The 57,671-nt window shown below is 48.7% G+C and carries 42 protein-coding genes and 3 pseudogenes (1 of these 45 running past the window's edge); 24 read left to right on the top strand and 21 right to left on the bottom strand.

All coding sequences use genetic code 11. From position 1 onward, the window contains the following. Positions 1-99, bottom strand: the 5' end (the start) of a protein-coding gene (locus NDI52_RS23390) for a type 1 glutamine amidotransferase domain-containing protein (protein ID WP_190773170.1). It extends 993 nt beyond the left edge of the window; the window shows 99 of its 1,092 coding nt (coding positions 1-99); it begins with the start codon at positions 97-99; the stop codon falls past the left edge of the window. Between the two features lie 269 nt (positions 100-368). Next, positions 369-593, bottom strand: coding sequence for a hypothetical protein (locus NDI52_RS23385; protein ID WP_190773171.1), 225 nt, complete (start codon positions 591-593; stop codon positions 369-371). 785 nt (positions 594-1,378) lie between these two features. On the opposite strand from NDI52_RS23385, the gene NDI52_RS23380 reads away from it, so the two are divergent. The 5 genes and pseudogenes from NDI52_RS23380 (at position 1,379) to dnaK (ending at position 6,412) form a co-directional block, all read left to right on the top strand. Continuing rightward, positions 1,379-2,074 carry a hypothetical protein gene (locus NDI52_RS23380; protein ID WP_190773172.1) on the top strand — a complete coding sequence of 232 codons (696 nt, stop codon included), beginning with the start codon at positions 1,379-1,381 and terminating at the stop codon, positions 2,072-2,074. 197 nt (positions 2,075-2,271) lie between these two features. Continuing rightward, positions 2,272-2,712, top strand: coding sequence for a hypothetical protein (locus tag NDI52_RS23375; RefSeq protein WP_190773173.1), 441 nt, complete (start codon positions 2,272-2,274; stop codon positions 2,710-2,712). A 343-nt stretch (positions 2,713-3,055) separates the two neighbouring features. Beyond that, positions 3,056-3,316, top strand: a pseudogene (locus tag NDI52_RS23370) (hypothetical protein); the annotation flags it as partial. A gap of 347 nt (positions 3,317-3,663) precedes the next feature. Next, on the top strand, positions 3,664-4,104 hold the full coding sequence (locus NDI52_RS23365; protein WP_348256526.1) for an Hsp20/alpha crystallin family protein: 441 nt from the start codon (positions 3,664-3,666) through the stop codon (positions 4,102-4,104). Positions 4,105-4,486: 382 nt separating this feature from the next. After that, positions 4,487-6,412: a molecular chaperone DnaK gene (gene dnaK / locus NDI52_RS23360; RefSeq protein ID WP_190789228.1), complete on the top strand. Its 1,926-nt coding sequence runs from the start codon at positions 4,487-4,489 to the stop codon at positions 6,410-6,412. Between the two features lie 184 nt (positions 6,413-6,596). Here dnaK and NDI52_RS23355 read toward each other — a convergent pair whose 3' ends face one another. Then, on the bottom strand, positions 6,597-9,665 hold the full coding sequence (locus NDI52_RS23355) for a PAS domain S-box protein (RefSeq protein ID WP_190772856.1): 3,069 nt from the start codon (positions 9,663-9,665) through the stop codon (positions 6,597-6,599). Positions 9,666-10,257: 592 nt separating this feature from the next. Between NDI52_RS23355 and NDI52_RS23350 the strand changes: the two genes are divergently transcribed. Further along, the gene (locus NDI52_RS23350; protein ID WP_190772855.1) at positions 10,258-14,739 is read left to right on the top strand and encodes a GAF domain-containing protein; all 4,482 of its coding nucleotides are present in this window, start codon (positions 10,258-10,260) and stop codon (positions 14,737-14,739) included. Between the two features lie 384 nt (positions 14,740-15,123). Here NDI52_RS23350 and NDI52_RS23345 read toward each other — a convergent pair. The 3 genes and pseudogenes from NDI52_RS23345 to NDI52_RS23335 form a co-directional block, all read right to left on the bottom strand. After that, a pseudogene (locus tag NDI52_RS23345) lies at positions 15,124-15,333 on the bottom strand (HetP family heterocyst commitment protein); the annotation flags it as partial. A gap of 46 nt (positions 15,334-15,379) precedes the next feature. Then, complete coding sequence (locus tag NDI52_RS23340; RefSeq protein ID WP_190772853.1) at positions 15,380-15,724, bottom strand: response regulator; 345 nt, start codon at positions 15,722-15,724, stop codon at positions 15,380-15,382. Positions 15,725-16,161: 437 nt separating this feature from the next. After that, the gene (locus tag NDI52_RS23335; protein WP_190772852.1) at positions 16,162-16,644 is read right to left on the bottom strand and encodes a PAS domain-containing protein; all 483 of its coding nucleotides are present in this window, start codon (positions 16,642-16,644) and stop codon (positions 16,162-16,164) included. Between the two features lie 659 nt (positions 16,645-17,303). Here NDI52_RS23335 and NDI52_RS23330 point away from each other — a divergent pair. Beyond that, positions 17,304-18,446 carry a response regulator gene (locus NDI52_RS23330; RefSeq protein WP_190772851.1) on the top strand — a complete coding sequence of 381 codons (1,143 nt, stop codon included), beginning with the start codon at positions 17,304-17,306 and terminating at the stop codon, positions 18,444-18,446. Positions 18,447-18,494: 48 nt separating this feature from the next. On the opposite strand, the gene NDI52_RS23325 is transcribed toward NDI52_RS23330, so the two are convergent. Next, complete coding sequence (locus NDI52_RS23325) at positions 18,495-21,764, bottom strand: PAS domain S-box protein (RefSeq protein WP_190772850.1); 3,270 nt, start codon at positions 21,762-21,764, stop codon at positions 18,495-18,497. Between the two features lie 1,204 nt (positions 21,765-22,968). Between NDI52_RS23325 and NDI52_RS23320 the strand changes: the two genes are divergently transcribed. After that, positions 22,969-23,589: an exopolysaccharide biosynthesis protein gene (locus NDI52_RS23320; protein WP_190772849.1), complete on the top strand. Its 621-nt coding sequence runs from the start codon at positions 22,969-22,971 to the stop codon at positions 23,587-23,589. 211 nt (positions 23,590-23,800) lie between these two features. Here the strand turns inward: NDI52_RS23320 and NDI52_RS23315 are convergent, their stop codons facing one another. Further along, the gene (locus NDI52_RS23315; protein ID WP_190772848.1) at positions 23,801-24,793 is read right to left on the bottom strand and encodes a methyltransferase domain-containing protein; all 993 of its coding nucleotides are present in this window, start codon (positions 24,791-24,793) and stop codon (positions 23,801-23,803) included. Positions 24,794-25,416: 623 nt separating this feature from the next. Here NDI52_RS23315 and NDI52_RS23310 point away from each other — a divergent pair. Next, positions 25,417-25,698: a hypothetical protein gene (locus NDI52_RS23310; protein ID WP_190772847.1), complete on the top strand. Its 282-nt coding sequence runs from the start codon at positions 25,417-25,419 to the stop codon at positions 25,696-25,698. Between the two features lie 1,056 nt (positions 25,699-26,754). Continuing rightward, positions 26,755-27,582, top strand: a pseudogene (locus NDI52_RS23305) (arylamine N-acetyltransferase). Positions 27,583-27,681: 99 nt separating this feature from the next. Here the strand turns inward: NDI52_RS23305 and NDI52_RS23300 are convergent. Further along, on the bottom strand, positions 27,682-27,879 hold the full coding sequence (locus tag NDI52_RS23300; RefSeq protein ID WP_190772846.1) for a hypothetical protein: 198 nt from the start codon (positions 27,877-27,879) through the stop codon (positions 27,682-27,684). Between the two features lie 603 nt (positions 27,880-28,482). Between NDI52_RS23300 and NDI52_RS23295 the strand changes: the two genes are divergently transcribed. Continuing rightward, positions 28,483-28,644: a hypothetical protein gene (locus NDI52_RS23295; RefSeq protein ID WP_190772845.1), complete on the top strand. Its 162-nt coding sequence runs from the start codon at positions 28,483-28,485 to the stop codon at positions 28,642-28,644. A gap of 58 nt (positions 28,645-28,702) precedes the next feature. Then, positions 28,703-28,924 carry a hypothetical protein gene (locus NDI52_RS23290; protein ID WP_190772844.1) on the top strand — a complete coding sequence of 74 codons (222 nt, stop codon included), beginning with the start codon at positions 28,703-28,705 and terminating at the stop codon, positions 28,922-28,924. A 236-nt stretch (positions 28,925-29,160) separates the two neighbouring features. On the opposite strand, the gene NDI52_RS23285 is transcribed toward NDI52_RS23290, so the two are convergent. Next, a complete protein-coding gene (locus NDI52_RS23285) occupies positions 29,161-29,613 on the bottom strand; it encodes a hypothetical protein (protein ID WP_190772843.1) in 453 nt (150 codons plus the stop codon). Positions 29,614-29,912: 299 nt separating this feature from the next. Between NDI52_RS23285 and NDI52_RS23280 the strand changes: the two genes are divergently transcribed. The 3 genes from NDI52_RS23280 to NDI52_RS23270 all read left to right on the top strand — a co-directional run bounded on the left by NDI52_RS23280 (position 29,913) and on the right by NDI52_RS23270 (position 32,276). Continuing rightward, positions 29,913-30,515 (top strand): hypothetical protein, encoded by a 603-nt coding sequence (locus NDI52_RS23280; protein ID WP_348256525.1) that lies wholly within the window; start codon positions 29,913-29,915, stop codon positions 30,513-30,515. Positions 30,516-30,613: 98 nt separating this feature from the next. Beyond that, positions 30,614-31,504 carry an alpha/beta fold hydrolase gene (locus NDI52_RS23275; protein WP_190772841.1) on the top strand — a complete coding sequence of 297 codons (891 nt, stop codon included), beginning with the start codon at positions 30,614-30,616 and terminating at the stop codon, positions 31,502-31,504. Positions 31,505-31,580: 76 nt separating this feature from the next. Continuing rightward, a complete protein-coding gene (locus NDI52_RS23270) occupies positions 31,581-32,276 on the top strand; it encodes a lipase (RefSeq protein ID WP_190772840.1) in 696 nt (231 codons plus the stop codon). A 235-nt stretch (positions 32,277-32,511) separates the two neighbouring features. Here the strand turns inward: NDI52_RS23270 and dnaB are convergent, their stop codons facing one another. From dnaB to gloB, 3 genes are all read right to left on the bottom strand, one after another. After that, positions 32,512-33,867, bottom strand: a complete 1,356-nt coding sequence (gene dnaB / locus NDI52_RS23265) for a replicative DNA helicase (protein ID WP_190772839.1) — start codon at positions 33,865-33,867, stop codon at positions 32,512-32,514. Positions 33,868-34,142: 275 nt separating this feature from the next. Beyond that, complete coding sequence (gene rplI / locus NDI52_RS23260) at positions 34,143-34,610, bottom strand: 50S ribosomal protein L9 (protein WP_190772838.1); 468 nt, start codon at positions 34,608-34,610, stop codon at positions 34,143-34,145. A gap of 158 nt (positions 34,611-34,768) precedes the next feature. Then, the gene (gloB, locus tag NDI52_RS23255) at positions 34,769-35,542 is read right to left on the bottom strand and encodes a hydroxyacylglutathione hydrolase (RefSeq protein ID WP_190772837.1); all 774 of its coding nucleotides are present in this window, start codon (positions 35,540-35,542) and stop codon (positions 34,769-34,771) included. A 191-nt stretch (positions 35,543-35,733) separates the two neighbouring features. On the opposite strand from gloB, the gene NDI52_RS23250 reads away from it, so the two are divergent. Beyond that, positions 35,734-35,937 carry a hypothetical protein gene (locus NDI52_RS23250; protein WP_190772836.1) on the top strand — a complete coding sequence of 68 codons (204 nt, stop codon included), beginning with the start codon at positions 35,734-35,736 and terminating at the stop codon, positions 35,935-35,937. 238 nt (positions 35,938-36,175) lie between these two features. Here NDI52_RS23250 and NDI52_RS23245 read toward each other — a convergent pair whose 3' ends face one another. From NDI52_RS23245 to NDI52_RS23230, 4 genes are all read right to left on the bottom strand, one after another. After that, positions 36,176-38,272 (bottom strand): peptidoglycan DD-metalloendopeptidase family protein, encoded by a 2,097-nt coding sequence (locus tag NDI52_RS23245; protein WP_190772835.1) that lies wholly within the window; start codon positions 38,270-38,272, stop codon positions 36,176-36,178. A gap of 1,269 nt (positions 38,273-39,541) precedes the next feature. Next, positions 39,542-40,003 carry a tRNA (cytidine(34)-2'-O)-methyltransferase gene (locus tag NDI52_RS23240; RefSeq protein ID WP_190772834.1) on the bottom strand — a complete coding sequence of 154 codons (462 nt, stop codon included), beginning with the start codon at positions 40,001-40,003 and terminating at the stop codon, positions 39,542-39,544. Positions 40,004-40,344: 341 nt separating this feature from the next. Then, on the bottom strand, positions 40,345-41,169 hold the full coding sequence (locus tag NDI52_RS23235) for a carbonic anhydrase (RefSeq protein WP_190772833.1): 825 nt from the start codon (positions 41,167-41,169) through the stop codon (positions 40,345-40,347). Between the two features lie 444 nt (positions 41,170-41,613). Then, positions 41,614-42,648, bottom strand: coding sequence for a hemolysin family protein (locus NDI52_RS23230; protein ID WP_190772832.1), 1,035 nt, complete (start codon positions 42,646-42,648; stop codon positions 41,614-41,616). A gap of 116 nt (positions 42,649-42,764) precedes the next feature. Here NDI52_RS23230 and NDI52_RS23225 point away from each other — a divergent pair, with 116 nt between their 5' ends. Then, a complete protein-coding gene (locus tag NDI52_RS23225; protein ID WP_190772831.1) occupies positions 42,765-44,228 on the top strand; it encodes a DASH family cryptochrome in 1,464 nt (487 codons plus the stop codon). Between the two features lie 80 nt (positions 44,229-44,308). Next, complete coding sequence (locus NDI52_RS23220) at positions 44,309-44,548, top strand: hypothetical protein (RefSeq protein WP_190772830.1); 240 nt, start codon at positions 44,309-44,311, stop codon at positions 44,546-44,548. A gap of 37 nt (positions 44,549-44,585) precedes the next feature. Here the strand turns inward: NDI52_RS23220 and NDI52_RS23215 are convergent, their stop codons facing one another. Beyond that, a complete protein-coding gene (locus tag NDI52_RS23215) occupies positions 44,586-45,971 on the bottom strand; it encodes an aldehyde dehydrogenase (protein ID WP_190772829.1) in 1,386 nt (461 codons plus the stop codon). 269 nt (positions 45,972-46,240) lie between these two features. Between NDI52_RS23215 and NDI52_RS23210 the strand changes: the two genes are divergently transcribed. The 4 genes from NDI52_RS23210 to ftsE all read left to right on the top strand — a co-directional run bounded on the left by NDI52_RS23210 (position 46,241) and on the right by ftsE (position 51,152). After that, positions 46,241-47,056 (top strand): FecR domain-containing protein, encoded by an 816-nt coding sequence (locus tag NDI52_RS23210; RefSeq protein ID WP_190772828.1) that lies wholly within the window; start codon positions 46,241-46,243, stop codon positions 47,054-47,056. A 165-nt stretch (positions 47,057-47,221) separates the two neighbouring features. Further along, positions 47,222-49,207 carry an adenylate/guanylate cyclase domain-containing protein gene (locus NDI52_RS23205; RefSeq protein ID WP_190772827.1) on the top strand — a complete coding sequence of 662 codons (1,986 nt, stop codon included), beginning with the start codon at positions 47,222-47,224 and terminating at the stop codon, positions 49,205-49,207. A 114-nt stretch (positions 49,208-49,321) separates the two neighbouring features. Continuing rightward, the gene (locus tag NDI52_RS23200; RefSeq protein WP_190772826.1) at positions 49,322-50,095 is read left to right on the top strand and encodes a WecB/TagA/CpsF family glycosyltransferase; all 774 of its coding nucleotides are present in this window, start codon (positions 49,322-49,324) and stop codon (positions 50,093-50,095) included. Positions 50,096-50,387: 292 nt separating this feature from the next. Continuing rightward, complete coding sequence (gene ftsE / locus NDI52_RS23195; RefSeq protein ID WP_190772825.1) at positions 50,388-51,152, top strand: cell division ATP-binding protein FtsE; 765 nt, start codon at positions 50,388-50,390, stop codon at positions 51,150-51,152. Between the two features lie 382 nt (positions 51,153-51,534). On the opposite strand, the gene NDI52_RS23190 is transcribed toward ftsE, so the two are convergent. The 3 genes from NDI52_RS23190 to cobU all read right to left on the bottom strand — a co-directional run bounded on the left by NDI52_RS23190 (position 51,535) and on the right by cobU (position 55,734). Continuing rightward, the gene (locus NDI52_RS23190; RefSeq protein ID WP_347280008.1) at positions 51,535-53,445 is read right to left on the bottom strand and encodes an iron uptake porin; all 1,911 of its coding nucleotides are present in this window, start codon (positions 53,443-53,445) and stop codon (positions 51,535-51,537) included. Positions 53,446-54,576: 1,131 nt separating this feature from the next. After that, a complete protein-coding gene (locus NDI52_RS23185; RefSeq protein ID WP_190772824.1) occupies positions 54,577-55,017 on the bottom strand; it encodes a hypothetical protein in 441 nt (146 codons plus the stop codon). Between the two features lie 165 nt (positions 55,018-55,182). Then, positions 55,183-55,734: a bifunctional adenosylcobinamide kinase/adenosylcobinamide-phosphate guanylyltransferase gene (cobU, locus tag NDI52_RS23180; RefSeq protein WP_190772823.1), complete on the bottom strand. Its 552-nt coding sequence runs from the start codon at positions 55,732-55,734 to the stop codon at positions 55,183-55,185. 309 nt (positions 55,735-56,043) lie between these two features. Here cobU and NDI52_RS23175 point away from each other — a divergent pair, with 309 nt between their 5' ends. Beyond that, positions 56,044-56,814 carry a hypothetical protein gene (locus NDI52_RS23175; protein ID WP_190772822.1) on the top strand — a complete coding sequence of 257 codons (771 nt, stop codon included), beginning with the start codon at positions 56,044-56,046 and terminating at the stop codon, positions 56,812-56,814. An 84-nt stretch (positions 56,815-56,898) separates the two neighbouring features. Next, positions 56,899-57,513 carry a hormogonium polysaccharide biosynthesis acetyltransferase HpsU gene (gene hpsU / locus NDI52_RS23170; protein WP_190772821.1) on the top strand — a complete coding sequence of 205 codons (615 nt, stop codon included), beginning with the start codon at positions 56,899-56,901 and terminating at the stop codon, positions 57,511-57,513. The last annotated feature ends 158 nt before the right edge of the window (positions 57,514-57,671 follow it).

The raw sequence follows: 57,671 nt of genomic DNA, 5'->3' as shown, positions 1-57,671 counted from the left end.
AAGAGCCGTAAATGGAATCTGGAACTCCACATCCTCAAAGTGGTTTTCGACTAAAAACGCAATGCGTTTGGGTGACGAGCCACTAGGTTCGGATACCATCGGACATTCCTCAGACACTGCTGCTCAATATGCTTAACCATAAAGGATTTAATCAAGCATTTCCTCGATCCCCAGTTAGAAGCTAAAGTGCAACATTAGGAAGATGGTGCTAATTTTTACTGCAAAACTTGGGGATTCTATTTCTGTTACAACGAGGCGGCAAAATAGGATTATTTGAATTTTGGAGTAGTGAGGACACAAAAATGGGGCGCGATCGCTCCATCGCACCCCGCCCTACGTCTAAGCACTCTCTGGTACAGGAGAAACCATTAGCTCGGTTCGTTGTTGATAAATTCCGATTTATCCAAATCAGGCACAGCAGCAGGCCGCTCTTTATTTTCCCAACCCCGAGGACGCTTCGAGTTGTACCAAGCAACAGAACCCAAAAATGCAGCGGCCACAAATCCAATAACGTAAACAGCTACCAGGCTAGTGGAATAAGCTGCCGTATCATCAGTAATCTGTTCTGCCACTTCTAGCAATAAGGTATTCATCTTAAATAACCTCATCAATTCATTATCCACAGCATCATAGGGGTAAAAGAAATTAAAGCCCTCTCCCATGATGGAGAAAGACGAAGGCTGAGATCTGTTCCTTTACGCTGAGATTGCGAAACACAGCCCTGAGGAGTATTTAAAAACGCTTTTCTGCCCTCTTTAACGAGCCTCAACTGTATTCTTAAGTAGCTCAACTTAATTGAATACAAGGTCCAAAAGGTTACGCTGTCTGCTTTACGGACACCACAGTCTTTTGAGCCTTAATATTCGATCACAATCACCTACTTAACCATCTTCATACGGTTCATCTTAAATAGATAAAGCATTGTCCGAACTGATGGGTATAAGCGATGGATATGAGACTTGTCTTACATCCATCGCTTATACCTTATCAATCCGAAAGACTTATATAGGCTTTTTTAATCAGTAAGCGAGCTGCTCTCATATTTCCTTTTTTGCCTTATTTGAAGGTCCTTTCAGGGATCAAAGCAATTATTTCATTTTCTAAAAACCTTCTAAAAGGCAGAAGAGCACCTTAGTAAAAAGTCCAGCACAAGATAGACGTGACAGAAAATACTCTGCAATATCTTGTTCTTAATAGTCTTTTTGGAGAACTTTTTTTCTTGCTTCGGCATTCATCCCATTTGCAACGGCAGCAGCGATTTAGACGGCACCAGGCAGGCACATTCCGCAAAAACTCTGTGAACGGGTGCTATCTTTCTCCTGCTTCTCAACGGCGTCAGCTAAAACGAGGACTTCGACGTCGCACTTGGCGATTCCTCATGCTGCTTCAGTTGGCCTTAATGACAGGATGGGGGGCCGCTCAACTTCTGCCTTCTCGCCCCCAGGTTCTTCCAGGGCAAGTAAAAAACTTTGAGGTCTTGTGGCCTCCACCTTCACTAACACTCGAACAGGCTCAAACATTGTTTGCAACTACCAATAGTGTAGGAGCGATCGCGATCGGCATGGCAGAAGGAACCCGAACAATTGAAGGAGACAGAACCTCTGCCTGGCAATCTCACGTTGACCCAGCGAATGAGGCTATTAATCAAGGAACTTTTTCCTGGCAGGGAAACGCGATTTCTGCCAGACATGCAGACCAACAAGCCATTAACCACATTCAGACGACAGTGATTCCATCCCTCCTAGAGGATGGGGCACAACAGGGAGTCATGTTAAACCCAAGGCTGTTGATCCAGGGCGTTGATTTATGGATTCAATCCCCTGCTGCGGGAACTGCATTTATCTCGAATCTTAAGAATTGTCAGCGCCAGAACAAGCCGCAGCACAGCATCATATTGTGTGCCCGTGTGAGGTCTTATTATGACTCTCAAACGGGGGAACTAGACGCCAGCGGATTTAACAATAATCCAGACCTACTGGTACAAGATCAATTGCGTCGTATTCGTAAGGTTGAACAAGCTGTAGCATGGAACCAACAAAGGGTTTCTGACGAATGGCTACAGACAAGGCGTTAAGAACTGAAAAAATCTATATCATTCGTTAGCCGAGCAAAAGAAGTAAATCGAAACTCTCCAATTCAGGCATTCTTAAAACTTGTAAAGCCGTGGATGATTACATGGAGTTTCGTATACAAGCCATCCCCTTTGCAGGAATGCTAGCTATAGTAATAGCATCGCATCCTTAAGCAAGCTCGACATTAGAAATACCCGATATGAATAATCAAGTATTGGCCGTAAAGCCCTTACCTGCTCTCCTATTGCTAGGTGGAGAGTATGTCCTATTGGGATGGTATTTGGCTGCCCATCATATATTTTGGCTGCTTGGAACTCTCATTTTGCTCCTGACTTTTACTGTCATCTGGAAGAAAAATCCTATTCTAGATTCTCTACTTTGGCTTGCTCGGCAAGAAGTGGTTGTTGCTATTGGGCTAAGCTTAGTTCTCAGTTTGATTGTCGCGTTGGCATTTATCAAACCAATTTTATTAAGTCTCGTCTTGCTGCCATTAGCCACATTGCTATACGCAATTATGGAAATGCGAGCAACTGAATTCACACAAACTGATGTATTGATCTGGACGATTATGATTACGACATTCAGCTTAGGGCTGGGTGAAGCAATTGATTTGTTTATCACACCCAGCATGAGGTATTAGAAACCTCTGAAATTTTGATGTTATTACTAATGGGGAAAGGCGATCGCACCCAAACCAGTAATAAGAGGCATTAGAAGAATGCTGATCTGAGTCGTCAAAATTTTCCTGCTTTCCACAGGTAACTCAACTCAATTAAACATAAAGCCCAAAGTGCTGTGCCATCTGCTTCGAGAAAGGCTATAGCAGTTCGGGCTTTATGTTTGATGATATTCATTTAACAGAACCCGCTTTGAAGGTTATTTTTCGTGTGCTTTGCGTACGAAAAATAAATCCTTTCAGCCCGTTTTAGGCCACGTTTTCGAGATAGCCCAGTATTTTAATATTTTCTCTTGAAGGGTAAAGCTTCTTCCCAAAAACGCCTGAAGGACGGATATTGTGCTTTCTGCTCGCACTTTATGCCTTTGCTGTCTTCGGGTATGTCACCTCAACCCTTGCCACCTTTTTTGTGGGGCGTGATGCTGAAAATTCAGAAGCAGAGATGACGGGCGCAAAGGTAATTACAGACCTTCGGACAGAGATTGCAGCATTACGAGCCGAGATTCAGGTTCTTATACATCAGCGGCAGGAGGAATGGGCTCTCAGTTATGACAACAAGAGAGCCTGAGATTGAACTTTGGACTCTCTTATTGTCATAACTAGAATGAACAGAAGTATGGAAGAAATAAATGAAATTTATGACTCCAGAAGGTACGGTTGAGTAAGGAAAACCGTACTTTTTTGAAATTTTTGATGGTCTTTGAAAGAGTCCTACAACGAAAAAACAAGAGTTTCACAATAATCAGTTCCATTTTTGAGAAGGCTAATTCGGTACGGTGCGGTGATCCCAAAAAGAACAGGTTCCTAAAGCCGAACCTCCTGGCTTGGAGGATTGCTTAGAGTGGTATCAAAGGTGATGAGGAAGTCCAAACCTCCTACACCCAGAGAGATTCCCAAATTCCCAAGGAGGCAACTATGGCTCTCGTTCGATTGGAACCGTTCCGTGAAATTGACACTCTGCAACGGGAAATGAATCGTTTATTTGATGATTGGTTTATACCAACTACACGTCGCGAAAATGGTATGACCTTTGCTCCTGCCGCAGAGATCGAAGAAACCGAAGATGCAATTAATCTGCGGTTAGAAATCTCAGGCATGGAAGCCAAAGATCTGGATGTTCAAGTCATGGCGGAAGCTGTTTCCATCAGTGGTGAGCGCAAAGCTGAAACTCGTACCGAAGAGAAAGGCATCTTCCGGAGTGAGTTCCGCTATGGTCACTTCCAACGTGTTATCCCTCTGCCCGTTCGAATCAACAATCAGAACGTGCAGGCTGAGTACAAAGATGGCGTGCTGCGTCTGACCCTGCCCAAGGTTGAAGCTGAAAAGAACAAAGTCGTGAAAGTTAACCTCGGCTAATTGAAACGGGGCTGTGATTAACCTTGCACTTCAAAGGGGATTCACAGCCTCCTGAACAAGCCATTACAAGGGTGTCTGAAAAGTTGAATTGTTGCGCGCTACACGCGCAACAATTCAACCCCTACCATTTTTACCTGCTTGCAGCACTCATTCTAATAGTTCTCAAGCAGGTTTTATTAAAGCGATCGCAGCTTTTCATCTGATGTATTCCGATACCGAGTCTGTGATGTAAATAAGTTTTCAAATAAATGGTTCGTTCACGTAGCACACAAATAGTTGATTCCGTTTGTTGAGGCTACCAACACCAACTCAGCATTTCGTGTGCTGTGAGCACGACCTATTGAGTTTCAAACCCAATTGATGCAACTGAGGATGTAGAGCTATGAGTAAGATTGTCGGAATTGACCTGGGTACAACAAACTCCTGTATTGCTGTAATGGAAGGCGGCAAACCCACGGTTATCGCCAACGCAGAGGGCGGCCGGACGACCCCATCTGTTGTGGCCTACGCTAAGAATGGCGATCGCCTTGTAGGCCAAATTGCCAAGCGCCAGTCGGTGATGAACCCCGACAATACTTTCTATTCCGTTAAGCGATTCATTGGGCGTAAGTACGACGAAATCACCCATGAATCCAAAGAAGTTGCATACAAAGTACTGCAAAGCTCTGGTGGAAACGTTAAGCTTGAAAGCCCTCAGCAAGGCAAGCAGTTCGCCCCTGAAGAGATTTCGGCACAAGTGCTGCGGAAGCTAGCCGATGATGCAGCCAAGTACCTGGGCGAGCCCGTCACCAAAGCTGTGGTAACTGTTCCTGCCTACTTCAACGACTCCCAGCGGCAAGCCACTAAAGATGCGGGTAAGATTGCCGGTCTGGAAATCGTGCGGATTATCAACGAACCCACCGCTGCCGCTCTAGCCTATGGATTAGACAAGAAAAGTAACGAAACCATTCTGGTGTTTGACCTGGGTGGCGGGACCTTCGACGTTTCCATCCTGGAAGTTGGTGATGGCGTGTTTGAAGTGCTGTCGACCTCGGGTGACACTCACCTGGGTGGTGACGACTTCGACAAGAAAATTGTGGATTGGCTGGCAGGCGAATTCCAAAAGCTGGAAGGGATTGACCTTCGCAAAGATAAGCAGGCCCTGCAACGGCTGACGGAAGCTGCTGAGAAGGCCAAAATTGAGCTGTCTAGCGTAACTCAAACCCAGATCAACCTGCCGTTCATTACCGCAACCACAGATGGGCCGAAGCACCTGGATGTGACCCTCACCCGAGCTCAATTTGAAGCGCTGGTCTCTGACCTCCTGAGCCGCTGCCGCAAGCTGGTGGAGCAAGCTCTGAAGGATGCCAAGCTAAGCCCTGGCAGTATCCAGGAAGTTGTATTGGTGGGTGGTTCTACCCGAATTCCTGCTGTACAAGATTTGGTACGTCAGATTATTGGCAAAGACCCCTGCCAGGGAGTGAACCCTGATGAAGTAGTCGCTGTTGGTGCAGCGATTCAAGCGGGTGTACTGGCTGGGGATGTGAAAGACATTCTACTGCTGGACGTAACACCCCTCTCCCTCGGTGTGGAAACCCTGGGTGGTGTGATGACCAAGCTGATCACTCGCAATACCACGGTGCCCGTGAAAAAGTCGGAAACCTTCTCCACTGCCGCAGATGGTCAGACCAGCGTAGAAATCCACGTATTGCAGGGTGAGCGGGAAATGGCTTCGGATAACAAGAGCCTGGGTACCTTCAAGTTAGATGGTATCCCAGCGGCTCCCCGGGGCATTCCTCAGATCGAAGTGACCTTTGATATTGACGCCAACGGTATTCTGTCAGTATCCGCCAAGGATAAGGCCAGTGGCCGTCAGCAATCCATTACCATCACAGGTGCCTCTACTCTTGATAAGAGTGACGTCGAACGCATGGTGAACGAAGCTGAGCGCAATGCCGAAGCTGATCACCGTCGCCGCGAACTGATTGATGCGAAGAACCTAGCTGACTCCCTCGCCTACCAGGCCGAGAAACAACTGGCCGACCTGGGCGACAAGGTGTCTGCGAGCGATCGCACTCGCGTCGAAGCCCTCATTCGCGACCTGCGTGATGCCATTCCCAGCGATGACCTGGAACGCATCAAGTCTGCTGGCAACGACCTGCAGAAAGCCCTGATGGAAGTAGGCAGTGCGGTATATGCTCAGGCGAATGCCGCTAATGGTAACGCTTCCTACAATGACAACGGTTACAACGGCAATGGCTATAACGGCAACAGTTCGTCTAGCTCGAATAGCAGCGACGATGTCATTGATGCCGACGTCGTTAGTTAATCCCACTCATCAAAATAGGGTTGATTCAAAACTCAACCCTATTTCAAAACCAAGATAAAAAGTGGCACTGTACTTCGCACAGTGCCACTTTTTTACAAGTTGTTTTTGTGAGAGCCGCGCGGAGCGCGGTTCTCACAAAAACAACCAGATTTTAAGCGTTTGAAAAGCGCTGTAAACGCACAAGTTAGGAGTTTGACAATTGGGCGATCGCCTCCACCAATACATCCGGTTCCAGGGTAATCGGCAAAACTCGCTGAATTCCCGCGAGAAACATCTCCTGGGGCGGTATCTCTTCGGGGGCACTGACGAGCACCACCAGGGGAATTTCCTCACCAAACTCCTGAAACCACAATCGTAGCCGTTGAGTAAGTTCGTAGTTGTTCTCTCGAAGCACATCCGGTGAGCTAATGATTAGGTTGGGTTGCGATCGCGCCAACTGCTCCAACATCGTCGCTGTTGAGCCAACGGTCACAACAGCAGCCCCTGCCTGTCTTAAAATGACCGCAATTAGCTCCTGGGTATCATCTTCTGCGCCAACGACCAGTATCTGTTTAGATTGCAATAGAGCGTTGGCTTCAGTCCCCTCAGAAGCTGTAGGCCGGATATCTACTTCATCTAACTGCACAGGCAATTGAACGGTAAAGATAGAGCCTTTGCTTTCCCCCTCACTGGCGGCTTCAATGGTGCCCCCGTGTAACTCCACAAGATGGCGGGCGATCGCTAACCCTAACCCCAGCCCGCCCGCTGACCGGGTAATCGTGCTATCGGCCTGACGGAAGTAATCAAACACATAGGGAATAAAGCTAGACGCAATGCCCTTTCCCGTGTCAATTACCTGGATGCGGGCGTAGACAGGACTTGCAGCCTCCAGACGCACCTCAACTCGGCCCTGGGGCGGGGTAAATTTAATCGCATTGGAGAGCAAGTTCCAGACCACCTGCTGGAGCCGTGCAGCATTGCCGAGCACCGGGCGCACCGTTGCATCTAGATGAGTTTCGATAGTGATAGATTTGGCCTGGGCTGACAGCCGAACACTGGCGATCGCCCCCTCAATCACCTCTAACAAATTGACCAACGCACAATTCAGCGTCAGCTTTCCTTGCAAAATCCGTGACACATCCAGCAGGTCATCCACAACTTGTACCTGCTGACGGGCATTGCGTTCAATCGTACTGAGAGCATGGTTAACCATACCAGGCTCAAACTGCCGGGTTTGCAGCAACCGCGCCCAACCCAAAATGGGGTTTAGAGGCGTGCGCAGCTCATGGGAAAGCACCATTAAAAACTCATCCTTAACCCGACTGGCAGACTCCGCTTCTGCCCGAGCCGCCCGCTCGAGTTGGAACAGGCGATCGCGTTCCTTCTCAACTTGTTTGCGATCGCTCAAATCCAACACAAAAAACACGCCCCCCTCCGCACTGTTGCGGAACGAAGCGCCACCACACAGAATTGGCACGCGAGAGCCATCTTGCCGCAGATACTCCTTCTCGAAGGGCGTACAAACCCCCGATTGTTGTATTTGTTCGAGCGCTTGTTCCTCCAGGTGATGATATTCCGGCGGGGTCAGATCATTCCAGCGAGGTTTCTGAGCTAAAAATTCTTCTCGGGTGTAGCCCAGGAGATTCAATAGGGCATCGTTGGCATCAGAGATGGTGCCATCCAATGACCAGAAACCCATGCCGATCATGTTCGACTCCATCACCCGCCGAAACCGCCACTCACTCTCCCGAAGGGATTGTTCGACCCGCTTAAACTCGGTTATATCGGACGTAATACCCAATATCGTTTCCACTACACCATTCGGGCCAAACTCAGGAACCAGGCGTGCGAGATAGTGCCGGATTCCGTCTGGAGCCGGAAAGGCGAACTCATAAGAACAGGGCTGGCCTGTTGCAAATACCTGCCGTAATCGAGCTTGCCAATCGCGCCGTAAATGGGCCGGTATATTCAAGTCATCATGGGTTTTACCAATGAAAACGTCAGGAGAGATACCCGTGGCTCGGGCGATCGCAGAATTGACGTAGACATGACGCATCTGGCGATCCATCCGAGAAATAATATCAGGGGAATTCTCCGCCAATGTTCTGAACTGTTGTCGATGCTGAGCTAATTGTTGTTCGTACCGTTTTAAGTCATGGATGTCAGTACTGGTACCAACCCATCTAATAACCTGCCCTTGGGGGTCTTTCACAGGTACACAGCGCCCCAAAAACCAGTGATAACTGCCGTCCGCCATGCGGTAGCGAAACTCCGCTTCTCGGGCATCACCCGTTTCAACGGAGGTTAACTCTTTGAACTTGAGTTGTGCCAGATCATCCGGATGCACCAAATGAGCCCAACCCTTGTGCTCAACCTCCTCCAGGGTTGTGCCCAACGACTTCTGCCATTGTTGATTCGCGTAGTCTATCTGGCCTTCCGCATTCTGCATCCAAACCAGTTGAGGCATCCCTTCGGCAAGGCTACGGTAGAGAGCCTCACTAGCCTGTAATGCCTCTTCAGCCCGTTTTCGCTCGGTAATGTCGCGGGTGGTAATTGCAATTCCATCTACCAGAGGGACAACTTGATGATGCAACCACTCCGCTGCCACCGTCGAAGTGGCAGGGCGAGAAAACTCTTCCTCCAGGGGAATGCCTGTTTCAACAACCCGTCGATATTTCTCAAAAAAACCCTGGGTTCGATTGACAGGCAATAGCTCGCAGAGCTTCTGGCCAATTACATCTTTCTTATTCAGACTAATTAAATTGGCCCCCCGTTGATTCAAATCGACAAATTCAAAATCAACGATCGCTCCTGTCTTATCCCGTACACTTCTCAGAATATAAATGGCATCAAAGCTGCCTTCTGCCGCTGCCTGGAAACGGGCGTAGCTCTCCTGGAGAGCGGCTTCCGTTTGCTTGAGCGCTAGAAAATGCCGATGGCTGCGTCGATTCATCATCCGCAAGTCAATTTCTAGAAAGCTCACCAGCAGGGTAACCAGACTAAACACTATCAGTGTCAGGATCGCAGCACTAGGGACGGGAAAAAATGAATAAAGGGGGGGGAGTAGAAAATATCGGGTTGCCAGCACCGAAAGAATCGTTGCGGTAAAGCCTGGACCTCGACCACCGAAAGAGGCACTGAAGGTAACCGCTAGAAAAAATAAGGGCAGAACGGCTGGCGAGAGCAGAGGCTGGAGCAATAGAGTGAGAACCAACGCCAGCGCCACAGACAAAATGGCAACTCCATAGCTTAGCAGTTGGGAAGGCTTGACCATGCGCCTAACGCTCGTATCGCCACACAAATGGGCTGGACGCCCAACAGGTTAGAGGGAGCACCCCACATTCCGCACCTCTCCAAGGGACGAATTATTGAGTCTTTCTAAAGTTTCTATCTTTTGACAACAGTCAGGCCACATTTCAAATATGTGAATAGAGCGTGGTGAAAGAGGTATCTCGTGCCCCTTTCACCACGCCCTATCCACATGTCTGGAACACTACCAACAGCCAGTCTCAAGACGATATCATGGGTCTCATAGATAACAGAGTTAGCTGTAATATTGTTGCTCCAAAGATTACCCGTTATTAACCTGAGTTCGGGTTAAGGACGTTTTCGAGTGCCGCGCGTTGCGCGGCACTCGAAAACGCTCATTTTGGCGTGCGCAAAGCGCACGCCAAAATGAGCACTTCAGCTTAACCCGAACTGAGGTTTATTAGCTCGTGACCCAAAAAGGAGATTCTTAGTTATTTCTGAAGTGCCAGTATTGTTTACGCAGTGTAATACTTCACAGAAATTCTTCAGTCCCTTTAATAAATCCCCATACAGTAGTGAATACTACAAATATCCCTGTCATCTAACCGGCTACTACTATGTTGTTTCGTCACCCTGAAGCCTACCTAGAACAGGTTTTAGAACAACTGACGCTCACGGCACAGCAGATTCAGCAAGCCACTGAGCTAGATACCACACTGACTACAGCAGTCACAGGCGTTCGGGCGATTTTAGGGTGCGATCGCGCCCTGATTTACCGCTTCCTACCGGGTGGCGATGGAGTTGTGATAGCCGAAGCGATCGATTATCACTGGCCAGCCATCCAGGGCCAGCTCATCTACGATCCTTGCTTCGAGACGAAATGGCATCTGAAGTACCAGCAGGGACATGTGAGTAGTATTGAGGATCTCGAAACTGCGGATCTCCCCTTGTGCTACCGGGAAATGATGGAACGGCTCCAGGTGCGAGCCAATCTTGTAGTGCCCATTTTGCTGCCATCTGAGCAGCCGCTCCCTGAGCTATGGGGATTACTGATCGTCCATCAATGTGAAGGCCCCCGGCAATGGCAAGCATCAGAAACGCAGGTTTTGCGCCACATCGCGATGCAGGTCAGTGGCAAACTTCAAACCCTGCGAGCAGAGCACACAAGTTTTCCGGAGTTGTCCCTGGCGGAGGACGCGGCAACGCCGCCTATAGTCCCTCCTGTAGAGTACGGCTCAAGCGAAGCAGCATTCTTCCATGCTTTTGATCAACTACAAACTCCCGTATGGGTGTTTGATATTGAGCGGCTCCACATCTACTGGGCCAATCAAGCATCGCTTTCGCTCTGGAATGCGCCCCATCGAGAGGAATTACTGCGCCGGGATTTTAGCGACATATCTGAATCGGTGCAGATTCGCTTGCAGAGCTACTTACAACAATTTCAGCAAGGTAAAACCCTGGTCGAACAATGGACGTTTTACCCCAAAGGGCAACCTGTTACAGTCCACTGCCGCTGCTCAGGCATTTCCATTGAACATGGGCGACTGGCCATGCTGGTGGAAGGCACCCTTGAGCTGGCCCATCAGATTGATCAAGATACCCTGCGTTCCATTGAAGCCCTACGGCACACAAGTGTCATAATCTCCCTCTACACCCTGGAGGGGGAAGTACTCCTGCAAAATCCAGCGGCGCTAGATTGCTACGGTAATCCCCAACATCCTCAGCCATCCAATGACCATGCATTCTTGCGCCACTTTGTCGATCTAGAGCTTCGGTCGCAAGCCCTGACGGCTTTGGAAAGCGGGGAGGTATTCAGAGCCGAAGCCCAGGTGCTGACTCGGCAGGGCTTGCGTTGGCACGGTGTGGACGCCCGTTGTGTCAACGACCCTGTTACTGGGAAAGCCATGATCCTGGTGAATGAGCAGGATACCACTGCTCAGCATGAAGCTCTGGACGATCGCCTTCGGGCTGAAGCAGAACTTGAAGCCCAGCGCATCTTTCTCCGTCAAATTATGGATACCGTCCCCAGTTCAATCTTTGCCAAAAGCCCAGATGGTCGGTTTCAGGTTGTGAATCAAGCCAGCGCCGAAGTTCATGGCACAACAGTTGACGCCATGGTTGGCAAACACGAGATGGAGTTCAACCCCAACTTTGAGGCGGCTCAGCTGGAGCAGTTTTTGACAACCAACCGGGAGGTTATGGATAGCCGCCAACCTCAGCAAGAGATTCAGCAAATTACGACGGCTACCGGGGAAGTGCGGTGGTATCAGACCGTGATTCGACCCTGGGTGGATGCTCACAATCGCGCTCAAGGCATTATTGGTAACGCCGTTGATATTACAGAACTCAAACAGGCTGAAGTCGCATTGCGGGAAAAATCCCAGCGCTTAGCTACCATTATCACGGTTCAACAAGACATTGCCCTCAACTATTCCGACCTGGATGCGGTCATGGCTGTGATCGCCGAATACACCCAGGCTCTGACGCAAGCCACCGGAGCGGTCGTTGAATTACTGGAAGGAGACGAACTGGTTTATCGCGCCGGAAGCGGTGCCGCTGCGGATCTCATTGGCCTGCGGATTCAGCGAACCACAAGCCTGTCGGGGCGTTGCATTGCAGCAAAAGAAATTTTGCAAAGTGACGATACTGAAACGGATCCCCGAGTGGATCGAGATGCCTGCCGTCGCGTTGGCGCGCGCTCCATGGTTGTGGTGCCGCTTCTCTCCGCGGGTAACAGTCTTGGCGTGCTGAAGGTGTTTTCCCAAGTGCCCGCTGCCTTTTCAGAGCAGGATGCCCAAACCCTGCAACTGATGGCGGGTTTTCTCACCGCATCCATTCAACTAGCCTCTGAGTTCGCATCTAAAAATGCGCTAGTCCACGCGTTGCAGGAGAGTGAAGAGCGTTATCGCTCGGTTGTTAGTACTATGGCCGAAGGGATTGTGTTGCAGCAAGCCGACGGTCAAATCACGGCCTGTAACCACAGTGCCGAAGAGATATTAGGGCTGACGCAGGATCAGATAATGGGACGCACGTCCATTGATCCACGCTGGCAAGCCATTCACGAGGATGGGTCTCCTTTCCCCGGAGAAACCCACCCAGCGATGGTAACGCTTCGCACCGGTCACCCTCAGTGCAATGTTGTGATGGGAATTTATAAACCTAGTGGAGACCTCACCTGGATCTCCATCAATTCACAGCCCCTACTACAGCCAGGAGCATCTCAGATCTACGCTGTTGTGGCCTCGTTTGTCGACATAACAGCGCAAAAGCAAGCAGAAACGCATTTACGCCATCAGGCTGAGCGTGAGCGGATGATCTATGCGATCGCCCAACACATTCGCCAATCCCTGGATTTGGGCGACATCCTCAGTGCTACCGTTACCGATGTACGCCAGTTCCTTCAGACCGATCGCGTGATCGTCTATCGGTTCAACCCCGATTGGGGTGGCATTGTGGTTACTGAATCCGTAGCCCCAGGCTGGAATTCAATTCTCAACTTGGAAATTACAGATACCTACTTTATTGAACACCACGAGCAGGCCTATACAAAACAAGCCATTCAAGCCCGGGATGACATCTATACCGCTGGCCTGAATCCCTGCCATATTGAGATGCTAGAGCGGCTTCAGGTAAAAGCCAAACTCGTCGTACCCATCTGGCAGGGAGATTCCCTCTGGGGTTTATTGGTTGTCCATCAGTGCCAGGGGCCCCGCCACTGGACTTCCTTAGAGTGCGACCTGCTGCTACAACTGGCGACCCAGGTGGCGATCGCCATCCAACAATCCGAGCTATATGGCCAGGTACAGCATCTCAACGCCCATCTGGAATATCAAGTACAAGAACGCACGGCACAACTCCAACAGTCTCTCGATTTTGAAGCCCTTCTCAAACGCATCACGGATAGCGTGCGCGACAGCCTGAATGAACAGGAAATTTTGCAATCGGCGGTGCTGGAACTGAGCCGAGGGTTGGGAACTATCTGCTGCGATACGGGCATTTACAACGCCGACCAGACGACCTCCACTATCGCCTACGAATTCAATGGGCCCTTATCTTCGGCTCAGGGTGCAACGTTTGCGATCGCCACTGCTCCCCACGCGGAAGTCTACAAGCATCTACTGCAAGGACAAGTCTGTCAATTCTGTGACGTGGTTCCTAATCCCCTACGATCCCATGAAGCGCTTCTGTCGGTGTTGGCTTGTCCCATTGTGGATGATCAGGGAGTATTGGGTGATCTCTGGCTATTCAAACCCGCCGATGCTCTCTTTGATGTTGCCGAGGTGCGACTGGTGAAGCAGGTAGCCAATCAGTGTGCGATCGCCCTTCGGCAATCCCGCCTGTACCGGGCAGCCCAAACTCAGGTGGAGGAACTGGCCCGGCTGAATCAACTCAAAGATGATTTCCTCAGTACCGTATCCCACGAGTTGCGAACGCCCATATCCAACATGCAAATGGCGCTCCAAATGCTGGATATTTGCTTACGTCCTCTAGGGCTTTTTGAGCCTGAAACGAATGCCATCAGTAGCAATTTCCAAATTTTGCAAACAGAATGCAAGCGTGAAATGAGTCTGGTCAATGACCTGCTCGACTTGGCCCGCATTGACTCGGGTTCCGAACCACTCAGCCTCACGTCTATTCCCCTCCAGTACTGGATTCCCCATGTTGCTGAGCCCTTCACGCAGCGCACCTTCCACCAAAATCAACAGCTAGAAATTCAGATAGCTGAAGATTTACCAACCTTGACAACTGACTTTTCTTATCTGGAGCGGGCACTCACCGAGTTACTGCACAATGCCTTCAAGTACACCCCTCCCCAGGAAACAATCTCCATTTCAGTCTCTCCCTTTGCAGATGCTCATGGTGTCTCCCAGATCCATATCAAGGTCACCAATTCAGGGGTAGAAATTCCACCAGAGGAACGCGATCGCATCTTCGATAAGTTCTACCGCATCCCCAATAATGACCCCTGGAAACACGGTGGAACAGGCTTGGGGTTGGCTCTGGTCAAGAAATTGATAGAACAATTGGGAGGGACGATCTGGGTAGAAAGTGGTAATCAGCGTACTCAATTTATCCTACAGATCCCCTTAGAAGGTTAAGGTCATTTTTAGGAGGTTTCTGCCTAAGAATTTACCCAGGATATTGGGGGTAATTTCATTGTTGGAAATCTCCTTAAGTGCACTTCATGTATGCAGAAATAGCCGTTTCAGTTTCTCCTTAGTTAAGCTTAAGACGTGTTTTAAAGCTTGCTGAAAGGGTTGTGTTTTCGTGTGCAAAGCACACAAAAACACAACCCTAAGACTTACGCATTTATGTTGTGGGTGGGGTGCTTTGCACCCCACCCACAACATAAATGTACTACAGATAGCGAACTTGCGTAAGTCCTGAACCCTTTAAAGCAGGCTCTAATGAAAGCGAATGTGAGGATACCTGGGGGTATCATTTCCATGAAAATTTTGCTGCTTTATACTCTGTTTGATTTTATTATCTCGAATTAATCGTTTATAGGTTCGATAGGGGATATATTGCATAGGGTTATAACCTCCAAAGCGAAGCATTAAAACACATGCCCAGGAATATTTACCTTCTAAAATAGCGGTCACAATCTGTTCAAATTGTTCCGCACTTAAAGTTTTATCAGCATGATGATGACCATCCTTTATGTCGTTGAGGTTAGATAACTGGGGTAACATTCACACCTCCATTCAAAAGGAAAAGGACAGGAAGAAGCACAGACTTTTAAGTAACAAGTATCTGATTCAATTCGTCAAAATCGATTGGCTTCTTCAGGAAGCCATTAGCTCTTCTCCAAACCTGCTTCTCAATTTTTGGCTCGGCTGTTAAAAAGAAGAATGAAATATTTGCTGTTTGCTGGTCGCTGCGTATCCTATCCAGTATTTCAAATCCAGTCATCCCAGGCATATCAACATCACAAAAAACCATGTCTGGATGGTGCTTTTGAGCAATATCTAAGCCATCCTGGCCCGATTCGGCTGTCATTACATTAAATCCTTGAAACGACAGAAAATCAGCCAATAATAGGCGAAAGACAGAGTTTTCATCAATGATGAGGATTTTTCTCATGACCTCAGCGTTAAGAACAAATAAAAGGATGCAGCTGAACAGATTTCTGTTGTCTCTACCCACAATCCTGGATCAAACAACAATCTCTATGCGGCCATTTAAGGGGATTCTTTAAGCTCAAAATTGGCATTATTTGCCAACAGCGTCGGCAAAACCAGTAGGTTTTATTTGAGCGAACGTGAAGAAGTAATACTTCCGAACAGCAAGGACAAGTAGGCATCACAACATTGTTTTTTAAGGGTATTTACATGAAAAAAATTGAAGAAAAACACAGCACGTAGAATGTGCTTGTGTTTTTTATAAACAGGGTGAATGACGGCTTTCGTTTTCTGGAAGGCACAAACCCAGGATGACGAAGGATAATTTTCTTAAAAAAGTAGTAGGTCAATGAGTGTAGACGCAGGTAAGCCTGTTCTACGTCTAGAGTTGATTCGTGGTTAAACCATGAGCGAAAGAAAATCACTGAATGGCAGGATAGATTTCTGGTGATTGATATTTTGGATCAACCCTAAAACCTGTAACGGAGCATCATCTACCATCGCCATCGGTGTTTCCTGCGATCGCAACCAGCACCAAGTCCCATCCGCTCGCTTCATCCGGTACTCAATGGAAATGACTTCTCCGTCAGCCAATGTGAAAAGGCGTTGAAAATGGGCAGATAGAGCATCCAAATCAGATGGATGAATGAGTTGAGCCAGACCCATTGCTCCCATTGAGTGCATCTCCTGATCCGAATAGCCCAGCATGGCACCCAAAGAGCTACTGGAATACGTGTTGCACTGAGACGCCAGATCGTAAATGTAGATGCTGCTCTGGGTGGCATCAGCATCAGATTGACAATACTGTTTTAGATGCTCAAGCGTATGCAAAAGCAGCGTAGGGGAAGTATTTGGGGGGCAAACTTCAGAGATGTTAGACATGGTTACATCTGACTAAACGGCTAGGGTTCGAACAGGAGCATGATTCTGATAGCAACGTTATCCAGCCCAAGCTGACCCATCACGAATCCTGGTTTCAGGAAAGCAAAGGAAAACAGCTTACAAAAAACTTAAGCAAAGGAGGCAAATAAGTTTCTCTGCATCAGTCACCGAGAAGTTTTGATGGGTTGTCGCCATTCTTGGCCATAAGTTGTAAAAGAAGCGTGAAGAGCAGGGTACACTTTAATTTTCTTAACATGCCTCCTGTATTTGTTCAGATTAAAATATAAATGGTTAGATTTGCTACTAAATCTGAACGGTGTATGAAGCAGTTGTGATTCTACTACCGTTTAGTTTTTGAGAAGCTTAGGCATGTTTCAGCGGAAGTTAGCAGAGTTAAGCTAAGTAGAATTCTTGGGCCCAGTGTCTGTGGAAGTTTCTTCTGGCGTAGCTTTGCTGAGTAAGTCAATTATTCATCCCACGAATGATGGGCTTCTTTTAACAGGTGTTTTAGTTTAGTAAACTGCTCGAAAAAATCTTATCATTCTATCTTATTTTCTTGTTTTTTAAGCATCTCACCACTTTTGCTTCTTCTGGGGAATATGCTGGGTCTTCCTCAATAGTTCTTGAATCAAGCGAGTACTTCCAATGGGGGTCCAGCCATGAAGATTCTTGTTGTAGAGGATGACTCCTTGGTGGCAAAAACTTTAGGGGTTTTGCTTTCAACTAATAATTACTTTGTAGATCTATCTTCTAATGCTGAAAACGCTTCTCAAATGCTTTCAGCTTTTGAATATGATTTGATTGTGCTCGACGTCCTATTACCCGACATCAATGGTATTGAGTTATGTCAGCGACTTCGGTCTCAAGGTTACTCCATGCCAATTCTGCTGCTGACTGGGCAGAATGATACACAGCAGAAAGCGATCGCCCTCAACAACGGTGCAGATGACTACGTGGTTAAGCCCTTTGATCCCGAAGAGTTGATTGCCCGTGTTCAGGCCCTACTACGACGGGGATCTGTTGTCACCCAAACAACCTTTACCTGGGCCAGTCTTCAACTTGATCCCGTTGGGCATACAGCCATCTATGGCACTCAGCCTCTTGCCCTTACCCCGAAAGAATTTGCCATTCTAGAGCTATTTTTGCGGAATAGCCAACGCATCTTGAGCTCCAAAATTATTCTGGAACATGCTTGGACAGCTGCTGAAAATCCAGGAGAAGAAACCGTCCGCGTTCATATCAAAGAGTTACGTCGAAAATTAAGCACAGCAGGGGCTCCCGGAGATTTTATTGAAACCCTTTACCGGGTTGGATATCGGCTCAAACCATTAGAGTCGGTGTCAACGCCGCCCACTCCAACAACGTTGTCTCCATCGCCCCCAAAGACGCGTCAGCTACAACAGGATGCAGAGCCAACACGCACTGAACAGGCGACCCTGGTCATCACCCCATCCCCTGACACAGCAGCCCAAATTAAAGCATTACTAGAGCCTCACAATTTCCAGGTGGCGATGGTTACCGATTTAACCCATATTTGGACAACAGCAACCACGTATGATCCCCGTCTCTTCATTCTGGATAGCACGGTTGATGGCAAGCTCAAGGCCAACCTTGAGCTTTGTCAGCAAATTCGCCGGACACCACCCTGGCAAAACTTGCCCATCCTCATGCTGCTCCACGGCTCCAACGCCACTGTCATCGAGCAAGTATTTGCAGCCGGAGCCAGCGATTTTGTCAATTATCCTATCGTAGGGCCTGAACTCCTGGCTCGCACCCGCGTCTGGTTCAAAACGAGCCGATAACCCGATTCTCATATGCCTCGGTTGAATGTTTATCAGTGTGGCAAAGGCTTATAAATCCAACTGCTGAATCGATTTGAGTAATTCCTGAGTGTCATAGGGCTTCGATAAGAATACTTGTGCCCCTGCAGCGACAGCACTGTTTTTGTTGGCCGGTAAACCGCTTGACGCAATGATTTGAACCTGAGGATTGATCTGGCGCAAGGTACAAATAACGGTTAGCCCATCCATGTTAGGCATCATCAGATCAAGGAGAACAAGGTTAATATCGTGTTGATGCTCCCTGTAGAGGGCGATCGCTTCCGCCCCATCGGTAGCGGTCAAAGTACGGTAGCCACAGTCTTCCAGCACCGTTTTAACAACCTGCTGAACAGCCAGCTCATCGTCTACAAGCAGAATCATCTCCCCCTGCCCCTGGGGTAGAGCTTCTTCTACGTCCGCTTCCGGGGCTGTTGTTCCTTCAAGTGCGGGTAGGTAAATCTGAAACTCTGTTCCCTGACCGGGTTCACTACGAACCCGAATAAATCCACCGTGGTTTCTAACAATTCCTAACACGGTTGATAAGCCCAGACCCGTTCCTTTTCCTACCTCCTTGGTTGTAAAAAATGGGTCAAAAATACGCTCTATTAAATGTTTAGGAATGCCAGTTCCGGTATCGGTAATAGTAGTTACGACGTAGCTGCCCGGCTGCGCATCCAGGTTCATTTGAGCGTATCCCGAGTCAATGCAGCAGTTTTCAACTTCAAGGGTTAGGGTTCCGCCTTGGGGCATAGCGTCACTGGCATTAACACACAGATTAATAAAAACCTGATGGAGTTGAGTGGGATCTGCATGAACTGCATTGAGAAGCTGAACAGGTTGTTTCCACTGGATTCGAATGGATTTCGGCAACGTTTGCTGGATGATTTGCACAATTTCTTGCAGCACGTTCTCGACCTGAAGTGAAAGGCGCTTACCTTCCGTTCCCCGGCTGAAAGATAGAACCTGCTTAACCAGAGCCGCTCCACGATTCGCACTGTTAGACAGAATTTGCAACAGCTCAGGAAATTGCCCATCCAGATAGCGCTTTTGCGTTCCTAATAGGTGGGCGATCGCCAAAATTGGCGTAAATACATTATTCAAATCATGGGCAATGCCACTGGCTAACGTTCCTAAACTTTCCAGCCGTTGAGCCCGATAAAACTGAGCTTCCAATTGCTTCATCTCAGTGATGTCTGTCGAGATGCCACAAATTGCATAGGGCTTTCCGGAACTATCCCGTAGGGGAAACTTGACCGTGTAGAAGCTATGGAGGATGCCGTCCTCTAAAGGAATCCCTTCTTCTACCTGTAAGAGTTCATTGCCCTCCAGCAGCTGTTGATTTTGGGCGGCAAACCGATCTGCTATTTCCTGAGGCCAAAAATCATAAATACTCTTTCCCTGCAATTTCTCCGCCGTGCTTCCCACACATTCGGCGTAGCGCTGATTTACCAGAATGTGACGATTTTGAGCATCGATCATGTAAATCACCGTTGGGGAGTTATCGAGCAGCGCCCGGAAACGCTCCTCGCTCTCCTGAAGGGCTGCTTGCACCCGTTGTCGTGTGACCAGTTCCTGCCGGGTCTGCTGATAGAGTTCAGATTGTTGAATAGCGATCCCTACCTGAGCCGCTAGATGCTGAAATAGGTGAATTTCATCTGCTTGCCAATGCCGTGGGCCAGAACATTGATGGGCAATCAGTAAGCCCCACAGGTATTCGCCTTGCAGAATAGGGACAACCATACTGGCCCGAGCTTCAAAGGTTTCTAGCAGTTCTACATAGCAGGGGTTTATTACCCCCTCATAAACATCTGAAATGGTAGAAACACGCCCCTGGCGATATGCTTCGGTGTAGCGCTCATAAAAACAGGAGTCGAAAATGGCCATCGAAAGAATGGATGCCCATGCCTCCCCCACCGATTCCATCACAACACGCCCCTGCCCATCGGGCTCAAAGCGAAAAATCACGACCCGATCTGTGTTCAGGAGCTGCCGAATCCGTTCCACCGTACGGCTAAACACATCATTAACATCCAGAGATTGCCGAATGTACTGTGTCACCTCAGACATTAGTTGTTCCGAGGCCAGCTGCTTCTGTAGCGCGATTTCAGCCTGTTTGCGATCGCTAATATCAACGGCTGTACCAATAATGCGATAAATCTGCCCCTGTTCATTGTATTGCGGGGATAGGGTCGTCAATGTCCAGCGGGGCATTGCCTCAAACTCGTTACATTCCTCGTAGGTAACAACGGTTCCCTGCTGAAGGCAACGTTCATAATTTCGCCGCAATTTTGCGCCAATCGCGTCCCCAAATAGTTCCTCAGGAGTTTTGCCTCGCAATTGGTCATTGGTTACGTTTCCAAACTGTTCTGCCAGGGGATTGAAATCAAAATAGCGAAAATTTCCATCAGGGGTAACATCCAGCAGAAAGATAGCCTGGGCAGCATTTTGGTAGATGCTGTTGAGGAGGGATTCCCGTTGACGGCGATCGCTCACATCTTTCATGAAGCAGTAATGCCCAATGAAATGCTGCTGGTCGTCATAACAGGCCACCATATCCAACTGTTTGTAAAACAGGGAGCCGTCCTTTCGGAGGCCTCTAGCGTCAACAGTAACCTTGCCATCCTCCAACATTTTCTGGTAGGCCCTTCTCATAGCATCCAGATCACCAGGATGAACCGTGGCTTCCCAATTCATTCCAATCAGTTCATTCTGGGAATAACACAGCATTCTGGCATAAGCTTTATTCACGGAGATGTAATACCCCTGAGGGTCCAGCCGGGAGATTCCATCAACCGCATTCTCTAAAGCAACAGCGCGTTCAACAACCAGCTGTTCTAAACCATCACAGGCCGACTGAAGCTGCTGTTCTACCCGTTGGCGGTGGCGAATATCATGCAGCAGCCAGCAAAGGGCAACTTCAGAATTTTGTGGCTGTTCAAGTCGGCTAAGCGCCACCATGATTGGAAATTCAGGGGTTTCTCGCGGTTTAATTACCGTTTCCCAGCACTGGATAGGTCGCACCAGGGACAAACGGGCCCGAAAAGCTTCTTGCGCTCGAAACGATACAAAGTTGAGTAAGGGCTGACCAATCAACTCCGTTTGCGAGCTGCCCATCAAAATAGCAGCAGCAGCATCTGCTTCCAGAATCAGACCATTCTGGTCGGTTAGCAGGTGCCCATCCAAGGCCATTTCGGATGAATCGAGATACCGACGCCGTTCAAGATCCTGCATGGTCTGACACGCCGCCAATTCATCGTTCATCGCTGGACTTTCAGCTTTAGCGGAGGGATCGGATTTCATAGTCCATCTTTTTATATTAAGTGACGAGAGCAAAATTTAAAATAATACTCGTTTTCTCCTGGAAGATGAGATAGAAAGTTATTTTTCCTACATTTAGAATAGGAAAACCAAGGATGTCCAAAATCGATCAAATGTTCTTCTTAAGAATGAATTAGAGCTGATATAAAAAGCCAATGAGGGAGGCAAACTTAACTGGAGCAAGGAGGCGTAACTTGCTCAGATGTTCCAAATTTCTATTCGAGAGAATGCATAGCAACCAGGGAACGCATCCTGGAGTTGACTAAGCCGTAAGCCAGCAGAATCTGCCTATTGTAAATACAGCCCAGCCAAGTCCAGCTAGACACCAGACTTAACTCTGGTCCAGGTCAGCTAACCAACTCAATCTATTATTTTGTAACACAATAGGAAAATAGTTTAATCTTTATTGTTATAAACAAAAGATTTCTTAGCAAAAGTATAGCAAGTCTTATATTTGTACTCACCATGGCACAGTCTTCTGTCCATTAGTTTTAATTAAGCTGAGCCATTTAGTATTAAAGTACTGCTACATTTTTCCCAAACATAATATTATTTAAAGCATGGGTTCCTGACATAGCACTCGTACATTGTTTGTAGAATAACTTTGAAAGGTAGAATCGCCACAGACTTACTCACTCTTTAACAGCCATTTGCGTTTCCTACAAGTAGCTCAGCTGAATTCAACATAGGAGCAAAAAGACTGTATCACCTACGAAAGAAGCAACACAGCCTTTTTGCCCTTATGTTGAATCATGACTACCTAGTACGCTGAGGCAGAAATCCATCACCTATGTTTTGTGTGGGGTGCGAAGCCCCCCACACAAAACATAGGTTGCGAACTTAGGCCGCAGCCTACTAGTTAGCAGTTTGAATGGCCCTTGAAAAGCGCCTAATTCACCCTTCAAAAGCTATATATGAAAATTAGAACAAGCTGACTGAATACTCAAGAATATTCTATCCGAAGTGTTATTATGAAAGTCCTTTTGGGATTACTACTCTGTTAAGCTTTGAGGGAAGTTTATTAGATTGGTTGAGTTTCAATCACACTCAATTTTACACGGGGGCAAACAGGACGCATCCCCATTTTGCATCAAAACTTAGAACCCTCTTTTTTCATGGCTGTACAACGAAAAAAGAGGGTTCTGGGTTTTGGTCCTGAAGTGGTGGAAGAGGCGAGCATAGCCCCATGAAACTGTCTGAAACTATTAAGCTTCTACTTGAAGAATATACCGATCGCTCACTCAGTATCTCAACCCTGCTAGAACGCACTGGCGAGAAGGGATTTGGCGTTATTAGTATCATCCTTACGCTACCCTTGCTCCTTCCGGTACCCATTCCTTTACCCGGCATATCCGCGCTATTTGCAGCTGGTCCTACACTTATGGGATTCCAAATCGCCATAGGCTGGCATCAGCCTCGCCTACCTTCTCCAATCGCCCGATTAGAACTCACCCCCAAGCTATCGCGAGAACTTCTTAAAAACCTGACGCGCATTCTTTACCCAATTGAGCGTCTGTCTCGCTCTCGCCTGCTATTTGTTCGAGAGAATTGGATGTTGTATCGATTAGGAGGATTGTGTTTGTTCTGGAATGGGTTGCTAATGTCATTACCACTCCCCATTCCCTTTACAAACATGTTTCCCGCCTATACCATCCTCGTGCTGTCGATAGGCGTTCTGGAAGCTGATGGGTTTCTGATGCTGGTAGGATTTGGTATGACCATCGTAACGACTCTTTTCTTTTCCAGTATTAGTGGTGCGGCTCTAGCATTTTTCTTACACTTGGGCGATCGCCTCCAGTCTTTATAACAGTGAGCTTTTCCCTTGCTAACACGGTACTTGAAAAAGCCTATTTTGGCGTGCGCTTCGCGCACGCCAAAATAGGCACTCCAGCTTATCCTGAACTGGGGCTAAAATATTTCTGATAATATGACTCAACAATATATCCGACTTAAATTAAGTTGCGGACAACAATGGGAGAAATTCTGAATCATTGTTGAAAGGTGGAACCAATCCCAGCCTACTTATACTTTTCAACAACCATAGGGACCGACTGAGTAATCGGTGGAGGTGATGCATCTGCCCTCTGGGCTCGAAACATTCCAAATCGACACAGTCCCGTACCGAAAGCTAACCGCATCAGTAATAGGGTTGGCACTTCTCGTAACGACTTAATCAAACCTGTCGGCCCAAAACGAATCAGGCCACTGGGACGAGCAATCCCCTGCCAGATAGAGTCCAACCAAGATGGCAGAGTTTCCTGCGTCCAATCGGCGGTGGTCACAACTCCTTGAACCAGACCTGTGGCTTCCAACACTTCGGCAAACCCTTCGATACTGGAGAATGCAGGGTGCGCCCACTGGTCCAGTAACTGCCGCATCACCGGACGTTCCCAAGCATTTAAGGGGCTTTGGCGATCGTCCCGTTGATTCCAATCGGCTAAAACCAAGATACCTCCGGGTTTTAGTACCCGCATCAACTCTCGTGCAAAGATTGCTTTATCAGGCATGTGCGGCCCTGCTTCTACAGACCAGACCACATCAAAACTGGCATCTGGGAACGAGAGCGCCATGGCATCATCTACAAAAAACTGGGCGTCTACCCCTTTAGGCGTCAGCTCTCGCGCCCGCTGCACTTGCTGAGGACTAATGGTAATTCCCGTTACCGAAAACCCATAATCTCGAGCCAAGATGCGACTACTGCCACCAATACCACAGCCCACATCTAAGACTGTTGTGTGCGGCGGCAACTGGTCCAAACCGCCCCAGCGCACCATTTCATGAACAAAGTCGGCTTTCGCCACTAAAAAGTTTTTCCGTCGGGGTGGCGAGCCATAATGGCCTAGATGAATATGTTCGCCCCAGTAGAATTCCAGGATTCCGTCCTCAGTCCACTGGTCATAGGAATTGGCGACAGAATCAGAGGTCTGATAGCGGCGGGCCGTGAGCAAATAGAGACCAATGCCTACAGCTAACAGAGTGAGGAGAACCCCTAGAACGAACAGTAAACTCATGGAGGTGATACGAGATCCAACAAATCAGCTAGCATACCAAATTGGCAAAGGTTGCCGTATCCAGCGATGCCTAATCCTATATCCTAGAGATTATCACGGTTAAGAGCCGCTAGGAGTACAGCGATCTCTTTTCAGCAACTCTTGTCTATTTCTTTTATAGCCAATAATTCAGGGTAGTAGCTTGGAGAGTATCAAACGTTTCAGAAAACCCCTGCAAAGTGTTGTTCTAAGGCATATTCAGGGAGGAAATAGGTTATAAAGATGCAAAAAACGCTGTACTTCCTGCGCATCTTGCTTTTTCAAGCGGATTTTGAAGATTTGATGGGATATTGCGCGTATTGCTTGAATACAGTATTAAGACTTCAAGAAAACATACCGGAAGGTACGTAAACAGTTTGAGCTGTAGTGTATTCAGACCCTGTGAAGTTTGCTATACGAGATACAATGTACTACCCTGAATGGAGGATGATTTCATTAATATAGTCAGTGATGTTCCCTTGTTCCTTAGTCCCTACTTCCTTCATAGGTAGCAAAGCGAAGGGGATGGCAGTTGCCGCCACAATCGGGCATGATAGAGCCATGCGTTGCTCTGTTTAGAACATAATTTTATCTGTGATTGATTCATGAGTAGCACTTCGACTTCCTCTCAAGAGATAGTCTCCACCCTAAGACCCACTAGCCCTTATCATCCCATTGCCCTTTACTGGGAAGCGCAAACCGGCATCAACCAGGAAGGTCAGGGTACTCCCGCCACTCGAAAGCAGTTACAGGAAGCGATCGCCCAAATCGTCCGACATCAACTATCGAACGACGGTATCCTCTCAGTTTTAACTCCGGGGGCTGTGGTTAAGCTGGCCGACGGCTTGTATTGGTTGAACCAGGATTGGCAGGTTCTTTGCCTTTAAAGTCCATTTTGGTGGACCGGAAAATGAAGAAACCAATCGTGCGCGGTGCTTTACACCTGTGCGCGATTCGTTGTTTAGTTCTTACACTTTTATAAAATTAAAGTTCAGAGCATTCCTATTGCTGTCCCGAAGTGGCGGCAATAGCAATGTTCTATCTCTGTTGCATTTTTTAATATTTCTCACAAGAAACTTACAGTTTCTTTTGTCTAGGAGTGATTGGAGAGCGATCGCCCTCCAATCACTCCTAAGAAACACACCTCTTTCTCTCATATTTCACTGAGTGAAACTATGGAATCGTTTCACCCAGCAATGTCTTGCGAAATACAAAAACTTAGTGTTTTTGAGATACCGTACACAACAATCAAGCCGTTGATAGCTCTGCCTGTAAAGATAAACCACTGACCTACAGCAAGGAGTCTAAAGATAATCTGCAAGTTCGGCCAGGAGGACAACTCAGTTCTTTAGCCGGACCTCAATCTTGGATCGTTGTATGCCTTCACGGTAGCCCTCTATAGGTTGTTTGTCTTACTACAACACGTCTCGGCGATGACCAATGTTTATTCTGAAGCACATTTCTTAACAACTTTAGAATAAACGCCGACCTTTTTGTCTTCAAAGAATCTAGTACGCTGAGGCGGAAATCCATCACCTATGTTTTTGTGTAGGGTGCTTCGCACCCTACACAAAAACATAGGTTGCGAACTTAGGCCGCAGCCTACTAGGTAGATGTTTGGGGATTAGGACCTACTGTAAAACTGGGTAAAGACTCTTTAACGCCCCAAACGGGATCAACACCCAAACGACCCAATAGCTATCTCTTGAGATTCTGAGAACACGGGATTAAGTGAGTAAGACGGTCTTCTCAAAATGACATTATAGATGAGGCCGATATTCCTAAAATCTATTTCCAACAGTGTTTCTTCACGCAGCTTGAAATAATTTTTGAAAGGTGAGGGTAAATCATTCCACTTTTTAGAAACTATTTAAATTTCCACGCAAAATACAAGTGTTGAGAATAGCTATAGTAGGGTAATGAGATACCATTAGGTACAGAAAATGGAAATAAAAACGTCACCTGAAAACATTAATTTGGATGCTTATTTCCAACGCATTCATTATAGTGGCGATCGCACTCCTACCCTTGAAACACTACAAGCAATACATTTGTGTCATACAAAAGCGATCGCTTTTGAGAACCTCAGTCCGCTACTCAAACAGCCAGTACGCCTCGACTTAACCTCCTTGCAGTCAAAGTTAATTGACCAAGGTCGTGGAGGCTACTGTTTTGAACATAACTTACTGCTGCGATCGGTTCTGTTGACGCTGGGTTTTCAAGTAACCTGCTTGGCAGCACGCGTATTATGAAATCTTCCAGAAGAAATCATTAATCCGTTGACACACATGCTGCTGCGTGTTGACATTGGTTCTCAGCCCTACATCGTGGATGTAGGATTTGGCGGGTTAACCCTGACTGCTCCGTTAGCACTTATTCCAGATCTGGAGCAGAATACTCCTCATGAACCGTTTCGTTTATTTAAATCCGAGAGCACTTACATCTTGCAGGCTAAGTTACAAAGCGAGTGGAATTCTCTATACCGCTTTAATCTTCAAGAACATTACTTACCTGATTATGAGGTCAGTAATTGGTATGTATCAACTCATCCCAATTCGTTATTTGTTAACTCCCTTATCCTTGCAAGACCTGACACTCAGTGCCGTTACGCATTACATAATAATAAATTCACGATACGTTATTTAGACGGTAAAACAGAGCATCATACTTTAAGTACAACTGTAGAGTTACACAACATTCTTGAGAAAGAATTCTTGCTAACCTTGCCTGCAACGACTGATGTTACCTCTGTTCTCGATCGCTTTGTTTAGAGCATGTTTTAAAGCTGGCTGAAAGGGTTGTTTTTTCGTGCGCATCTCGCACGAAAAAACAACCCTTAAACAGACTCTAACCTTCTCTAAGAATGGCAGTTATTTGCCAACCTGGCCATTCTCCTGGCTTTGCGCCATTAAATAGACAATCACCTCGTCAAGAGACTGAAAAATTCCATCAGGGCAGCTAGCGTCTTTCTGCTTAAGAACATAGCCCTCCAAAGAATGGGTTTCGGAGGTGTAAAGCTGGTAGCCAGAATTAGCGGCAATCTTTTTGATCGTCTCGAAAACAGTCATGCAGCGATCTGAAGTGTAGGGATTACCTCCATCAAAGCCTGCGACTTGGTGTACTTATATCTTCTTTTAGATACATTTCTTAATACTCCTGTTTAGGTAGACAACTGGGATACAGTCATTTTTACAATTAGTAGTCTCCCCTAAAACCGCTAAAAACCAGTATTTTCAGGTTTTCTTCTAGCAGCAATAGGTTCCGCATCATCATGAAAGGAAATCTCTGCATAGAATTTACCCGTGATGTGAGTGCTTTGCCCGCTTCGCGGGCAAAGCACTCACATCACGGAGGTAATTTTATTACTGGAAATCTCCAAAGCAAAGGAATAACTGGAGCGCTTTAAGCGTATCAGTGGTTTTAGAGGTTTCCATGTTCTTCTCAATACCGCTGATGCACTTGAAACGTGGCCAGGAATTAAAGAAAACTCACAGAAACCCATTAAGACAGACAAAAAGCTCTGATAAAAAGAAAAATTAATTAATCTTTAAGTACATTTTCTTAATGTTTGCTTAACTGAGGCTGACTCTGCCGTATATTCTTTTGTATCAACAATCACAACAAAATCTGCATCTCCAACTCTTTAAAATCCATTCTAAGGAACTACAGATATGGTCCCTGGTGCTTGGTTAGTTTCGAATGACGGCACTCGTTACCGGGTGCTTGAGATTGTTCAGGGAACAATCTCGCTCTGTCCTGTTGGCCGCTCCACCATTGTTGCCTATCGCTTGAGCGATCTTGCTGCACGATTCGACCTGGAACATTTGCCCTAAACAGTAAGCGCGTCTGATTTTAGATAACGGTGTGTTCAATTAGTTTGGAATCCTGTTGATGAAAGTCTTAATTATTGAAGAAGGTTTTAATGACTCCCCAAATGTTGGAGCCATTCTGGAAAAAAACTATAGCGTTTTAACCGTTTCCACTGTCGAGAGCAGCCTGGAAATTATTCAAAGAGAACGGCCAGACATGGTTTTTTGGGGGCCTAATCTATCAGGTAGTAGTACAGATCGAGTACTTGCAACCCTCTCTGCAACATTGGCAGAACTGAATTAATCTGGCCTCGGGTTCTTATTCCGCATTGCAACAAGACTCATGGCACTTCAAACAGAACCACCCTTTAACGTCGCAAAGGGTGGTTCTGTTTTTGCAGTTAGTAATGCACGGCTTAAGTTTGCCTGTGTTGAAATCAGGAATTTCAGAAAATCTTTCTCGAGGGCTAATAAAAGAGAGAGTGGAAGCAGAACCCCACTCTCTCTTTTGGTTTCGTCTCGGAACTAATAGCTACGAAGTTACCGCCGCACTTTTCCAGCAAATCCAGAGGCTTTAAACTGCTCCAGTTTTAGGGGAGTAGCCTGGTTTTCTGACACTGAAATCCGCAGTTCAAACTCTCCAATCCCTGGTTGTACTTCCTCAATGGAACCAAGACGCGTACGGTTTTGCATAACTGGGTTATCATTCGCATCGAGAATGCGACCAAAAATATCAGCATTGAGTACTGGACGCCCCGAAGTATTTTCGGTTTTGCCATACACAATGAAGCAGTTAGCAGCCAGGGCTGCACCACCTGGAGTAACCGCTCCTTCTGCTAGCTCTGGCGGGCACTCACGATAGTTCAGATCAAACAGGCGGATCTGAGTTAGCGCCTGGGCAGTACCAGCGGGCAGCCAGAGAACCAGCGTTAAGAGTGCGATCGCCCCCCACGCTGCTAACCGCTTCAGGCCAAAAGAAAGTTTAATTTGCATAGCAACTATAGAAATGAAACAACGGAGGAATGCATCGCTCAGCCTCGATGATTGGTTGCTGGAGCATTTCCTAAATTCTCGCGTCAAACGGCCTGTCCGTACAGGCACTTCACTTCGCATTTTATACTTATTGCTAGTGTCGCGTTAGTTAGGACATCAGAGGCAGTGCTGCCACTCGTTCCTATGTCCTAACGGGCGCGAAGGTTATACGTATTCAGCTATTCCAGTAGCGAACCCTTGAGAAGGGCGCGTTCTTAGGTCAAAATGTCTTCATAACCCTGTTTCGGTAGGTGATCGCGATGTTAGACACCGACTGGGATGACATTCTTAATGCTGCTTTCGCAGAATGCGAGGCGCTGGGGCAACCGCTGAACGCCCAGCAACAAATGATTTTGCGTCAGGCGATTGCCCGTATTACTCAGCAAAGCAGCACTTTAGCCCCAAACCCCTTAGAGGAATTGACCCCCGAGGAACGCCAGACCCTACTGGACTTCATCCAGGAACAAGACCAGCTTAATCGTCCCTGGAAAGCACAGTTATTGAATGATTGGTTGGCCGGACATGATTCTGGAAGGGTGCAATTTTTGCGAGATGCTTACGGTTTAGCCTGGTTGGAACGAGTACAACCAGAACATGTGCTAGCCTATCGCCAACCCCAACGATTACGGGTGGGCGATCGCATTGAAGTCGCTAATAATCTCTGGGAATGGGTGCAGGAAGATGGCCCCTGCATACGGGAATGGGTTCCCTGCACCGTTATCCACGTCGAAGAATTTCCCTCCGAAGAACGCCCGATTAATCGGTGTACTGTGCGATTTGATAATGGGATGGAGTACGAAATTCAAGGCATTTACGACTGGAATCGTTATAACTGGCGCTGGTGTGCTGACATGACTGGCTAGTCGACCTAACCAGAGCGTCAAGGACGGTTTCTTACCCCTGTTTCAACCGTAAAAAGGCTTTATGATCAGAATCATGAAGTTTCATTGAGCTGCGTTCCGTGACCATTTCTGCAATTCCCACCTCTCAAATCGAGTTCTCCACCTGGAATTGGCAAGGCCACCGTATCCGCTACACCGTTCGGGGACAGGGCACTCCTATCGTCCTTATCCATGGCTTTGGTGCCTCTATTGGCCATTGGCGGAAGAATATCCCCGTTCTAGCGGAAGTAGGCTACCGGGTATTTGCTATAGATCTACTAGGCTTTGGTGGCTCCGATAAACCCGCTCTTGACTACTCTTTGGAACTCTGGGAAAACCTCCTGGCAGACTTTTCAAGGGAATTAATCCAGGCTCCTGCCGTTTGGGCGGGCAACTCTATCGGTGCCCTCTTAGCTCTCATGATGCTGGCTCACCATCCTGACTTGAGCCGGGGCGGAGTACTCCTTAATGCTGCCGGGGGTCTAAATCACCGGCCTGAAGAACTGAACCCGCCTCTCCGAATGGTCATGGGCACGTTTAGCCGAGTCGTTAGCTCCCCTGGTTTTGGCCCATTGATGTTTAATCTAGTGCGGCAGAAATCACGCATTCGCAGCACTTTGCAGCAAGTGTATTGCGATCGCACCGCCGTTACCGATGAACTCGTAGATATCATCTACGAACCATCTTGCGACCCGGGTGCCCAGCAGGTATTCGCCTCCATCCTCACCGCTCCTCCCGGCCCTCATCCTTCAGAATTGCTGCCCAAAATCACTCAACCGCTTCTAATTCTCTGGGGCGCCGCTGACCCCTGGACGCCTATCTCAGGCTCCAAACTCTACCAGATGCTGGCAGAGCAAGAACCTGAACGAATTCAGTTCGCATCTATTCCCAATACTGGCCACTGTCCTCACGATGAGCGTCCCGAACAGGTGAATGCCTATATCTCGGACTGGTTGAAGGGACTCGAATAGTTGCACCCGAGCGATCGCCTCATCAACTACCTCACTATCGAAAACTCATCCCCTGATTCTTCGCTCCCTTGCCTTTATGCCTCTGCCTACCGTCATCCTCCCCGGATACCTTGCCAGTGCCCTACCCTACCGTGAAATGGAAACGGCCCTTGAGGACTGTGGAATTTCTGTCGCCACAGTACCCCTGCGACGGCGTGACTGGTTACCAACTCTGGGAGGACGTTCAGTACGTCCTATTTTGGAACAGTTAGATACAACCGTCCGCCAAATACAAGAACGGACCGGGAGCGATCGCATTAATCTCGTTGGCCACTCGGCAGGGGGATGGATTGCGCGGATTTATCTGGGAGAAGTGCCTTACCAGGTTCACGACACTGACTCTGCTTACACTTGCCTTTGGAAAGCGCACCCAAACGTTGCCACTCTTGTCACTCTGGGCACCCCCCATGTAAGCCAGGAGCGTTGGACGCGTCGTAATCTCGATTTCGTCAAAAATAATTACCCTGGCGCATTTTATTCCACGGTGCGCTATGTCTGCGTGGCAGGCAAATCAATTGAGGGCGATCGCTTTCGCAACTGGTTTAGCTATAGCAGCTATGAACAAACTATAGGTCAAGGCAATGCCTGGGGAGATGGCATTACCCCTATCGAAGCTGCTTTGCTCGACGGAGCTGAGAACCATGTTTTAGATAACGTGGTGCATTCTCCTCGACCTGGCAAACTTTGGTATGGTTCCCCTGAAATTGCTCGAGCGTGGGCACAGTTCTTGTAGCGACCATGATATTTCAACAAAGAGAGGGAGAGGGAGAGGATTCGTCTTCTCTTTGTTGCCTATTAGATAAACTCAAGTGCCCATTTTTGCGTGCGCTTCGCACATACGAAAATGGGTGTTTTTGAGGGTCGGGCATTGTGCGGTACTCGAAAGCATCCTTAAGCAGAGCTAGGGTTAGATAAAGGATGTGAGGAGTAAAATCTACCACACATCCTTTATGCAAGATTCTTTTTGCCTATGAGCGGCCCGGAGTGGCTAGATTTCGGAAGCGAGTAAACATCGGCTCAAACAGAACCTTGACAGTACCTACCGGACCGTTCCGGTGTTTGGTTAGAATAATTTCCGCAATCCCACGATCCGGAGTATCAGGATTATAGTACTCGTCCCGATACAACATGATGATCAGGTCGGCATCCTGTTCAATGGAGCCCGATTCCCTGAGGTCCGACATCATGGGACGCTTATTGGTTCGGGACTCAACTCCTCGGCTGAGCTGAGAGAGTGCCATGACGGGCACATTGAGTTCGCGAGCCAGAGCTTTGAGCGATCGCGTCACCTTTGACAACTCTTGCACCCGGTTATCACCGCCGCTGCCTTCCATCAACTGCAAATAGTCGATCAGCACTAACCCTAAGGCTCCTCCCTGTTCCGCCTGAAGCCGTCGCACTTTCGAGCGCATCTCCGTCACGGAAATATTGGGTGTGTCATCAATAAAGATCGGCATTTGCGACAGGGAACTGATGGCGTGGCCCAGCGGTTCCCACTCATTCTGACTCACTCGGCCCGACCGCAGCCGCCCACTCTCAATCTGCGCTTCACTGGAGAGCAGACGATAAACCAACTGCTCCTTCGACATCTCCAAGCTAAAGATTGCCACCGGCAATTTATGAAATGCTGAAATATTGCGAGCAATATTCAAACAAAAGCTAGTTTTCCCCATCGCTGGGCGAGCCGCGGTGATAATCAGGTCAGAGCGCTGGAATCCCTGCGTCATGGCATCTAGATCATAGAAGCCACAGGAAATCCCTGGCATGACCATGCCCGCAAAGCGTTCCTCGATATCTGAAAACGTGGCAGTCAGGATATCGGCGGTAGGAATCAGACTTTGATTGGGTCGCGATTGGGTGATACTAAATACCTTCTGCTCCGCCTGGTCCAAAACGGATTCTAAAGGGGATGCGGTTTCGTAGGCCAGATAACTGATCTCAGTCCCCACCTGAATCATCTTTCGCCGCAGGTATTTGTCGGTGACCAGTTGAGCGTATTGATCAATGTTGACAGCACTGACCGTCCGATCCACCAACTGAGCAATACGGCTCTGCCCGCCCACCTTATCGAGAACACCTCGATCGTGCAGGGCAGTTGAAACCGTCATCAGATCTGTGGGTTTTCCCTGACTATAGAGCGACAGAGCCGTCCGATAAATTTCCTGGTGGGCACTGATGTAGAAAGCATCAGGACGCAGCAATTCTGCTACCCGGCCAATGGCCTCTGGATCGAGCAAAATCCCGCCCAATATCGCCTCTTCGGCATCAATATTCTGGGGCGGCAGGCGATCGCTATAGGCCTGAAAGTTCAATTCTTGAACCATAACCAGTCCACCGGATAGAGAACCAGAAGGGGTGCATTTCAGATTAGCATCTCTTACCCATCTGTAGTAGAGAGAAACGGATCTTTTTCAGAAAATAACACTAGATACAGAGCCTTACTCAACCTGAATAAGTAACAGACAGGTGGCTCAACTCTAGAGCCAGTTCGGCTTTGCTCACCTACTGAAGATTATTCATCACCCTCAGTGCCTATAAAAAGACCCTGCAACTATTGTTGCAGAGTACAAGTGAACTAGTCCACTATTTCGAAGAATCTTTATGCTTCGGCTTCGCCAACTACCGAGAGGTTGAGGGTTACAACCACTTCAGGATGCAGTTTCACTTGCACCTTGTAGCTGCCAACTTTGCGAACTTCGGGCACTTCGATTTCGCGACGATCCAGCTCCAGCCCAGTCTTCTCTTTAACAACTTCGGCTACTTCCCGATCCGTCACCGAGCCGAAAATGGCATCGCCTTCCCCAGCCTGTTTGGCGATGGTCAAAACGCCCAGCTTCTCCAGCGTAGCCTTTTGAACTTCGGCCTCTTTCTTCAACTCCAACAAGCGCTGACGCTCTTGCTCACGCCGCCGCTCTACCTGCTTCAGGACTCCGGGGGTTACATTCACCGCCAGCCCCTGAGGCAATAAATAATTCCGTGCATAGCCGGGGGCGACTTCCACCAGGTCGCCGACCTTGCCCAACTTGCTGACATCTTTGTTAAGTACTAACTGAACCCGCTTAGCCATGAACTTTCTCAGATAGACCAGTTTCGGATTATATCGAAGAAGATAGGGCGATCGCAAGCTTTATTTGAGAATTACAGCAATTCTCATTTTGGAATCAAGCCCGAGACCGCGAGAATTAAGCAGGTAGTGGGAAAAATTAGTTTTCTCCACTATCTGCACTACCACTGATCCTTCTTCCCCCGTAATCGGGCAAACGTCTGGATAGGGTCGTGGCTTTGCATGGCTGTTTGTAGCACCGGTTCATCCCAACGCAGAAATGGATTGGTAAATTTTTCAACGCCCAAGTTGGAAGGCACCGTAGGTTGAGCTTGCTGGCGGAGGACCTCCACCTCAGCCAGGCGTTGCTCTAAGACAGGGTTATGGCGATCCACAGAATGGGCAAACTGCAAGTTTTTTAGGGTGTACTCATGAGCACACCAGACCCGTGTACTGTCAGGTAGCGATCGCAGTTTGCGTAGGGACTCCACCATTTGCCCAGGCGTTCCCTCAAATAGCCGGCCACATCCTCCCGCAAACAGGGTATCGCCACAGAAAAGCTCCCCTGTTTCCCCTGGATCTTCTGGTCGAAAATAATAGGCAATGTGGGCACAGGTATGCCCTGGAACAAAGTAAACGGTTGCTTCGCGATCGCTAAACATGACGCGATCGCCCTCCTGTAAAAACACCTGCTGGCGTGGAATACGGCCCCGATCCTCAGCGCCTCCATAGACAACAGCATCAGGAAATTGCTGCAATAGCTGAGTATTTCCACCAACGTGATCACCGTGGTGATGAGTATTAAAAATAGCGACCAGGGTTGCTCTTAACTGCTCCAGTTCCTTCAAAACGGGAGCCGCTTCCGCTGGATCAACCACCGCTGCCTGCTGACGCTCTGGATCATGCAAAAGAAAAATATAATTATCCGACAGGGCCGGAATGCGATAAATCTCCACCCGCAATTCCTCGGAAATAGTTCATTGAAACTTCAACCAAGTCTTACCCATCCTTTGCCTGTTCAGCAAGATCTTCCGGAAGAATAGAACATAGGAAGCATCAACACGTTCCCATCTGGCTCTTCTCACAGTCAAGCGGGAATATATTGAGTGATTCAGCATCTAGGGACGCATTAGGAGCAACGTTACGCATGATTTCGTCAAACACCGAGAGACCCAACTCCAATAACTCTCTGGAAATCAACCATATTTTAGAAACAGGTCAGATCAGCCGCAAGGACCACCAGAGCCTCATGACGGCACTTCTATCCGATAGTCGACTGAATGATGGCGATCGCCGTCGCATTAATCAAGTGTTTGATGCCTTACGAACGGGAAAGATTCGACTAGTTTAATGACCAAAATAGAGGGGGCTAAGCCCCCTCTATTTTGGTCATTAAACCTGTATTCCCCTACTTGAAGCAGAATACAGGTCTTGCTCTTTGTAAAAAGCATTTAAGCAATAAGCTAATAGTGTTGTGAGACCTTGTGCTTCGCACAGGTTTTCACAGCACTCCATCGTTTGGAAAAACAAGACTCAGGAAAACCTGAATGGTTTTCCTGAGTCAAGGGTAGACGCTAACGCTTTAGAAATTAGCGAGCTGCCAGCATCGTCATAGGATTAACAGCACCTCGCTCAGGCATGTGGATCTCGAAGTGCAGGTGAGGGCCAGTACTATAGCCCGTGCTGCCCATCTCGGAGATCTGATCACCTTGAGCGACTTCCTGACCACGCTGCACCAACAGACGACTGTTGTGAGCATAGCGAGTCATGCTGCCATCGGGATGGCGGATGTCTACCATGTAGCCATAGCCACCGGAGTTCCAACCCGCATATTCAATTACTCCCGGCGCAGCAGCATAAACAGGAGTTCCCACAGGAGCAGCAATGTCAATTCCCCGGTGCATCCGACCCCAGCGAGGACCATAGCCAGAAGTCAAAACGCCCCGAGCCGGCCAAGCATAACCTGCAAAGATGTTCGAACCCTGAGGCAAGAAGGCATCTGCGGCAGGGAGAGGTGGCAACTCAGGAGCTACCATCCGACCAACAATCGGTTCGAGTAACGGCGCGTAATTCTCAGAGCCGATAGGAGCTGCAGCCACCACTTGAGGTTCTGTAGCAGAATCAGTCGCAACGGCATCTGGTTTCCGTTCCGTAGCCCGCTCCTGCAACTCTTCTGTCGACAGCTGAGCATCGATCACCTCGGGAGCAGTGGTTGGAGCCACTGCCGCAACACGCTGCTGATCAGAAGACGCTACCGAATTCGAACGACGGCCAACAAAACTGGAGGCAATTAGAGTCGGTTGCTGAGCAGCAGAGGGCACCTCAACTCGCTCACTGGAGTAGCGAGTTTGGAGGTCAGATACCTCACTTGCTAACTGAGCCGCGTAGAGGTTGCTTCCTCCCACAGCCGGAACTGTAGAAGCTTGCAAAGCTTCAATCGGAGGCACAACTCCTGAAACCTCAGGCGTTGAAGACTCAACCGCAATGAATTCCGTCGAGAAAACCGCGCTGTTGGAGGAAACAATTGGTTCCGGGCGGGACAAGTTCTCCAAAGCACCAGACGGAAGCGCTGCCACTTCAGGCACAGAAGCCTCAAATCCTGAATCCTTAGTTAAGGGTTCAGCAGAAGACGCCCCTTCAGGGTTGTATGCAATGGTCAAAGGTAAACTAGCTGACTGTTCGACGCGGGTACCACCAGGAATATGCAACTCCTGGCCAGCCCAAATGCGATTGGGATTCGTCAACCTGTTCTCTGTAATGAGCGCTGCTGAGGAAACACCGTAAGCTCGAGCGATCGCCGCCACTGTCTCCCCTGGGGCAACCCGATGAACAGTAGACCGAGGCGCAGGGGACACCGTGGCCGCTACCACAGAAGGGCGCACCACTTGGGGGAGTTGAGCTTCCGGCTCAGCAGTAGGAGCCGACACATTAACAAAACCATGAGGCAACTGAGCTTCCTGAGAAACCTGGGGCACTCGGATAGCCTGATGCACTCGCAGAAAGTCAGGATTTTGCAGATCGTTTAGGGAAATTAGGGTCTGTCGAGAGACGCCATGGTCGCGGGCAATGGAGTCAATCGTATCACCAGGCTTCACCCGATAAAGTACGGTTCCCGATAGCTCCGGAGGAAGCATTTCAGGAGTCGTGTCGGGAGCGATCGCTTTAGGAATGTTCGCTTCGGGAACCTCTACAGACTCTGGGGCAACCCTTGAGCCTGATAGGCTTTGCTGGAGCTGGCTTCGCTGATATCTCAGGCGCTCGAGAGACGTATCTCGATCCATGCGCAGCTGTTCAAAGCTTCCTTCAGGAGAAACGCCCTCAGCTTTTTCGAGGGCGTTGGAAGAGGGACTATCGGTGCTGAGAGAACCTGTGACTTCACCCACAGACTCAGAACGGGTAATCTCATCGGAAGCAGCGGCGGGCTGTAACAAGTCGCTAGAATCAACGGGAACAGGAGCCGACTCTGCCTCTGCCGTTTGGGGCTCAGCGGCCACTGCACGACCATCGTGGCGAGGAATTAGGAGCCCGGATGCTCCCATAGAGATAGCCAAGCCAATCATGGCGGCTGAAGTACGGGCGCGACGGGCGCCGCCGGGATTGCCCGGCTTACTTATCTCCGTCGGCAACTCTCCGGAATACGATTGGTCAGCAGCGGGCTGAACCTTCTGCGGAACTACGCGTCTCAAAGAAAAACCTCCCTGTGAACGGCGTGTAACTGTCCTATAGTTCAAACCGTGGCCCTGAACTTAGTGACAGGGATCACACGAACGAACGATTCAGATCACTGACAAAGGCTTACGGCTAGGTAACATTACCTTCACTCGTTAGCTTAGACAAGATTACACCAGACTTAAGAAAAATCAACACCTGCTTGGAAACAAAATCGAAAGCAATGTGTTAACCGACATTCCTGAATCGATGAAACAACTGAACTAGCAAGGTGCTCACCGGATCCAGAAAGCATTCAGAAACTGCCAAACGCAACACCCTTTAGCAAATCTGAATTACAAGCTTAGCTTTTTACCTTTTGCAAACACCCCTTGTCAACTCTTAAGGGCTTTTCTGCTTTAACACCGAAAGCCAAAATCCTTATTCAGCAGAGCTTTCAAGCTTTTTTCCAAATTACTCACACCCAACCTAAAAGATCTTTTCCAGAACCCAATGGCTGTCTTTTTGCAGCACCTGGATAGTAATTCTGGCTACAGGCTTGAAGGAAGTATTCGCCCCAAACCTGTTTTTACGAGCATGCATTTACCCTTTTTTACGAAGTGCCAATACACCCTCTTAACCGCTTTAGCTTAACGCGCATTTCCAGACTTGTTTATTGGGATTTCTTATACAAGACTAGGTGGCAAGGTATTGCAGACTACTGAATTTCTATTTCTATAAGTCATGCGTATTTTCCCCTTATTGTTTCCCTTTAAACGAAGGATCCTCCGGGAAAACAGTCATTTCTGGTTCAAAAATCTTCGCTGCCAGTAGCAAGGCTGTACTCCATGAAGCGCTGCGAAAAGCTCAGGGATTTTACGGAGACGGTCTATGAATTTCCAATCAGCTATACAGTAATAGATGGTTTTGCTGGCTTTCCTAGCATGAAAATGGACAGCTTGTTGCGCGTCTCTCAAAGCACACCTGTCGCTAACGGTATAGGTTTTAGATGTTGCCACTTCCTGGGGTGAGAAACTTCATTCCTTACATTGGGCTGCTAAGTAGCTTTAGCAGTGACCCATATCCATGCGGTTCTACCAGTATGTGAATTTAATATTTAGGTTGATCTGACACGTTCTGATCGGGGTCTTGCACGAACGGCTAACCAGAAGGTGCCACACCAATGCTCCACCTATATAGGGCAACAGAAGTAGGTAAATCCCTGTAGAAGCATTGCTGGGCGGAAGACTTAGGTTTTCTACGCAGCAATACTTCTACAGGGATTTATCAATAAAGCTTACGTTCATTCAGGTCAGTTGATTCAATTGTCGCTTCGCTTCAAATAAGCCAACGGCAACACTCACGGATAGGTTCAGGCTCCGCACTCCTACCTCTGCCATAGGAATTCGCAAGGTTAGATCGCAAGCTTGCAAAACCTCCGGGGACAACCCCGTAGTTTCTGCACCAAACAGGAGCCAGTCGTCAGCTGCGTAACTGCACTTAACATAACTACATTTTCCTGAAGTGCTGAAACCTAGAAGACGGCCTGAAAACACTGAGTGGTACTGTTGGAAGTCAGCGTAGGTTGGGTGGTAATGCAGATTCACATAGCTCCAATAGTCTAAACCCGCACGTTTCAGGTAGCGATCGCTAATTTCAAACCCTAAAGGCCCTACCAAATGTAGCTCTGTGCCTGTCGCAGCACAGGTTCGAGCAATATTTCCAGTATTGGGAGGAATCTGAGGATTAACAAGAACAACACGGGGCATAACGAGGAGCAGCTCAAAAAGATCAACGAAGGATTAATAAGTTAAGCCTATGAAAAACGCCACGGCCCTTGGGATGAGTTATTGGATTTTTTAATCAATCCATTTATAGATTCCTTCCGGATGAAGAATACCCAGGGTTTTGCCTATTCATAGGCTCGGCTTAGGGGCTTTAAACCGAACTAGGCAGCGAAAGAGGTTAGGGATATATAGGTAACTCTAATTCTTCAGCTCCCTTTCGTTCATAAAAGCCCGTAGGAAGCCATAGTGCAATGGCTCCCATAAAGCAGGCAAGATCGAGACGATAAAACCCCTATCGCGGAAGAAACCAAACGAACTTGAGGCTAACGTGATGCTTTTGAGCCTCGATAAATGCGGTCCGCCTGTTCTGGAGACATATAAACAAAGGGGAAACGCTGATTGGCCGGAACCATTTCGCGTGTCGATGCGGTTGTCGGTTGCGAGGAGAACCCATTAGAAGATGTCGGCAGGGCACAGCCTTCAATCGCGGGTGTTAAAAGCTCTGCATCCAGTTCTTCGGGGGACAGAAGACTTTGAGGAGGAACATAGGCATGGGTTTCGGGGTCATAGGCCACCACCTCCCCAGTGTCAATGTCATAAATCCAGGCGTAAATTTTTAGGTCACCATTAAATAGCCCAGCACGAATGACGGGATAGGTGCGAAGATTTTCGATTTGAGTGAGCACGTTTTCGGCGATCGCTGTATCCAGCAAATCTTCTCCCGTGCGATCGCCATAGTGCTCCTGCAATAAGCGCCGAGTGCCTTCTGCATGTTTGAGCCACTCGTAGACTAGGGGTAGTTCTTCGCGCAGGGTCTCCAACTTGAGCAAGCCCTTCATGGCCCCACAGTGGGAGTGGCCGCATACCACGATTTGATCAATACCTAAAACCTGTACGGCATATTCGATTGTGGCCCCTTCCCCGCCGTTGGTCGCACCATAGGGTGGCACAATATTTCCAGCATTGCGGATCACAAAAATTTCGCCTGGAGCCGCGCTCGTGAGTAGTTCGGGGTCAACCCGTGAGTCTGAACAGGTGATGAACAGCACGCGGGGTTGCTGCCCATGGGCCAGTTTCTCAAACAATTGCTGGTTGCGACAGAAGTATTCCGACTTAAATCGCCGTAACCCTTTAATCAGTTCTTTCATTGGTACGTCCCTTCCAGACAGGGGGTTTAGAAGGAGCAGCCCACACCAACTCAGAAACCGGTGTCTCTGGGGTTGACGCTGGAAATGTATCCTGTTTCGCCCGCTGCACTATATATCATCTCGGATAAAGTTGCCCGGACACTTTCTATCAAGAGTTTTGATCTCTTTCTTTACTAGCGTCCAAATTTAATTAGCAAACTTCATACCTCTGTTAAGGACTGTATCACGGTGCCTACCAGGGATTTGGAGAATTTTTGAATTTGACCTATGAGACCTTTTGAACCTGGCTATAGCGGTTCTCAATGGTTGGTATAGCGATCGCCCCAGGTCAAGACTCTGCTCAGGGCTTACCCTATTTTTCTAAAGCCCTTGATTCTGCATGCGCGACACGCACGCAAAATCAAGGGCTTCAAAAAAATGGCGAGCATGTTGTTATTTGTGATTCTAGATTCGATAGGACTTCAAGAGGCGATCGCGCCGCCGTCGAGCAAACGCCTGCATATCTGTCACATCATCGGTCTCATCCACAATTTCGCCGGTGATGACTTCCAGAACATCCTCTAGAGTCACCACACCCATCACCACGCCGTATTCATTCACCACAACAGCCAGGTGTTCACGCTTCGCCTGAAATAGACGCAACAACTTATCCGCCCGTAAGGTATCGGGGATAAACCAGGCCGGACGGGCCAGAGTTGCCACCAGGCGATCGCCCTGCCCTGCCACAATGGCGGCCAGCAACTCGTTCCGTAATGCGACCCCCAGAACATGATCAATCGTTTCGTCAATTACAATCAATCGGTTGTGCTGCGAATCCACGAGCTGCTGCTGAACGTCACTCAGCGTAGAATCTCCCTGAATAAAAGTCAGCGCCACGCGAGGAGTCATCAGTTTCACCGCCGTGGTGTCATTCAGGGAAAAAACTCGATGAATCATTTCTGCCTCATCATTACCAATCACCCCTTCCTGACGACCAACCGTTGTCAAAAATTGAATTTCAGCTTCATTGGTCGTTGTGAGGGGGCGATCGCCCACTAGGGGAGCAGTCACCTTCTCCAACATCCAAATGAGTGGCGTAATAACAAATGTGAGCCCGGCCAATGGAATCGCAGTCGCCAGGGAGATCGGTTCTGCAAACCGTTCGCCAAAGGTTTTGGGTAAAATTTCTCCAAAAATAATAATAAGAAAGGTCAATATGCCCGAGAACACCCCCAGGAGAGCACTTTCCAGCACGGAAGAGGCCAGAGAACCAATCACAATACTGCCCAGGATATTAAATAGGTTATTGAAGATAACCAGAGTAGCAATGGGACGGTTGATCTTCTCCCGGATAGCTAGAAGTGCTTTTGCCGACCGCCGATTTCCCTGAGCCCATTGACGGACTTTGATCATCGAGACGGACAGCAGCGCCGTTTCGGTGCAGGAGCAGATCGCGGAGCCACAAATGACGGCTAATGTAATAGTAAGGAGCGTTAGCATAACAACCTGCCCTGGGGCAGCAAAGGCAGTACTAATGTCTTATCATCCTCTATTTACAGCGAGGATGTTTCGTGGGGTTGGGCTCCTGGCAAATTCACCCATCGAATACCACGCGGATGACCCAGATAATTTGGTTTCGTAACGACCTGCGGGTTCACGATCACGAGCCCTTAAGGCGGGCGATCGCCTCTCAAACTCCCATCCTCCCGGTTTACTGTCTCGATCCACGGCACTTCCACACCACATCCTTCGGTTTTCCTAAAACGGGTTCGTTTCGTGCTCAATTCCTACTAGAAAGTTTGACTGATTTACGCCAAACTTTGCGTCGTTTAGGGAGTGATTTAATTCTTCGTTACGGGAAGCCCGAAATCGAGATTCCGCGATTAGCAGAAAAGCTGAGTATCGATACAGTCTATGCCCAAGCTGAAGCAACATCCGAAGAGCTTCACGTGGAACGGGCATTGCAAAAAGCTTTAGCCGCTCAAAATGTGCGGTTGGATCTGGTGTGGGGCCATACCCTTTACCATCCTGAGGATCTCCCCTTTGCCATGGCACAACTGCCAGAGTTGTTTACCACCTTTCGCAAACAGGTGGAGCAGCGGTCGGCCGTGAGGTCGCCATGGCGATCGCCCCAAACCCTTCCCCCGCTTCCTCATATTGAACCTGGAGAACTGCCCACCCTGGCTGACTTGGGTTTGAAACCTGTCACACCAGATGAGCGAGGGGTTCTACCCTTCCGGGGCGGGGAAACAGCGGGGATGGCGCGATTACATCAATATATATGGGAGGGCGATCGCCTCCATCTCTACAAAGAAACTCGCAACGGCCTGCTGGGGGCCGATTACTCCTCTAAGTTCTCCCCCTGGTTAGCTTTGGGGTGCCTGTCTCCCCGTCTGATCTACGAGCAAGTGCAGCAGTATGAAGCCGAGCGGATCAAAAATGATTCCACTTACTGGCTCATCTTCGAGTTGCTCTGGCGAGACTACTTTCGTTTTATCTGTGCCAAGCACGGCACCAAGGTGTTTCAACCCGCCGGGTTACAGGGTATTCCCATCCCCTGGAAGCAAGACTGGCCACGGTTTGAGCAATGGCAGCAGGGTATGACGGGGTTCCCGTTAGTGGATGCGAACATGCGAGAACTAGCAACCACCGGCTTCATGTCTAACCGGGGGCGGCAGAATGTCGCCAGCTTCCTCACTAAAAATCTCGGTATCGATTGGCGTATGGGAGCTGAATGGTTTGAATCTCAGCTGATCGACCACGACGTGTGCAGCAACTATGGCAACTGGAACTATACGGCTGGAGTTGGCAACGATGCCCGAGGATTTCGCTTCTTCAACATTCTGAAACAGTCAAAAGACTACGACCCCCAGGGCGCGTATGTGAAACACTGGCTCCCCGAGTTAGCAGGAGTTCCAGCGGCCAAAATTCATGAGCCATGGAAGCTTCAGCCCGTTGAGCAACAGCGCTTTGGTGTCCGGGTTGGCGTTGACTATCCAAGGCCCCTTGTGGATTTGTTCAAATCGGCTAAGACCAACGAGCAACTTTATAATGAGGCACTCCAGGTTTACCGTCGTTGACCCGAAAAGAGATAGTGCGCTAACCCTGTGCCATCTCTTTTTGAGAGGGTTTTACCCGACTTGCGAGTAACCATGTTGTAATGGAAGCGATTAAAAGCTTCCGTGCCATGCCGGAGCGAGTACCACTGTCTACCCGCAACGAGAGCGAGCCTATGCCCAAAATTGATCCACCCGGTAACCCTAACGGTTGGGGAGACCCCACCCCCATTGTGCTGGCCATTTTGTTACTCGTTTTTTTGGGGGCCTGGGTCGGCACCCTGGACCAACCTAGTGCACTAACAATTCAACAATGCCGGGAGCTGTTGGGGCAGCAACAGTGATGAGTGACGTTATTCAACCGAACTTGATATCAATCTTTCAGCCACCAATCACCCGCTTCAGCAACCCCATCTTGTTGGCATAGGGTGGATAACGCCAATCTAAATCCAGCCAGAAGGGTTTAGTCAGAATACTTTTAGCGTGGGAAAAGGTATCGAACCCGGCTTTTCCGTGATAGCGACCCATGCCGCTGTCTCCTACGCCGCCGAAAGGCAGCTCCGACACGCCAATATGCATGATGGTGTCGTTGATACAGACTCCACCGGATGAGGTTTGTTGAATGACCCGTTGTTGTACGGCTGCCTGGCGAGAGAAAACATAGAGAGCCAGGGGTTTGGGGCGTTGGTTGATGAAGGCAATGGCCTCCCCCAAATCGTCATATTCCAGCACTGGCAGAATCGGACCAAAAATTTCGTCCTGCATGACTGGAGAATCAGGCGCAACATTGTCCAGGATGGTAGGGGCAATATAGCGCTGGCTGGCATCCGTTATACCTCCGGCGACGATAGTGCCAGAGTTGAGCAATGAGCTGACACGGGCGAAGTGGCGATCGCTCACAATCCGCCCAAAGTCTGCGCTCTGGCTCGGGTCTTCACCATACGCCTGCTGCAGTGTCGTTTGTAACTGCTCCAGCAAGGCAGGTTTGAGCTTGCGATCTACCAATAAATAATCGGGAGCGATACACGTTTGCCCCGCATTGATGAACTTACCCCAGAGAATCCGTCGGGCTGTTGTGGGCAAATCGACATCGGCGTCTACGATGCAGGGAGTTTTTCCACCCAATTCCAGGGTTACAGGGGTGAGATGCTTCGCCGCCGCCGCCATCACTACCTTGCCAATGGCCGTCCCCCCGGTGAAGAAGATATGGTCAAACCGTTCCTCCAGCAGGGATTGTGCCACCTCTACGCCGCCTTCCACCACGGTGACAAAATCAGGCTCAAAGGTTTCCTTCACCAGTTCAGCCACAAAGCGAGAACTTGCTGGAGCCAGCTCCGAAGGTTTGAGGACAGCACAGTTTCCGGCAGCGATCGCAGCGACCAATGGCCCCAACACCAGCTGTATTGGATAGTTCCACGGTCCCATAATTAGCACAACACCCAGGGGTTCTGACACAATCTGTGCCTTGCCAGGTCGCTGTTCCAGGGGGATGGGCACTCGTTGGGGTTTGGCCCATTTGGCTAAATTCTTGAGCGCATAATCCAGTTCCTTCAGCACTCCAACTTCAAAGGCGTAGGCTTCGAATTCAGGCCGGCCCAGATCGGACGCAAGGGCAGTAATGATGCGATCGCGCCCATCCAGTATGGCCTGTCGCAACCGCTGTAGCTGCTCTAGCCGGAACGTTAGAGGTCGTGTAGTTCCCGTTTCGAAGAAGCGACGCTGACGCTGGATAACATCAGTGAAGGATTGCTGCACAGACTGAACCATAGCGTTCTCACGGGGTGGGTTTACACAAATAAATCCTGGTTCTGCTGAGTTGTAAGAATTTTTGAATATAGAGAAGTTTTTATGCTCAAAAATCCTCGCAATTTAGCATGACCCAACTCTATTGTTACGCAAACTTACAAGTATGCAGGCAGCCTGATGGGGAAAATAAACTGGGAAATGGGTGCATCCGCAGTTTAAAACGCTGCACGGAACACAGGACAGGTGATTCGAAGACGTGAATGACGTCCGTTAATTTGTGAGATGCCCCTATGATCCAATTTTTTATGGCGAGGCTAACGCTTCGCCCGTTGCGCCCGTGGCTGATTGGTCTTGTATTCGGTTTTGCGATCGTACTTGGCATCGGTAGTTGGAACTCCCCTGGAACGGCCCAAACCGTATCCGCTGGCACTATTGCTGAAGTGTTAGACGGTTCTGAAGTCTTTATTCAAAACAACCAGGCCCGTGTCGGTGATACAGCTAATCGTGGGCAAAACGTTCGCACAGGTAGTGCCCGCGCTCAGGTGAACTTTAATACGGGAGCTGTCGCCCGCCTTTCTAGCAATTCGTCCCTCACAGTCGGGCAGTGTGCCCAGCTTCAGCGCGGCGTGTTGCTGGTGAATGGCGCTGTTAACGGATGCACGGGTTCTGTCACCGCTGGGGTGCGAGGCACGACTTACCTGATGGAAGTCGATGACGATGGTCGGGAACAGGTCAAAGTTCTTGAGGGGGAAGTAACCGTTACCAAAAACGAGAGTGGCGGAATCGTGACAAGCCCCGATAGCACAGCTCCCGAGGCGACTTCTGATGAACCTGAGAGCGTTGTATTAAAAGCAGGCGAGAAGGTTTCGACCCAGGAGGGCGATCGCCTGAGCGACATTGAACAAATTACCGCCGATGAGTTCCAAGATATTTTGCTGGGAGAACTGTTCGACGGCTTTCTGCAATTGTTGCCAGGTTTGAGCCGCATCCAATCAAGCTTCCAGCAACTCTACCCCAATATTCCATTCCCCCTGGATAGCTCTGGTCTCCCCATTCCCGGTCCATCTATTCCATCGACTCCATCTATCCCTGGCTTCCCCTTCTAGATCCTGTTTTCAAGGTCGTTTTTCCGTGCGCTTCGCGCCTGGAAAAACGACCCTTTCAGCGAGTTTTAAAGCGCGCCCAAATCAAGATACTCAAAAGAGTGATGGCGCGTGCAAAGCTGCGCGCACCATCACCCTTTTAAGTAGAACCACCTCTCACTACGCTGAATGAAGCCATTACAAACTGCCCCCCGAGCCCCCAAACTTCAGCCATTGCGATCGCCCATCGCTCTTAGCAGCCTGGGATATGGATTGGTCATAACCTGGGCAACCTTGGGTGCGATCGCCACCACCGTAAATCTCGGCACAGTTCAGTGGATGGAACACCGGGCCCAAACCCTTTTCTTCCGTCTGCGAGGCACTACCCCACCCCCCGAGAACGTTGTGATTCTGGAAATGGATCAAAGCTCTCTTGATCGGGGTAAAGATTACCTGGCAGATCCGCAAAGCAATCCGGACTTTGAACCCCTCCAGACCTACCCCTGGAAACGCAGCGCCTATGCCCGTGTGATCGAACGTTTGATGCAAGCCGGGGCAAAAGCCGTAGCCGTCGACGTCATTTTTGTGGATCCCCGGCAGGATGACCCCGCCGGGGATGCGGAGTTGGGCCGAGTGCTGGTTAAGTATGGCGATCGCGTCGTCCTGGCTAGCCAATACGAAACCTTCGGCAACCCAGATTCTGGCGAAATGGGGCAATTAGTTGTCCCCAATCCCCAATTTCAAGCAGAGCCGCCCTATCACCTGATTAACTTTCTGCCTGAACCGGATCAGAGCGTTTCCCAGCTTCCTGAAAACTTTATTCAACAAGTCTTACAGCCACTCGGCCTGGCTCAAGACACTCACTCGTTTGCCCTGGCGGCTCTGAAAGCCGCTCAGTTTTCCAGCCCGGAAAAAACAACAGGCCATATCTATTTCTATGGTCGCCCCACAACGTTTCCTCGCATTCCCTTCTGGCATTTGCTGTCCCCCGAAAATTGGGCTTACCACCAGCAACAGCAAACCTTTGCCGGAAAAGTAGTGCTCATCGGGCCTGTTGCTGAGTCATTTCAAGATTTTGTCGCGACACCCTTTTCCGAACGGATGCCGGGAATTGAACTGCACGCGAATACTCTGGCAACCCTCATGGAGAACCGGGTCATACAGGACGCTCTGCCCAATCCACTTGGACGAGCTGGGGCGGTTGGGTTAGGAACCATGGCGATCGCCACCTTCCTGATCTATCGCTTCAAACGCCCAGTGCCACTGTTTTTAGGATTTTTGGGAGTGGCGATCGCCTGGGGAGGCATTAGTTACTTCAGCTTGATGTATGGCTACACCATTTTGCCCGTTGCCGTGCCGTTCACCATTCTGCTCCTCAGCGGCCTTTCCAATCTCACAACGGGCAGTATTGCCGATCAACTCGAAAAACGCCGCCTGCGCCATACTTTAGAACGCTACGTTGCAGCTCCCATCGTCCGCGAAATCTTGACAAACTCTGATGACTTCCAATCGCTACTGAAGGGACGGCGAGTTCGAGCCGCTGTATTGTTTTGCGACATTCGTGGATTTACGAACTTTTCTCTGGAAACGGAGCCGGAGCAGTTGGTTGAGCAGCTCAACACCTACCTCAACGCCATGGTGGAAGTCATTCTTGAAGCAGGGGGCACCGTCGATAAATTCATTGGAGATGCCATCATGGCCGAGTTTGGCTCTCCCATTTCCCAGGGTGAAGAGGCCGATGCCTTAAATGCGATCCACGCGGCATTGGCCATGCGCAAAGCACTATTGGCGTTGCAGGATGAGTGGGCCGCTAGGGGGCAGGCCGTCCTGTTTAATGGGGTAGGTATCAACTTTGGGGAGGCGATCGCCGGAGACATCGGTTCAGCCCGCCGCCGGGAGTATGCGCTGATTGGGGATGCTGTTAACGTTGCCAGCCGTGTGGAAGGGCTTACCCGCAAACTCATCACCGACATTCTGATCACCGAATCCCTGTACGAAAAGGTTCAGGATGCCGTTGAGGTCGTGCCAGTGGGCGCTCACGAAATGAAGGGACGGGGTCAGAACAAAGTTATGCTCTACAGTCTGGTGGGGTTGAAAGGTACGTCATCTGAACCTTATCGTCAAATGCACCGGAAACTCCATCAGCATCATGGATTGAATTTAAAGGAATCGTAAACCCATCCTTCAGTACAATGCATGGCTATAAAGAGGTGCGGAAGCTGTGGACGCCAACGCAAGCTTTTAGAACTTCCTTGATAATATTTGGGTGTGGGAGAGGACAGACACGTCATGCCAGAACTGCTGCAAAGTCGCTTTGAATCTGAATCGCCGCAGACAGCCTTAGTGCTGGGTCTGCCGATTCATCTCCTGTCCGATTATCCCGCCTGGCTACTCAACCGAGCCCAACAGGGGCAGGGAGTCCACGTTGTCACCCTCAATGCTGAGATGGCGATGCAGGGGGAGCAGGAACCCTCCCTGGCAGCTATCATCCGCCAGGCCGATCTGGTCATTCCGGATGGCATTGGAGTTGTGTTCTACCTCTGGTTGCGACGCAAACGCATTCAGCGATGCCCTGGCATTGAACTAGCCGAAACCCTGATTCAACAATCCGCAGCAGTACAAACTCCGGATGGACGGCCAGCATCTTTGTTCTTCTTCGGCGGCGCACCCGGTGTAACGGAGTTAGCAGCCCGCCGTTGGCAAGAGCGTGTTCCTAGCGTGACGATCGCCGGAGCAGAACACGGCTATCTATCCGCTGAGGAGCAAGAGAGCCTTAAACAAAAACTCAGCACCCTTCAACCCAGCATCATTCTGGTTGGCCTGGGCGTTCCCCGCCAGGAAAAATGGATTCTCGAAAACCGCGCTCTCTGTCCCAATGCCATCTGGATTGGAGTAGGTGGCAGCTTCGACATCTGGTCTGGAAGCAAAACCCGCGCTCCCGAATGGCTGCGCAACAACGGCATGGAATGGGTCTATCGCCTCTATCAAGAGCCTTGGCGATGGCGGCGAATGCTGGCTCTGCCCAAGTTTGCCTGGAAAGCATTAATCCACCTGGGCCGCTGATCAATTTACTGGTGGGTGTTTTGTGCACGTCCCCACTGCAAGGTTCTAATCCGCCCGGAATGCAGATAGATGTTAAGTTCTTGACGTTCTTAACAATCTTTTGTTCCGGATTGGTTGGCAAATTTCAGGAGTTGAGTATCATTAACGGGATAAAGTTAGCGTTTTGATTGGTACCTTTAAGCCCACCCGCTCAAAGGGTAGGCAAACCTAAGCCTGCTTGAATGACTTCCCCGGTGCAGCCTGCTGAATTGACTTCGACGCTCCTTAGAACCCGAGTTCCCCGACATCAGGTATGACTTCCGTTAGCGATCGCCCTTCAACTTTCTTCCCGTCCCCCCTGGATGCACCGACTGCATCGCCTGTGGGTTCTCAGCCCCGTTCTAGCAACAGCATCATGGTGCGGTTGCAAAACGTTCACAAAACCTACCCCAACGGTTCCGAAGCCCTGATCAACTTGAATCTTCAGATCAAGCAGGGCGAATTCCTCTTCATCACAGGGCCATCGGGTTCTGGCAAGTCGACGTTACTCAAACTGCTCTATGGGGCCGAAAAGCCAACCCAGGGCCAGGTGATTGTCAATGGAACTGATTTGTCTACATTGAAGGGCGATCGCCTATCTCTCCTGCGTCGTCGCATCGGGGTTGTGTTTCAGGATTACAAACTCATCCCCCGGCGCACTGTTTCCGAAAATGTCGCCTTTGTTCTCTGGGCTCAAGGCTACACTCGCAAAGAAATTCGTCGTCGTCTCCTGCCCACCCTCCGCATGGTCGGGCTACACGACAAGGCCGAATGCTTCCCCGATCAACTCTCCGGGGGAGAACAGCAGCGGGTAAGCATTGCTCGGGCGATCGTTGGCACCCCTCCAATTCTCCTAGCCGATGAACCTACCGGCAATTTGGATTTCGAAAACTCTCACCAAGTCGTCAAAATTCTCAAAAAGCTCAATTCTATCGGCATTACCGTCATCATCACCACGCACGACGAGCAACTCGTTCGTCTATCCGACAATCCAGTCGTTCAACTTCGTCACGGAAGGCTTTTCCATCTAGTTAACTAACCATTGGCATAAGTCACTTAAGAACAGTGGTATATAGCTTTAGGAGTTATGCACCACTGTTCTTCGAATCGTGAATTTCATAAAACTCCAATTTTCTGAGAAGGGTCGACTACATCGACCCTTCTCAAAAAGAATTGGGGTTTTATTTTGTATACCTCATCGATGCAAGACGGCCTAACACATTTCCTTCCAGACTCTTTATAGCAATGTGCAAGTGCGTTAAGTACAGCAACGGTGGTGTGGGACACGAAGTGCCACACACCACCGTACTTAATCAACCCGCACAGCGCTATAGCCGAGGAAGAACTAGGGGACGGCAGACTGTCCCCCAACGAGGAGGCTTGGAGGGCAATGTGCCTCCAAGCAGATTTTAGCTACCCGACTAGAAAGTTAAGGCTGTTCGCAATACCCCCACAATAGCCGTATCATTACCGCTGTAACCTTCGGGATTAAAGACTGCAAACACTCCAGGGGTAATCGTAATATTGTCCGACACTCGGAAGCTGAAGTACCCTTCCAGCTGGTAAGGATCATTATTTTCAGGATTAAAGGCATTGCCTCCAACAGAATCCCGATTCAGTGGTTGCCCAAACAGAATCCCAGCTGTATTGCCTTCGCTAAACACATCCTGGAAGTGCAACCCTCCCATCCAACTAATAAAGTTCGTAGAAGCATCCACTCCCGTTAGGTCTGAAAAAATGTAGGCTCCCTGTAATACCAGGGTTAGGTCAGGCAAAAATTCCCAACTCAACGTTCCCCCTAACGAATTGAGGCGGATACCTTCATTGGCGATCGCCAATACCGCGTCTCCCCCAACAGCATCAAGCTGATTTGTTGAAGGATTAAATAACACTGAACCAATATCAGAACTGCTCAGCCCAGTTCCCAAGATATTGATTTGGTGATAGCTATTGGCATAGTTAAGTGCAATGTTCAGAGTATCCGAAGGCCGAACTGTCAGTTGGGCAGCAAGCACATAACTCCCATTAAAAATTCCAGCACCCAGCGGCGTTCCTCCCAGCAGACCCCGGTTTTCCGAGACAGAAGCATTTACACTGCCATACAACCCTGTCAGATTGATGTCGTCTGAAATATCCCAAATGAAACCCGCCGCAGACGCCAACCCTGTTCCAGAAGTACCACCAGAAACGCGCACTGCGGCATTGTAAGGTGCGAATCGTGAAATAGCCCCCTGAGTCTCACTAGCAAAGGGGCTCACATTTGGAAACGCATCCGTCACCTCAGCATGGGATCCGACAAAAAAGGTGACATTATCAAACCCAGGAAAGACATACAGCAGTTTATAAAGATAAAAGTCATCCGCAGAACGGGCCGATAGATCCGACGGATCAACGCCTGGAAATTGGGGTTCATACCCTAACCGAACATTACTAGCATTCAGCTCTACAGGTTGTGGATCCGAATACCCTAACGTGCCTTGAATGCTATTAGGGTCTCCCCGAAAGCTATAGGCTTGCAGTCCTGTAATGAGCAAGTCATTCCCTGAAAAACTGGTAACCAGATTCAGTCGTACCCGATAGTTCAACGAAAACTGGGCATCACTTCCTGGTTCGCCATTCGTATTGCTCAAAATTGCTGGGGTCGCATCGTCTTCGTCTGCGCCTGGGTAAGCTCCAGTTGCACCTACAAACCCCATGATGACCTGGCCATTTAAGGTCGTTGTCGTGGAAAATTGATTTTCTTCTAGCTCCGCGACACTGGCTTCTAATGCATCAACTCGGCCTCGCAAAGCTGCTAACTCTGAGGCGAATTCCCGTTGTAGGGCTTCAATACGGGCAAGCTGTTCTGGGTCGAGGGCGCTACTGCCAATGGCATCAAGACAAGCTGCCAAGCCCGCCGCAAACTCATAACGGGTTAGTGCGCGGTTCCCACGATAAGTGCCATCGGGATATCCCTCCAGGCAATCTAACCCCCCTTGATCCTCCGAATTGGCCAGAAAAGATAGAGCCTCATAAGCCCAATCACCGGGTTGAACATCTGAAAACTGAGTTACTGAGGTTACCTGAGCCATCGGGCTGGAGGTTAAATCTCCTTCACCCCCAGCTTCCAGACTCTGTGCACGAATTTGCTCTAGCGTAACAATATCTGTAGCCGACGTAATCGTATTGTTACTTGCTGCTGTTAAATCCTCTAGCTCTAAAAAATTGCCCACTGGCTCCTGAACAGGTTCCTCTAAATTCTGAGCCCTAACAGAACTCGCCCCCATTAAAACGGCAGTTAGTACGCAGCAAAAATAGCCAAGAGCCGCATAGACAGGCAATGGTTTCTTCACAATCAATCCTCACGCAATGACAGTACAAAAACAGAAACTGGCAACCGTTAAGGAACCTCTAGGAAAGTTTTCCTAGTTTTTTAGTAATTAATGAACAATTTTTATCAAGCAGGATTTGTGCCAACAACCAACATTTAGAAGTACTAGAGCGTGTTCTAGTACTTACTGAAAGTTTTTTCGTGCACGAGGTACACGAAAAAACAAATTTAAAGCAGGTTCTAGTCGCAGAGGTCTAGTGGAGATGTTGAAATGCTCATTGAATTTCTACAGTTTTATCCATAGAAAAACCTTCTTCAAAGCAACTTAAAAAAGTTACCTTAGAAGCAGTGCAAGAGAGCTTTCAGTCATAAAACAAGTGAAAGATTCCCTAAGCAAACATCATCTATAAGACTCACTAAAAATTTGAATAGGTAATAGGGAAGAAGTTCCTACTACATACCTACTCAAGCTTTATCCTCTACACACTATAGAAGTGTGGTTGTGCGATCGCCCTCAACTTGAAGCAAAAGTCCCAAATTCCTAAGAACACACCTGAGCAATTTCAAACACAACAAGACGTTTAGTTCTGTTCTGAACCAAAGATAGAATGAGTTTGAAAATCTCAAATTGCCCTAGGTAAAATGTTGAGCCCTTCCAATACCGTTAGATTTTAATATGCCTTGTGTTTGTCTTTGTTCGCTATTCATTATAGGAATCATCTAGATTCACTAATATAGTGGTATTAATTCACATTCATATAATGAAGCATGCTGCATAATCCACTACTACTCTCAATAGAATTCAGTGACAAACCCGTTATATAGAATGAGTACAATACTAAATATTAAACGTAGTTTATATAGAAAATTTATAGTTACCCAATCAGAGCTGTTTATAGTTATAGCAATACAAAGGAAGAGAAGAAAAAAGCCTTACCCCTGCCTTGTCTTTTGTGTAGTTATATTCTCACTCTACAGCTCAATAAATCGATCCTCTACTATCCATGCTACCGCCGCTAATAGCGACCAATATGGATAATAGGCTTCTGCATGAACCATTGCGCAGCTTCGCCGTACAACAATTCACGTCCTCAAAATCAATTCATGCAGGAGGTTCATTAGAAAATAGGTGCAAAATCTAGATATACCGTCACTAATCATCTCCAGATGAGAGTTTCTGTCTCGTGATGCTTAAGCGATCGCGAATCCGTTGTAATTGAGCATCTGTATTAACCGGCGATCGCGGACTAGGCAAATCCAAATTCGGCCAATTATCCAAATCCGCGCAAGGGCAACTATTGACCTGGGTTCCCAGATCGATCATGGGTACCGGCATGTTACACCGAGCACACCCATAAACTTCCCATTTAGAAGATAACAGCTCTGTAACAGTCTGTGCTGTCCCCTGTAGATAGCAATCTCCCGATTCGGAAGAGAGAATGCGTACCCAACAATCTTCAAAAGCTGCGCTATATCGACCACCCTCAATAACAGGACTGGGCAAAATGGACTCTCGCCCACCTTGCAACAAAATTGGCTTCCCTAACTGAAACCAAAACGCTAAATATTCTCGAACTTTTGCAGCAGTTGCCATAGGATTTTTCAAACTCGTCAGTATCCGACTTCTTGAAACCCGGCCTGCGTCAATTAACAATAGGGAGCGTAACGCCAGGATATTTTTTCCCTAACTCTATCCTATCGAGCAAATTCTAAAATCCTGCGCTGCAAAAGCAAAGTCAATCTTAAGGTTGAGCGAAATTTAATCAGGAGATGGGATTTGAGCGATTGGTGTACCCAACTGGCTCAAGTTCAAAGCATATCCTCCTGTGACTAAATAGACTGAGTCAGCAATCGTCCCAATTTTTCGAGTCAGTCGACCTAGGCGATCGCGAAACCGCCGCCCTGAAGAATAGGCAGGCACTACCCCCCATCCGGTCTCCTCAGCCACTAAAATGACCTCACTTTCAGTCTTGTGCAATGCATCTAGAAACTCCTGCTCAGCCCTATTCCACTCTACTTCTGATTGGTCAATAGCATTCGCCAGCCAGGTTCCTAAAGAGTCAACCAATAGACAGTCTTCAGCACCAGCTTGAGCAATCACAAAAGCCAAATCAAGGGATACCTCCAGCGTTTTCCACTCTATAGGCCGACGTTGACGATGTTGGTTGATGCGCAATCGCCACTCATCATCGGATTCATCAACCATAGCTGTAGCAATGTAGGTAACCTGGTGTTGCGATCGTGCGGCTAACTGCTCGGCCCACTCACTCTTGCCAGAACGGGCAGGCCCCGTAATCAATATCAACCCCATTTTTGTAAAACCATGAATTCAATATCCCTGTGAAGAGCCTGATTTGGTAGCTTTAACTGTCTCTCCTCATAACTGATGTCTAGAACACTAGCTGTCCCATTTTTCCTCATCCAATCCCTTAAAAGTACCCTACGTCTCTACCAGCATCATTTGTCCAAAGCAGATGAAATAGTTTTGCAAATGAATTTATTTAGGAGCATTTGCTTTTAATATGGCAAAAGGCGAAAACGAACAGGGTGCTAGGTACGTACAAGCTAACCCTTGCGATAAATTTCAGCTCAATGGAGAAAATAGCCAAAGAGCACAACTATGAGCCAATCAAATCTGCAACGTATTCAAGCAACCCTTTCTGAACTCAGCCAATCCTCATCTGAACAGCCCACACAAAATAAGCAATCCGAAGATCAAACCGTACAGCAGCCATCTCCATTAATCTCTGTACCTTTAGTAGATCCAGTCACTGTACGACCTTTTTCTACAGGCACTGAGACTTCCCCGCCTCTCACCCTCCCTCACCTCAATTCAATCCAGCCCAAACAACCTCGCCAAATACTCCAACCTGGCTTAAGTCTTGGCATTCTCAAAGAGATCGAAAAAGTCTTAACCACTTGGCAGGCAGAGCTTCAGCAGCTCACCCTCAATATTCAAGATGTTCAGCTAGAAGGCCCAATCATAGACGGTTGGCTAGAGTCCCAACTTGGCGCACCAGTCCAAACCGAGCATGGCTTTCTGCAGCATGCTGAAATCTCTCAAATATCTCAATACGTTAACAGTATGGAGGATCGTTCATTCCCCTCCTCCCCAGATCACTCCCGCACAATCTACCGTCTCTGCACACTCGATGCAGATGGTCACGTTCAGTCTCAACCCTGTCCATCTGAACAGATTCCCCAGGTTAGTTTGGCGATCGCTCGTCACCAAAAGCTACGTCAACTCCTTAGTCGCAAACACTATCTGGAATTTCGCTTAAGCCAGCTAGCCGAAAATCTTGTAACCATTCACAGTTATCTCCAAGAGCCCAACTCAATTACTCCATCTAAAGAGCCCTCCGAACCTCTATCCCCTCCCGGAGTAGGCTAATTCCAAATTTTTATGGATAAACTCCTGAACAACTTGCAGAAATTCCGTTAAGTCAAAACAGATCGTTTTGATAGTAAACCTTTCATGGATTTACCTTCCTCTCAATCAACCTCAGATTCCAGCGAACCCGATCCTAATCTGCCCTCGCAAGTTGATCTACGCCACTATCATCAGAACGGATTTGATAAAGGCAGACCTGGCTGGATCATTCTCCTTTGGTGGCTCCTTCAAGGCACACTTTTTCCTCTAACCCCTCACTCCTTTCATGCCCCCCGATGCTTCTTACTACGACTCTTTGGCGCAAAGATCGGCAAAGGCGTCGTCATTCGTCCTACAGCTCGCTTTACTTACCCTTGGAAGATCTCAATCGGTAATTACAGCTGGGTTGGCGATGATGTCGTTTTCTACAGCTTGGACACGATCGAAGTGGGAGAGCACTGCGTCATCTCCCAAAAAAGCTACCTTTGTACAGGAAGCCATGATATTCATGACCCTGCTTTCGGTTTAAAGTTGGGGGCGATCATGATCGGCAATGGAGCTTGGATTGCTACCGATTGTTTCATTGCGCCTAATATAAAGATTGGCGCCAATGCTGTCATTGGTGCCCGTAGCAGCGTTTTTCGTTCTATGCCAGCACAATACATCTGCTGGGGAAGCCCCTGTATGCCGCGTACCCCCCGACAAATTTTGCATCAATAACTAAAGCCTTCCTCAATCTGAGGAAGGCTTTTGGTTAAGTATTACCCTGGCACTGAGCTATTTTCCCGTGGGGCAACCCCCAAAGTATCTTCGCCGCTGGTCTGTTTCACACCTCAGTTCGGGATGGATGAGAGTGGGGCCAAACCGCCATTAGCACC

It is taken from the genome of Leptolyngbya sp. PL-A3 (assembly GCF_039962325.1).
Lineage (GTDB): Bacteria > Cyanobacteriota > Cyanobacteriia > Elainellales > Elainellaceae > Vacuolonema.
This window is presented reverse-complemented; position numbering and strand designations above follow the sequence as displayed.

Coding starts and splice junctions, on each gene's coding strand:
- NDI52_RS23385 (WP_190773171.1), bottom strand. CDS start 593: ATGAATACCTTATTGCTAGAAGTGGCAGAACAGATTACTGATGATACG.
- NDI52_RS23380 (WP_190773172.1), top strand. CDS start 1,379: ATGCTGCTTCAGTTGGCCTTAATGACAGGATGGGGGGCCGCTCAACTT.
- NDI52_RS23375 (WP_190773173.1), top strand. CDS start 2,272: ATGAATAATCAAGTATTGGCCGTAAAGCCCTTACCTGCTCTCCTATTG.
- NDI52_RS23365 (WP_348256526.1), top strand. CDS start 3,664: ATGGCTCTCGTTCGATTGGAACCGTTCCGTGAAATTGACACTCTGCAA.
- dnaK (WP_190789228.1), top strand. CDS start 4,487: ATGAGTAAGATTGTCGGAATTGACCTGGGTACAACAAACTCCTGTATT.
- NDI52_RS23355 (WP_190772856.1), bottom strand. CDS start 9,665: ATGGTCAAGCCTTCCCAACTGCTAAGCTATGGAGTTGCCATTTTGTCT.
- NDI52_RS23350 (WP_190772855.1), top strand. CDS start 10,258: ATGTTGTTTCGTCACCCTGAAGCCTACCTAGAACAGGTTTTAGAACAA.
- NDI52_RS23340 (WP_190772853.1), bottom strand. CDS start 15,724: ATGAGAAAAATCCTCATCATTGATGAAAACTCTGTCTTTCGCCTATTA.
- NDI52_RS23335 (WP_190772852.1), bottom strand. CDS start 16,644: ATGTCTAACATCTCTGAAGTTTGCCCCCCAAATACTTCCCCTACGCTG.
- NDI52_RS23330 (WP_190772851.1), top strand. CDS start 17,304: ATGAAGATTCTTGTTGTAGAGGATGACTCCTTGGTGGCAAAAACTTTA.
- NDI52_RS23325 (WP_190772850.1), bottom strand. CDS start 21,764: ATGAAATCCGATCCCTCCGCTAAAGCTGAAAGTCCAGCGATGAACGAT.
- NDI52_RS23320 (WP_190772849.1), top strand. CDS start 22,969: ATGAAACTGTCTGAAACTATTAAGCTTCTACTTGAAGAATATACCGAT.
- NDI52_RS23315 (WP_190772848.1), bottom strand. CDS start 24,793: ATGAGTTTACTGTTCGTTCTAGGGGTTCTCCTCACTCTGTTAGCTGTA.
- NDI52_RS23310 (WP_190772847.1), top strand. CDS start 25,417: ATGAGTAGCACTTCGACTTCCTCTCAAGAGATAGTCTCCACCCTAAGA.
- NDI52_RS23300 (WP_190772846.1), bottom strand. CDS start 27,879: ATGACTGTTTTCGAGACGATCAAAAAGATTGCCGCTAATTCTGGCTAC.
- NDI52_RS23295 (WP_190772845.1), top strand. CDS start 28,483: ATGGTCCCTGGTGCTTGGTTAGTTTCGAATGACGGCACTCGTTACCGG.
- NDI52_RS23290 (WP_190772844.1), top strand. CDS start 28,703: ATGAAAGTCTTAATTATTGAAGAAGGTTTTAATGACTCCCCAAATGTT.
- NDI52_RS23285 (WP_190772843.1), bottom strand. CDS start 29,613: ATGCAAATTAAACTTTCTTTTGGCCTGAAGCGGTTAGCAGCGTGGGGG.
- NDI52_RS23280 (WP_348256525.1), top strand. CDS start 29,913: ATGTTAGACACCGACTGGGATGACATTCTTAATGCTGCTTTCGCAGAA.
- NDI52_RS23270 (WP_190772840.1), top strand. CDS start 31,581: ATGCCTCTGCCTACCGTCATCCTCCCCGGATACCTTGCCAGTGCCCTA.
- dnaB (WP_190772839.1), bottom strand. CDS start 33,867: ATGGTTCAAGAATTGAACTTTCAGGCCTATAGCGATCGCCTGCCGCCC.
- rplI (WP_190772838.1), bottom strand. CDS start 34,610: ATGGCTAAGCGGGTTCAGTTAGTACTTAACAAAGATGTCAGCAAGTTG.
- NDI52_RS23250 (WP_190772836.1), top strand. CDS start 35,734: ATGATTTCGTCAAACACCGAGAGACCCAACTCCAATAACTCTCTGGAA.
- NDI52_RS23240 (WP_190772834.1), bottom strand. CDS start 40,003: ATGCCCCGTGTTGTTCTTGTTAATCCTCAGATTCCTCCCAATACTGGA.
- NDI52_RS23235 (WP_190772833.1), bottom strand. CDS start 41,169: ATGAAAGAACTGATTAAAGGGTTACGGCGATTTAAGTCGGAATACTTC.
- NDI52_RS23230 (WP_190772832.1), bottom strand. CDS start 42,648: ATGCTAACGCTCCTTACTATTACATTAGCCGTCATTTGTGGCTCCGCG.
- NDI52_RS23225 (WP_190772831.1), top strand. CDS start 42,765: ATGACCCAGATAATTTGGTTTCGTAACGACCTGCGGGTTCACGATCAC.
- NDI52_RS23220 (WP_190772830.1), top strand. CDS start 44,309: ATGGAAGCGATTAAAAGCTTCCGTGCCATGCCGGAGCGAGTACCACTG.
- NDI52_RS23215 (WP_190772829.1), bottom strand. CDS start 45,971: ATGGTTCAGTCTGTGCAGCAATCCTTCACTGATGTTATCCAGCGTCAG.
- NDI52_RS23210 (WP_190772828.1), top strand. CDS start 46,241: ATGATCCAATTTTTTATGGCGAGGCTAACGCTTCGCCCGTTGCGCCCG.
- NDI52_RS23205 (WP_190772827.1), top strand. CDS start 47,222: ATGAAGCCATTACAAACTGCCCCCCGAGCCCCCAAACTTCAGCCATTG.
- NDI52_RS23200 (WP_190772826.1), top strand. CDS start 49,322: ATGCCAGAACTGCTGCAAAGTCGCTTTGAATCTGAATCGCCGCAGACA.
- ftsE (WP_190772825.1), top strand. CDS start 50,388: ATGACTTCCGTTAGCGATCGCCCTTCAACTTTCTTCCCGTCCCCCCTG.
- NDI52_RS23185 (WP_190772824.1), bottom strand. CDS start 55,017: ATGGCAACTGCTGCAAAAGTTCGAGAATATTTAGCGTTTTGGTTTCAG.
- cobU (WP_190772823.1), bottom strand. CDS start 55,734: ATGGGGTTGATATTGATTACGGGGCCTGCCCGTTCTGGCAAGAGTGAG.
- NDI52_RS23175 (WP_190772822.1), top strand. CDS start 56,044: ATGAGCCAATCAAATCTGCAACGTATTCAAGCAACCCTTTCTGAACTC.
- hpsU (WP_190772821.1), top strand. CDS start 56,899: ATGGATTTACCTTCCTCTCAATCAACCTCAGATTCCAGCGAACCCGAT.